The sequence below is a fragment of the Rhizobium sp. UGM030330-04 genome (genome assembly GCF_003208455.1).
GTDB lineage: Bacteria > Pseudomonadota > Alphaproteobacteria > Rhizobiales > Rhizobiaceae > Agrobacterium > Agrobacterium rhizogenes_A.
Genome location: NZ_QKML01000004.1, coordinates 111390 through 166152 on the forward strand (window position 1 = coordinate 111390; position 54763 = coordinate 166152).

Sequence of the window (54763 nt, forward strand, 5' to 3'; positions counted from 1 at the left end):
CCGTTCAGGCGGCGGTCGAGATAGTCCTCGCATTCGCCCATCAGCTCATCCACCTTGCCGTTGAAGAAGTGGTTGGCGCCGGGAACGGTGCGGTGGGTGATGAGGATGCCCTTCTGGGTCTTCAGCTTTTCAACGAGGCCGTTGACGTCCTTCTCGGGCGCGACCTTGTCGCTGTCACCATTGATGATGAGGCCCGACGACGGGCAGGGGGCGAGGAAGGAGAAGTCGTAGGTGTTGGGCTGCGGCGCAATCGACATGAAACCTTCGATTTCCGGACGGCGCATCAGAAGCTGCATGCCGATCCAGGCACCGAAGGAATAACCCGCGACCCAGCAGCTTTTCGAATCGGGATGCAGGCTCTGCACCCAGTCGAGCGCGGAGGCGGCATCGGAAAGTTCGCCGGCGCCGTGGTCGAATTCACCCTGGCTGCGGCCGATGGAACGGAAGTTGAACCGGAGCGTCGTGAAACCGCGCTTCTGGAAAAGATAAAACAGCTGATAGACGATCTGGTTGTTCATCGTGCCGCCGAATTGCGGATGCGGATGAAGGATGATCGCGATCGGCGCGCTCTTTTCCTTGGAGGGTTGATAACGGCCTTCGAGGCGACCCGCAGGGCCGTTAAAGATGACTTCGGGCATTGGTACTCCGGTCCGTGTTTTTTCGTTCCCGAACCGCATTCTGCCAATGAGAAGACTTGACGAACTGTGTCAGCTTTTCTAGAACGCAGTTTAGAACAATTCGAAACTTTGCGTGTGCTTAAGCACTCGGGTGGTGTCATAAGGCAAGCGCAACTGTAATTTCAAGAAAAATGCGTTTTTGCGCATTGAAGATTGGATAAAGCCTCACCGCCATGACGGGTTTGACGCGCACATATATGGACTGGAACGCCACGGCGCCGCTTTTGCCCGCCGTGCGTGATGTTCTTGTCTCCGCGCTCGATCTTGCCGGCAACCCGTCTTCGGTTCACCGGGAAGGGCGCGCGGCCCGTGCGGCCGTCGAGGCCGCCCGGCGCGAGGTTGCGGCACTTGCCGGCGCGCAGGCTGCCCATGTCACCTTTGCCAGCGGAGCGACGGAAGCCGCCAATCTGGTGCTGACACCCGAATTCAAAATGGGGCGCAGCCCGGTGCGGGTCAGTCGCCTTTACGTTTCGGCCATCGAACATCCGGCTTTCCGCGAAGGCGGGCGGTTCGGCAAGGATGACGTAACGGAAATTCCTGTTACGTCAGCGGGCGTTCTCGACCTTGCGGCGCTCGAGGCGCTGCTGGCATCACACGATGCCGCTGCGGGTCTGCCGATGGTTGCCTGCATGCTGGTGAACAATGAAACCGGCATAGTTCAGCCGGTGGCGGAAGCGGCGCGGCTGGTACATGCGGCGGGCGGATTGACGGTTGTCGACGCCGTGCAGGCGGCAGGCCGCATTCCACTCGATATCAATACCCTCGACGCCGATTTCCTCGTCGTCTCGTCCCACAAGCTTGGCGGCCCCAAGGGTGCCGGCGCTCTCATTTCGCGCGGCGAGGTGATGATGCCGAAGCCGCTGATCCATGGCGGCGGGCAGGAAAAGGGACATCGCTCGGGTACGGAAAATACCCTGTCTGTCATCGGTTTCGGTGCTGCGGCGGCTGTTGCGACCCTGAATGTGGGCGTTGAAGCGGCGCGTCTTGCCGCTTTGCGGGCGCGACTGGAAGACGGCATGCGGGTGAGTGCGCCCGACGTGATCATTCACGGCGAGGATATCGCCCGTGTCGGCAATACCACGTTTTTCACCCTGCCGGGCCTGAAGGCGGAAACGGGGCAGATCGCCTTCGATATAGAAGGTATCGCGCTGTCTGCCGGTTCGGCCTGCTCGTCCGGCAAGGTGGGGGAAAGCCATGTGCTGAGCGCGATGGGGCGTGATCCGAAGCTCGGCGCGCTCAGGATTTCGCTTGGCCATGCGACGGACGAGGCGGACATAGACAGGACGCTTGCGGCGTTCACGAAAATTGCCGGGCGGCGCAAGCTTTCCGGTCAGGCCGCTTGAAAAAGCGGCAAAGAATTGCGGAATCGCAAATTTCCGCTTGCCGGGATGTGTGAAAAGCGCCATCCCGCACCTACATGGGTATAAGCTCCGCCCCGGCTGACGGCTCGGAACGATTTGCCCGAAGATGAATAAGGCGGCTTTCCGCCTTGATACGTTGACAAGCCACCGGACCTTGGCTCCGGCGAGATTGGAGAACGACATGGCAGCGGTTCAGGAAACGATCGATCAGGTCCGCCAGATCGATGTGGACCAGTATAAATACGGCTTCGAAACCAATATCGAAGTCGACAAGGCCCCGAAGGGTCTTTCGGAAGAGGTGATCCGTTTCATCTCGGCCAAGAAGCAGGAGCCGGAATGGATGCTGGAATGGCGTCTTGAGGCTTACAAGCGCTGGCTGACGATGGAAGAGCCGACCTGGGCACGCGTCAGCTACCCCAAGATCGATTTCAACGACCTCTATTATTACGCCGCGCCGAAGACCGCGCCCGGCCCGAAGTCGCTCGATGAAGTCGACCCGGAGCTTTTGAAGGTCTATGAGAAGCTCGGCATTCCGCTGAAGGAACAGGAAATCCTCGCCGGCGTCGAAAAGCGCCCGGTGGCCGTGGATGCCGTGTTCGACAGCGTCTCGGTCGTCACCACCTTCAAGGCGGAACTGGCCAAAGCCGGCGTCATCTTCATGTCGATTTCGGAAGCCGTGCGCGAGCATCCGGAACTGGTGAAGAAATATCTCGGTTCTGTCGTTCCGACGACGGACAATTTCTACGCGACGCTGAACTCCGCTGTCTTTACCGACGGCTCCTTCGTGTTCGTGCCGAAGGGTGTTCGCTGCCCGATGGAGCTTTCCACCTATTTCCGCATCAACGAGAAGAACACCGGCCAGTTCGAGCGTACGCTGATCATCGCTGAAGAGGGTGCTTACGTCTCCTATCTGGAAGGCTGCACGGCGCCTCAGCGCGACGAGAACCAGCTTCACGCCGCCGTTGTCGAACTGGTGGCGCTTGATGACGCCGAAATCAAATATTCCACCGTCCAGAACTGGTATCCGGGCGACAAGGAAGGCAAGGGCGGCATCTACAACTTCGTGACCAAGCGTGGCGATTGCCGCGGCGACCGTTCGAAGATTTCGTGGACGCAGGTGGAAACCGGCTCGGCCATTACCTGGAAATACCCGTCCTGCATCCTGCGCGGCGATGACAGCCGTGGCGAGTTCTATTCGATCGCGGTCTCCAATGGCCATCAGCAGATCGATAGCGGCACCAAGATGATCCATCTCGGCAAGAACACGTCGAGCCGCATCATCGCCAAGGGCATTGCCGCCGGCTTTTCGGAAAACGTCTATCGCGGTCAGGTTTCGGCCCACCGCAAGGCGACCAACACCCGCAACTTTACGCAGTGCGACAGTCTGCTGATCGGCGACAAGTGCGGCGCGCATACCGTGCCCTATATCGAGGCGAAGAATTCCTCTGCGCATTTCGAGCATGAGGCGACGACGTCGAAGATTTCCGAAGACCAGCTGTTCTATTGCCTGCAGCGCGGCATTCCCGAGGAAGCGGCGATCGCACTGATCGTCAACGGCTTCGTCAAGGAAGTCATTCAGGAGTTGCCGATGGAATTTGCCGTGGAAGCGCAGAAGCTGATCGGCATTTCGCTGGAAGGTTCGGTCGGTTAACTCTTGCTCGACGTCATCCTCGGGCTTGACCCGAGGATCTACGGCCCTTGGCCTGAGCAGAGACAACCCACTTCCTGGATCCTCGGGTCAAGCCCGAGGATGACGGATGAGAGATTTGAGACAAGCCCTGACGGGGCGCACGAGGCGGTCCTTGAAACCGCACCATGAACAGGAACAAAACCATGCTTGAAATCATCGACCTGCACGCAAAGATCGCCGATACCGAAACCGAGATCATCAAGGGTCTCAACCTGAAGGTTGCTGCCGGTGAGGTTGCTGCCATCATGGGGCCGAACGGTTCCGGCAAGTCGACGCTGTCCTACATCCTGTCGGGCCGCGAGGACTATGAAGTCACCTCCGGTGACATTCTCTATAACGGCGAAAGCATTCTGGAACTGGATGCCGCCGAGCGTGCGGCCAAGGGCATCTTCCTTGCCTTCCAGTACCCGGTCGAAATTCCCGGTGTCGCCACCATGCAGTTCCTGAAGGTTGCGATGAACGAGCAGCGCAAGGCGCGCGGCGAGTCTGAGTTGACGACGCCGGACTTCATCCGCCGCGTCAAGGAAGCCGCTGGCGATCTGAAGATCGACATGGAGATGCTGAAGCGTCCGCTCAATGTCGGCTTCTCCGGTGGTGAGAAGAAGCGCGCTGAAATCCTGCAGATGGCGCTGTTGGAGCCGAAGCTCTGCGTTCTCGATGAAACCGATAGCGGTCTCGACATCGACGCCCTGAAGATCGTGGCTGACGGCGTCAACGCGCTGAAGTCGCCGGATCGCGCCACCGTTGTCATCACCCACTATCAGCGCCTGCTCGATTACATCGTGCCTGATAGCGTTCACGTTCTCTACAAGGGCAAGATCATCCGCTCGGGTGACAAGGCTCTGGCGCTGGAGCTGGAAAACAACGGTTACGCCGACATCATCGGTGAAGCGGCCTAAGCCAGAGGCCAGGAGGTGATGTCCATGAACATTCAAGCTACCAACCGGCTGACGCCAGCGGAAACCGCGCTGGTCGACGCCTACACCGCCAAGTTCAGCGAACTGCCGGGCGATGGCGCTGTTGTTGCCGCCCGTGACGTGCTGTTTGATGATCTGAAGACCGGCGGTCTTCCGACCCGCCGCATCGAAGCATGGCACTATACCGATCTGAAAAGCCTGCTGCGTGCCGTTCCGGAAGACCGGCCCGCGCCGGTTATCGAGAAGCAGGCGCCGACGATTGCCGGTTCGCTGGTTGCCTATATGCAGCACGGCACGGCCGATATCGGCAAGATTGAAGACATCCGCGTGTCGCGCTTTGCCGAGAGCCTGGCTGACGGTTCCGCTGCCGCCGGCCTTGCGGAAGCCAGCAAGGATGACGCGATCGGCCGTATCAATGGCAGCTTCGTGCGCGATGGTCTGGTGCTCGAGATTCCGGCCGATGCTGAGATCGAAAAGCCGATCGAATTGCAGGCGGTCCATGGGGCAGGCCAGGTTCACAGCCGCTTCCCGGTCCGTTTCGGCAAGGGTTCCAAGGCAACCGTCATCGAGCGTCACCTTTCGGTGACGCCCGATGCAGCCTTTGTTTCGTCCGTTACCGACATCGTCGTTGAAGATGGCGCGGAAATGACCTGGATCATCCTGCAGCAACAGGGTGCGGCCGATATCCATCTTGGCCAGCTGCGCATGAAAATCGGTGCGGACGCCAAGATTCGCCTGTTCATTGTCAATGCCGGCGGCAAGCTGGTGCGACAGGAACTGCGCATCGACGTGGAAGGCGAGGGCACGGACCTCATCGTTCGCGGCGTCAACCTTCTGGGCGGCGAAACCCATACCGATGTGACGATGGTTCTTGGCCACAACGTGCCGAACACGACCTCGACGGAAGTGTTCCGCAACGTGGTGTTCGACCGTGCCAAGGGCATTTTCCAGGGCATGATCCGGGTGGCGCCCGATGCCCAGAAGACCGACGCGAAAATGGCCTGCAATACGTTGCTGATGTCTGACGATGGCGAGTTCTCGGCAAAGCCGGAACTGGAAATCTTCGCTGACGACGTTCAGTGCGGCCATGGTGCGACGGTTGCCGATATCAGCGACAACCATCTCTATTACCTGATGGCGCGCGGTGTGCCGCGGGCAAAGGCGCGGGCGATGCTCGTCAACGCCTTCGTCGCCGAGATCGTCGAGGAACTGGAAGAAGAAAATCTGGTAGAGGCGCTGGAGACGATCATCTCCGGCTGGCTGGAACATCATGCCTGAGAGCGAACGCGCCGCAGTGGCGGCCCCTTATGACATCGAAGCCGTGCGCCGGGATTTCCCGATCCTGTCGCGCGAAGTCTATGGCAAGCCGCTGGTCTATCTCGACAACGGCGCGTCCGCTCAAAAACCGCAGGTGGTGATCGACGCCGTTTCGCATGCTTATGCGAACGAATATGCCAATGTGCATCGCGGCCTGCATTTCCTCTCCAATGCCGCAACCGACGCCTATGAGGCGGCGCGCGAAAAGGTGCGCCGGTTCCTGAACGCCGGTTCGGTGGACGAGATCGTCTTCACCAAATCCTCCACCGAGGCGATCAATACGGTTGCCTATGGTTACGGCATGCCCAAGATCGGTGAGGGCGACGAGATCGTCATCTCGATCATGGAGCATCACTCCAACATCGTGCCGTGGCATTTCATCCGCGAGCGGCAGGGCGCCAAGCTCGTCTGGGTGCCTGTGGATGATGACGGCGCGTTTCATATCGAGGCTTTCGAAAAAAGCCTGACGGAGCGCACCAAGCTCGTCGCCATCACCCATATGTCGAATGCGCTCGGTACCATCGTGCCGGTCAAGGAGATCTGCCGCATCGCCCATGAGCGCGGCATCCCGGTGTTGATCGATGGCAGCCAGGGCGCTGTTCACATGCCGGTCGATGTGCGCGATATCGATTGCGACTGGTATGTGATGACCGGCCACAAGCTTTACGGACCCTCCGGCATCGGCGTGCTCTATGGCAAGGCGGATCGCCTGCGCGAGATGCGGCCGTTCCAGGGCGGTGGGGAGATGATCCTCGACGTTTCCGAAGACAATGTGACCTACAACGAGCCGCCGCACCGTTTCGAAGCGGGCACGCCGCCCATCGTGCAGGCCATCGGCCTCGGTTACGCGCTCGACTACATGGACAATCTCGGCCGTGCCGCAATTGCTGCTCACGAGGCCGATCTTGCCGCTTACGCCGCGGAGCGGTTGCGCGAGATCAATTCGCTGCGCATCATCGGCAATGCGCCTGACAAGGGCGGTATCTTCTCCTTCGAACTTGAGGGCATTCACGCCCATGATGTTTCGATGGTGATCGACCGGCGCGGCGTTGCGGTCCGTGCGGGCACCCATTGCGCCATGCCACTCTTGAAACGCTTTGGCGTCACCTCCACATGCCGGGCATCGTTCGGCCTTTACAATACCCGCGCCGAAGTAGACTCTCTTGTTGAGGCGCTGGAATATGCGCGCAAATTTTTCGCCTGATATCGGGATTTGAGAGATCAGGATTGAGGTTTAAGACCATGACTGCCGAAGCCACTGCAAAGACCCAGGATGCGACCGAAGCTCAGGAAAAGGTTTCGACCATTCCGCCGGATGAGTTGGCACGCCTCAGCGACGATGTGATCGCGGCGCTGAAGACCGTCTACGACCCGGAAATTCCGGCCGATATCTTCGAACTCGGTCTCGTCTACAAGATCGACATCGAGGATGACCGGATGGTGAAGATCGTCATGACGCTGACGGCGCCCGGCTGCCCGGTGGCCGGTGAAATGCCGGGCTGGGTGGAAAACGCGGTTGGTGCTGTCGAGGGTGTTTCCGGCGTCGAGGTATCGATGACCTTCGATCCGCCGTGGACACCGGACCGTATGTCGGAAGAAGCACAGGTCGCCGTCGGCTGGTACTGACGTGATTTTGACGGATGTCATCCCTTGATGACATCGTCCGGCGCACTTAAATTGAATTCCATAAGCATCGAGCCTTGAACTCGATTGTCGAAGGAGAATGGGCCCATGGGCTTTGCGATCATGACCATGACCGGGGCTGCCGCCTCGCGTGTTAAAGCAATCGTCGAAAATTCCGGACCGGATGCCAGGGGCGTGCGCGTCGGCATCAAGAAGGGTGGCTGCGCGGGCATGGAATATACCATCGATCTCGTGACCGAGCCGGATGCGAAGGACGATCTGGTCGAATTCGAAGGGGCGAAGGTCTGGGTTCAGCCTTCCGCCGTGCTTTATCTGCTCGGCACCCAGATGGATTTCGAAGTGACCAAGATGCGCTCCGGTTTCACCTTCAACAATCCGAACCAGACATCCGCCTGCGGCTGCGGTGAATCGGTTGAGCTGAAACCTGCCGATCTGGCGGCGCTGGCGAAGCAGCGTGAGGCTGAAGCGAGCGTTTGATCGCTTGCGTGGGCTCTTCGATGGCGCGGGGGGCCTTTCATTGTGCACGCAGCATTCCTGCAAACGCGACGTCATCCTCGGGCTTGACCCGAGGATCCATTCCCCTCACATCGCATGAAATGTGCGTAGATCCTCGGGTCAAGCCCGGGGATGACGGAGGACAGGTCTGAGCTTCCGTTTCCCGGAACTGATTGTCACCGGAAATCAGTTCTCGGAGGACGATGACTGCTGTTTCAGCGTATCGATAAAATCCGCCAGCGGATGAATCGATGGCGTCGTCATCAACAGCGACTCGAGAGCCGCAGCGATCTTCCCGCAATCCTCCCCGGCAAGTGACCGAAGGCTTGAGCTGACTTTGTTGTAGTCGGGCGTCCCGCGTGACGCGAGGGAGCGATTGATCACAAACAGCTCCGTCTGTCCGTCAATCCGTTCGACGAAGAGGGCGAGCGAACCGCCGTCTGCGGCAGCGGCGCTGTCCGATACCGATTTGAACATCCATACTCCATCCGGTAAACTTGAGGGCGAGCCTATCCGATTGACGCCCTGACGCAAGATCAGCAAGGTTGTCGGATATTCTGCGAGGTTTGGCGGAGGGGCGGAACCGCCTGCCACCCATGCTGGAAGGCGTTTCGGACCGCCGGCAGGATTGGATCGTGGAGAGTGAACGGGATGGATATCAGCGGCGCCTCGATTGATATTTGGACGATAGGGCTGATCGTCGCCAGCGTCGTGGCCGGCCTGACGCTGATTGCCGGTATTGTTTGCCTTGCGTTCTACTGGGAGGAGATAAAGGGATCTGCGGCGTCCAAGGGTGACGCGTTGAACAGTCCCCCGCTCGAGCGGACCGAGGGTGGAGACTGGCCGACAGTGCATGGCGACGGGAGTGGGGGAGCCCATCATTGAACAGTCAGACGATTTGATGAGGCCGCAACCCGATAATATCGCGAATGCGAAAGCCGCGGTGCGAGAGGCATTCGCGGATGTTACCCTGGGCGGCGGCGTCGGCCTGTCCGAGGCGCAGGCGCTTGATGATTATGCGAGCAATGAGGTTCGCGCCGCATGTCGTGCTGGCGATGAGAAGACTGATTGGGCCGCGATCCCGCTGAAGGACCTCAACAGACATTCCGGCAGCCCAGCCTTCCTTGATGCTGAAGGAATGCGATTTCATTTGCCCGCCTATATGATCGCCGATCTCGATGGCGACTACAGGCACGAATTCACACCCTATTTGTGCGGATGCCAGGAGACGTTTTCCTTATTGACCCCTTTGCAGCGGGATGCCGTGGAAATGTATCTCCGTGCCATCAGTGAAAAGGAAAACCTGCCGTCCTATCAGGACGATGTGGAGCGCGCGCTCGAAGAATGGGCGGCCAGTGCACATTCCCCGGCGAGCGATTAGAGCGGATCGGGTCAATCCACCAGGAAGACGTGGAGGTTGCGATTTCTTCTCACATAAGGCCGGTTGCGGTTTGAACGCCGGCTTTCATTCATGCCGCAACGCTTCTATCGGGCTTAAACTCGCCGCCCGCCGTGCCGGGAAATAGCCGAAAATCACGCCGATGGCCGCCGAAAATGCAAAGGCAAGGAAGATGATCGACGGGCTGGTGACGAAGGGCACGTTGAGATAACCGACGACGGCATAAGCGAGGCCGAGGCCGGTGAGGATGCCGACGAGGCCACCGAAGGCCGACAGCATGACGGCTTCCACCAGAAACTGCGTCAGCACCTGTTTTTCCAGCGCGCCGATGGCGAGACGAATGCCGATCTCGCGGGTGCGTTCAGTCACCGAAACCAGCATGATGTTCATGATACCGATGCCGCCGACCAGCAGGCTGACGGCGGCGACCGCGCCTAAAAGCCCCGTCAGCAGCGTCGTCGTGCCGGTCATGGCCGAGGCGATCTGCGTCATATCGTTGACGGTAAAATCATCCTCGCGGCCGATGTTGATGCGGCGGCGCTCGCGCAGCAGGTTCTGCAGGTCGCTCTGCACCTTGGCGGTGGAAACGCCATCCTGTGCCGAGACCATGATCGAGGAAATGGTGGTGGTGCCGCCGATGCGCCGCTGGTGGATTTTCAGCGGCATGATGATCGTGTCGTCCTGATCGTCACCGAGGCCGGACTGGCCTTTTCTGGCCAGCACACCGATGACGGGGCAGGAGATATTGCTGACACGCACCGTCTGTCCCACCGGGTTTTCCGCGCCGAAGAGTTCCTGGCGCACCGTTTCGCCGATGATGCAGCCGATCTGGCCACCGCGATCTTCGGCGGGCTGGAATTCGCGGCCGAGCGCAATGGTCCAGTCCTGCGCGATCAGATAGTCGTTGGTGGTGCCGATGACGCTTGTCTGGTGGTTCTTGCCGCCGAAAATGACTGTAGCGGCGGAACTGCGGTTCTGTGGCGCGACGGCGCGGATGCCCGATATCTGGTTACGGATCGCCTCGACATCGCGGTCATCGAAACGCTTGGCTTCGGTGCTCGCTCTTCCGGGGCCGAACTGGCCGGGGCGAACGAACAGCATGTTGGTGCCGAGCCGCGACAGTTCCGATTTCACCTGTTCGGTCGTGCCGTTGCCGATGGTGACCATGGCGATGACGGCGGCCACACCGATGACGACGCCGAGCACGGTGAGGAAGGAGCGCAGGAGGTTGCGGCTGATGGCGCGCAGCGCAAGACGCGACGTTTCAAAGAACATCCGATGTCTCCTTTTCGTCCGCGGCGCTGTCGGAGGCGAGATGGCCGTCGACAAAGCGCAGCAGGCGTCCCGCATGGGCGGCGATATCCTCTTCATGGGTGACCATGACCACCGTGATGCCCCTGTCGCGGTTCAGTGCGGTGATCAGTTCCATGATCTCGATGCTGGTCTTGGTATCGAGATTGCCGGTCGGCTCGTCGGCCAGAAGCAAAGCGGGGCGGGTGACGATGGCGCGGGCAATGGCCACACGCTGTTGCTGGCCGCCGGAAAGCTCCTGCGTGGTGTGGTCCTCGCGACCTTTCAGGCCTACCTGCGCCAGCGCCTCCATGGCGCGCTCGCGCCGCTCCGAGGCCTTCATGCCGCGATAGATCAGCGGTAGCTCGACATTTTCCACCGCCGAGGTGCGTGACAGAAGGTTGAAGCCCTGAAACACGAAACCCAGCATATGCCGGCGCAGCAGCGTCAGATGCTCATTGTCGAAGCCGCTGGTCGGCACGCCCTGAAACAGATATTCGCCAGCTGTGGGTACATCCAGACAGCCGATGATGTTCATCGAGGTGGATTTGCCGGAGCCGGACGGTCCCATGATGGCGACGAATTCCTTCTCATGAATGGAGAGGCTGACGCCATCGAGCGCGCGGATCGTCGCTTCGCCGCGGCCATATTGCTTGACGACATCGCGGAATTCGATGAGCGGCGGCTGTTGCATGGGTTTTCCTCCGTCAGCCGGCGTTGCGGGCCGTTGCGTCGGTAATCACCTGGTCATCGGCTTTCAACTCGCCCGATTTTACCACGGTATGCTGGCCGTCGGTGGAACCGGTTTCGATGGCGATGGAGACTGGCGTGTTGTTGCGCAGCACCCAGACCGTCCTTTTGCCCGCGGCCGCCTGACCGGCATCGCGGTTCTGCGAGCGGCCCATCCGCGGCGGGCGGAACAGGCTCATCAACCCGCCGCCACGGGAGGCGGATTCGCGCGGCGGCGTATAACGAAGCGCGGAATTCGGCACCAGCAGCGTATCCTTGATTTCCTCGACGATGATATTGGCGGTGGCCGTCATGCCGGGGCGCAGCAGCAGTTCTTCATTATCCACCGTCAATATGCCCTTGTAGGTCACCACGTTGGATACGGTTTCGGAGGCGAAACGCACGGTTTCGATCTCGGCCGGGAAACTGCGGTCGGGATAGGCATCGACGTTAAAATTGGCCTTCTGGCCGGTTTCGACCTTGCCGACATCGGCCTCATCCACCGAGACCTGCAATTCCATGTGGCGCAGATCGCCGGCGATGGTGAAGAGGACAGGGGCATTGAGCGAGGAGGCGACGGTGGCGCCGGGATCGACGCTGCGGGTGAGGATGACGCCATCGATGGGCGAGACGATCTTGGCCTTGCCGAGATTGACCTCGGCGAGCCTCAGATCCGCTTCCGCCGAAAGCACGGTCGCCTCGTTGACGTCAAGCGTGGCGGCGGCGGCATCGTGGCTGAACTGTGCCGCATCCAGATCCTGCTGGCTGGAGACCCGGTTCTGCACCAGCGATCTCAGGCGCTCCATGGAGGTTTTCGCCGAACCGAGATCGGCGCGCGCCTTCAGCACGCTGGCCTTGGCGGAGGCGAGCTTGGCACGGGCGCTCTGCACGTCGGCTTCGAGCTTGTTTGTATCCAGCTCCGCCAATACGTCCCCGGCCTTGACCGGGCTATTATAGGTGACGTTGACCTTGCGCACGGTGCCCGACAGTTCGCTCGATATATCGACCTGATCCGTTGGCTGAACCGAGCCGGTGGAGGTGACGATGACCGAGAGATCACCCTGACGCGCGGCTTCGGTCGTGTAGCTGTAGGCGACACCTGCCGCGCGCGACTGGTAATAATAGCCAAGGCCGCCGCCAATCAGCACGATGGCTGCTGCGGCATAGAGATACCGACGCGACTTTTTCTTGCGGCCGTTTCTGTTCGTTCCCAGAATCTCGCGCAGATCGGGCTGGCTGTTTTTTGAGTCGCTGCCACTGGTATTGGCGTCATTCATTCTCGTCACCCGCAAAATTCAAAATACCACAGAGGGTTGTCACCGCTCTCGGATTTGTCCATCCATCTGTCGTTCTGTATTCCTCTGATTGTGGGAAGTGACATAGCTTGCCTCAAGGGTGAAGTGAAAACTTGGTAATATTTATGATAGTTCTGGTCTGTTAGAGATAAACACCGGAAAGGCCGATGCCACCTTTAGGGCAGAGGTTTCAGCAGCGACATTCAGGACGATGATGAAATGAACGACAACGTGGTGAAGTTCCGCAAACCGGTGCCACCGAAAAAGCCGCGCGAACCGCTGGGGCCGAAAGCGAAGAAGGCGCTGGCGATTGCGGCTGTCATCGTGTTTTTCGTGGCAGTGTGGGGCTACTTCACGCTGATGGGGCAGGGGTAGGCGAGACGGCCGGCGTTGGCGCTCCTGCTTGGGGCGGAATGGACGGCGTAAGTATTCAAGACGGCCAAGACGGGTGTCTCTGGAGACGATTTGGACCTAGGGGTGGCGTCGCTGATTTTGATGACGGCTATTGGCCCATAGCGGTCATGACCTTCATACACGAAGCGGCCATTGCAGGAGGGGTTAGCTCATCTCAGGAGGGGTAGCCGGCTTCCTTTTGCATAACGATTAAGGCAGGCATCGATTACGCAGTACGGCGGTGTCCATACCAAAGCCTCCGCCACTCCTCCCGTCGCCTCCGTCAGGCAGTCGGACTATAGCACGCTAGTCGCTGTGTGGCCCTGAACGGATATCATTTGCAAGAAATTATGTTCGCTCATGCGTAGGCTACCCAGCCGCGGAAACTGATTGCTTGATAAAATTGTGTGATGCTCGTGAAACCTGCTTCCTGCAGATATTCTCGTTCTTCTTCCGGTGACCTTATGAAGGCTTTTCTCATCCCTATCTTCGCTGCGTTACGTCTATCGGCGTCCATCTGTGAAGAAGCGCCAAATTTGACATGCCGTTCGATCCAGGTTGAGTAAGCTGGTTCGCTCAATGGGAAACTGACGTGAGCTAGAACGAACGGCGAGCCCGGTCGTAGACGCTGGCGAATGCCATCAAGCGTGACCTTCCTATCCTCGGGCGAGATATGGTGGAAAACGAGCAGACATACTGCACCATCGAAAGGCCCAGCGGGTGCAACAGAGATGTTGCCATTGTGAAGAGCTGTGCGCTCACTAAGGTTTCCAATCGTTTTTTGTGCCAATGCAAGCATGTCCGATGACGGATCGACACCATCAAATTTCCAACCTGACTGCTGTTCAGACAGTGCTTTTAGCTCAAGGCCACCACCCGCACCGACCACGAGCACTCGCCCGTCCTGGGGCACCCGTTCGGCCAAAAGCAGTCCTGCCATGCGATGAAGTCCATCGAGCCCTGGAACGTTGCGTCTAGCTCCTTCGATATAATCAGCCTGCCTTCCATCAAATGTACCCACAGCGACAACTCCTTTTTTGCGTCTATCGTAACAACATAAGTTACGTAAGACGCTGGTGCAATACTTCATATCAGGACAGCGAGCACCGCGGCGACAGCTAATGGCGCAATACCGCCCAATCAACACGGCCAAGGGAGATGGAATGTATGAGAGGTTTTCGCGACAGTGTGCTTTTTCCGATCACCCTCCTGATCAGCGGCGTGGTCGTGTTTTTTCTCTTCCTCTACGTGACAGGCCACGACCCGGATGAGCGACCCCTGACGCTCGCCGAGTGGGTTATCGGCGACATGCTGATCGGACCGGGTTTCGGCTATCTCGTGAAATGGAGAAACATGAAGAATAACCGCGATACTAACGCAGACTGATCGCGCGCTGCGATCGGACCCAAACCAGTCATTCATGGATAATGTGAGAAGCGGTGGCGACCCCTGCAGGACTCGAACCTGCGACCTACTGCTTAGAAGGCAGTTGCTCTATCCAGTTGAGCTAAGGGGCCGTCATGCCGGGCAATCGATACTCCGGCAAAAACTTTGATCGTCGTGTTTCAGTGCGTCCAGGGCTGGGTGCGGTTGAAACGGAAATTATCCGTGTAGGAAACCACCTTGCGGGTCGTTTCTTTCGGCTGGATGACGCGGTATTCGATGCCCTTGCGCTGAGCATAGGCTTCGGCCTGTTCCTGCGTCTCGAATGTCAGCTTGACCTGCTGCTTCATGTCGGAGCTGGAGGTGTAGCCCATGATCGGATCGATCTTGCGCGGAACCTCGGCGTCGAATTCCAGAACCCAGACATTGGTCTTCGCCTTGCCGGATTGCATGGCGGTTTTTGCAGGGCGGTAAATCTTCGCAGACATGTTGAAACTGCTCCGGTTGGGCGGCGGGGCATGACACCCCGGATTATTCTTCACGTACCTGAATAGAATAACCAAATCGTGTCAGGAACGCTGAATTTGAAATGGACCGACTTCATGTGAGAGTCAAGACGATTATCCCGCGCTGTCCTTTGCAGCCGCCGCCGCGCCGGCGGCAGATTTCGTCGATGAGGGCCGAGGCTGAACAAAGATGAATTTCCCTGTTGCGGACTTCAGGTGAACCGTGTATTCCCCAGCCATCGCCTCGGCGGAGTGTAGCGCAGTCTGGTAGCGCATCTGGTTTGGGACCAGAGGGTCGGGAGTTCGAATCTCTCCACTCCGACCATTTTAAAGCAAAGAATCAGCTTTCCGGCGTAACCCCTTCAAAGAATTTTCCGTTCAGTCTGCAGAAGGTCCAGCCAATGTGCTCTCTGCCGTGCCGATCGTCATGACATTGCCACGCCAGGCCACCGCGCTGCCGATCCAGCTGCGGGCCCAGACGACCGGCATGATCATATCCCGGGCGATCATGGCGGGCAGCGTATAAAGGGACAGCGGCCAGCGGTTGAGGGCGACGAGCGCCAGCTCCGGGACATACATGATGGCGAGGACGGCAAAGGCGGTTGGGGCAAGGTCCAAGTCCATCATGGCAGCGGCGGCGAGTGCGAAGAGAAGCGGGGGAAGCGCGCCGGTGAGGATTTCCGGTGCGAAATATTGCGGGAAGGTCACGCGTCTCAGCCGTGCCCAGCGGGTCTGGCGCGACCAGATTTCGCCGGCGTGGCGATGGCCGAGGGGCTGTTCAAAGGGGGCGGAAACCAGATGCACCTTGCGGCCGGCATTTCTGATCAGTTTCGTCGAGGCGGCGTCCTCGGCAATTTCAGCGGCGAGTGCGCGGATGCCGCCGTGATCTTCCAGAAACGGCTTGTTCCACAACATCGACTTGCCCTGCGCGAAACCCATGCCGATCGCTTCCGCCGCATATTGCCAGCGGCCCTGCGAGCCGTTGAGGAAGGCGCATTCCACATGCGCCCAGAAGCCTGCCGGCCGCGAACCGAGCGGCGGTGAGCAGACCAGCCCGCTATCTGGCCGCCAGGCCGACATCATGGTCGCTATATAGGATTTCGGCATCAGCACGTTCGAATCGGCGAGGATGACCCATTCGTGCCGGGCCGCGCGCCAGCCCTTGACGCAATTGTTCAGCTTGGGATTGGCGCTGATGCGGTCGTCGCCGATAAGAATCTGCGCCGCGATTGCCGGGAAGGCGGCGCTCGCCCGGCGCACCTCGTCAATCACCGGATCGAATTCATCGGCGACGCAGAACAGCAATTCGTAATCCGGCCAGTCGAGCTCAAAGGCGCGCGACAGCGTCAGCGGGGTAAAGCTTTCCACCCCACGCAGGGGCACGACGATGGAGACCGGCGGTTTTTGCCGCGCAAGCATGTTGTCCGCGTCGCGACGTGTCAGCCGCCATGCGGCCAGCAGGACGCCGAGAAGATTGAAGGCAAGGAGCAGGATCGCGCAAAGGGCAAAGACAGTTTCCATGCTGGCCAGTTCCACTCCCTAGCTTCCGGCGGTCTGTCCGCCTACCGATTCCATGGAATTCGTTCCTGCCGATTATAACGTTTAGGTGACAGTTACATGTCATCATCCACGGATGGGCGGCGAGCGTGCTGTGGCAAATGGCGCTTCGGCATCTGGCCGCCGGCAAAAGAAAAGCCCTTCTCAGGGAAGGGCCCAATCCGTCACCACGGGCAATGAACTTTAGTGGATGTTCAGAATATGCGCGTGACTGCTTGCGACGAGAAACGATTCCCGGGCTTTTTCGATATCGCATTTGCCGGCGATGGCATCGAGGCAGTTTCTGCGCGCTTCTTCATATTCCGGCCCGTGTTCTTCCGGCCAGCGGTACATCAGCATGTCGAGTGCGACCAGCGGGCTGTAGATCTCCACGGCCACGCACAGCGGCAGGTGGATCGCCACCGGCTTCATCCACGAGGCGTGGTGACACGGCTCCGTTCTGTTGATCAGCATGTCATTCTCCTCCCTGTTTCACGCGCCTTCATGGCGGTTTTTACTCTCATGCGCGAAATGCCCGCCTCACGAAATGGTTCCCGATCACCTAAAATGTGATCGATCGGGGGGTTCCAATTTTGCAAGATGAATGGAAGATGAACAAACAGATGAACCGGAGATGAACAAAACCGCCTGTCAGGCGTTGTTGTGTCCATAAGAAGGAGAACGCATATGTTCAATTTGTCAGGCATTCAGGAAAGCTTCTTCGGAGACCGCATGGCCGGCGTTTGCCAGGCGATCACCTCGGCCCTGGCCTTTGAATCGGGTCTCGAAAAGTCGCGTATTTCCGCAACCGTTGAAAATGATGTGATCTATCTGGAAGGTACGGCCGATTCGGTCGAGGCGATCGACATTGCCATCAATCTTGCCGCTTCCATTTCCAACTGCCGGATTTTGAGCCATATCGAGCCGGTCTACTGAACATTGCGACAGCCGGACGGGCTTCGTCCGGCTCGTTCAGATACAACAACGCGGCAATGTCACTTCCGGTTGCCGATCTGCGCACTGCGGACCATATCGCCCGGCTTGATGCCATAACGTTTTGCAGCGCCGCCATTCAGTTCAAGCACGAATTTTACCGGACCGCGGGAGCTGATGATCGCTTCCGAATGCGGAACCGCATTTTCATGGATATGGGTGATGCGTCCGTCGCGTGCGATGAACAGCATGTCGAGCGGGATGAGGGTGTTGCGCATCCACATGGCCACATCCCGTGCCTCACCGAAATCGAACAGCATCCCATTTTCCGGCGGCATGGACTTGCGGAACATCAGGCCCTGCTCGCGCTGGGCATTGTCGAGCGCCAGTTCGGCAACGAAGTCGTGGGTTTTACCGGAAGCGGTTTCGACCGTCAGCGGTTCGGACGAGAATGTCTGCCGTTCCTGGGACTGGGCGGTGCCGGCGAGGGTGAAAAAAAGAAGCGCCATGACGGCGCTTTTCACCATGGCACGCAGGGCGGCCATCAATGCGACATCCCGATGGAAGCGGGGTTGTCGGGATGGATTTCCGCGGCCATCAGGCCCTTGTCGCCATCACCATAACGCACCAGCACCACCTGGCCGGGACGAAGCTCCGTCAGGCCGAAACGGCGCAGCGTTTCCATATGCACGAAAATATCTTCCGTTCCTTCGCCGCGCGTCAGGAAGCCGAAACCCTTGGTACGGTTGAACCACTTGACGATGGCGCGCTCCAGCCCGCTGGACGGCGTCACCTGCACATGGGTGCGCACCGGCGGCAGCTGCGAAGGGTGAACGGCGGTCGACTGGTCCATGGACAGGATGCGGAAAGCCTGGAAGCCGCGGTCGCGCCGCTGGATGAGGGCGACGATGCGCGTACCTTCGAGGATAGTCTGGTATCCGTCACGGCGCAGGCAGGAGACGTGCAGCAGCACATCCTGCGTGCCGTTGTCAGGCACGATGAAGCCGAAACCCTTGGCGACGTCGAACCACTTCACGACGCCGGTGATTTCGGTCAGGTCCACGGCATCGCCCGAAAGGTCCTCGAGATCGACTATCGTCTTCGATGACATCCTATCAGCCATATCCTGCCAACCCCTCGATTACGCGCCATACATCGGTCAACTGATTCCTGTGCGCCAGATTAACATCTTGGTAACGGTTCGACGCAAGCCCTAGTTTTTGATTTGCGCAGCTGCTTTTATGTCGCGGTCCTTGTCCGGGGCTTGCCATCTGGCGTTTAGTGCCCCCGGACCCGTGTATTGGAGAGGAAGAAAATGCGGTATCTGCACACGATGGTTCGCGTCAAAGACCTTGGCGAATCACTGAAATTCTATTGCGACCTGCTGGGTCTTACGGAAATACGCCGAATCGAAAACGAAAAAGGCCGATTCACTCTGGTTTTTCTTGCCGCGCGCGACGACATTGCTGCGGCGAAGGAAAAAAAGGCGCCGAGCCTCGAACTCACCTATAACTGGGATACCGAGGATTACACCGGCGGCCGCAATTTCGGCCATCTGGCTTACGAAGTCGACAATATCTACGACTTCTGCGCCAGGCTTCAGCAGAATGGCATCGTGATCAACCGGCCGCCGCGCGACGGGCACATGGCCTTCGTCCGTTCGCCTGACGGTATTTCCTTCGAGATTCTGCAGAAGGGCGAAAGCCTCGCACCAGCCGAACCGTGGATATCTATGCAGAATAGCGGTTCCTGGTAAGGGATTTTCCCGGCCAGCAGCGGCGTTTTCGGGCGCTCTTGCCTTGTCCCAACGGGATGAGGCATAGTCCGCGAATCGAAACGGCCCGTCCCGTTTGGGGAAAGCACACGATTCCGTTCCCGTGCTGCTGTTGGAAATGCAAGATACGGAGGCCATCCATGAAAACTGTCGAGGGCGCGAAAGGACGCGTTTCCTGTCAGCGTCTTGTCGTTGCGGTTTCGCTGCTCGGACTTGCCGGCTGCGTTTCGGCGGTGACGGATGACGAGATGGCCGCCAATGCCAGGAAGCCGGAAATTACGGCACAGCAGAAGCCGCAGACGGCCGCGGCGGCCGTCGCCGCACCTGCGGCCGGCGCTCAGCCGGGGCATTATGTCGACCCCGCCGTGGCGTCCGCCTCCGGTGGAGCCATGCCGGCCCAGCAGCAGACACCGGGCGGCCCGGCGCAGGTATATGGCGCTGCGGCCGATATTGGCGGCCTGACGACGCAACCGACGGCAATTTCCGCCGGTACGTCCAGCATCTATTCCACCGCCCGTGCGGCAGTGCCTTCCGCCGCAGCGGCCGATGCTGCCGGCGCCACGCCGTCGCAGAAAATCGTTCCCGCCGTCAGCAGCGTTTATTCGGCGCCGGCGCAGCTCCAGCCCGCATCCGCACCGGTTGCGGCGGCGGCGGAACAGCACAGTGAGAACCGCGAGCCCGTTCCGGTCCCCGCGCCGCAGCAGCTTGCGGCCGCTGCTGCTCAACCCGCCGCAAACGCGGCGTCCGGGGGCGAAAAACAGGAAGGCGAGGGTACTGGCGTAACGCTTGCGGCATTTTTCGCCGGAGCCGCCAAGAAGCGGCTTCCGAAAATGATCGAAAACGGTGCTGCCGTGAATACCGAGGTGGCGGCGCTGCCCGGCGCGGCGGACAGGACGATGGGCATTGCGCTTTCCGGCCGCTCGATGATGTCGGACGAATTTGATGACGCCCATCTCGATGACGAGGATAACGAGCCGACCGGCCTTATGAAGCTGGCCTCGCTTTCCGGTCTGACCCGCGTTGCCCCGAACGGGCTTCTCCTGCAGACGGACCGTGTCGAAGTGGGTTGTTTCAAGCCCGACCTGATCCGGATGATCAAGGATGTCGAGCGTCACTATAACAGCCCAGCGATCGTCACCTCGGGCTATCGCCCGCCCAAGCGCGTAAGGCAGGGTTCCAAGCACTATACCTGCGATGCCGCCGACATCCAGATCAAGGGTGTCTCCAAATGGGAGCTTGCCACCTATCTGCGCTCCCTGCCTGACCGTGGTGGCGTCGGCACCTATTGCCATACCGAATCTGTCCACATGGACACGGGCGAACCGAGAGACTGGAACTGGCGCTGCCGCCGCACCGCAGCCCGCAAATAATCTCCTGCCGTGTGCTGTGAGCGGTCAAACCGGAGCGCTCCAAAGCCTGGGCCGCCCGCCCGGAAATCCATTCACGCAGAGCTGATGGAGCCGCGTCTTTCGGGTGTCCGAATGGACGACGCTTGCACCTTGCTGTAGGAGACGGTTTCCCGTCTTCACGTGCATGGTGTTTTCCGAATGCTGCCGATCCCGACTTTCCCCATCTACATCATTTCCATTGCCCGGGCGCGGGCAAGGCTTGAAAAGATGCTGGAGGGCGCCGCCGGTCTCGGGCTGGATCTGCGCCCGGTGGAGGGCGTCGACGGCAAGGCTGTCGCGCCCGCCGACTGGACGGATTTCGACCGGCGCGGTTTCGAGTTGCGCAATGGCCGCCATGCGCTTGCCGGTGAATATGGCTGCTACGCCAGCCATATAAAGGCGCTGGAGATATTCCTTGCCACCGATGCGCCGGTGGCGGTGATCGTTGAAGACGACGTTGCCTTCACGCCGGAATTTTCCGAACGGGTCAGGGCCATGGTTGCGGTGATGCCGGAAAATGCGATCGTGAAACTGACCAACCACCGCCGCAGCGGTTTCAAGGGCCGGAAAACCAGCGCGCTTGGCGACACGTTCGGCCGCTGCATCTACGGTCCGCAGGGATCATCGGCCTGCTACATCATTTCGCGTGGCGGAGCGGGGCAGTTTCTCAAAGCGGCAAGGGTGATGACGCTGCCTTTCGACCGCGCTCTGGACTGCGGCTGGGGTTACGGCACGGAAGTCTATGTCACCGACAGGGATTTCCTGCCGTTCGGCGACCCGGACACGCTGATCGGCACGCGGGCCGAATATCGCGGCAGCAAGTTCGCCCGTTTCAAACGGATTCCGGCCTATCTTTCGAGCTTTTACGACAATATCGCGCGGTATGTTTATGCCTATCGCTAGGGGCGGGTTGTTCCTGCGCCTTCCCCGGTTTTGTTGTGGTTCCTGATCGCAGTATTGCCCGACCAGCATGATGGCGAATGCCTGCCTGGTGACAACGGGATGGGCTGGGTCCGCAGAGTCAAATGGAAGCCCGGATCGTAACAATCGACCTTCCAGAATGCCCTGTGGCCTTCGACAGCCGGGCATCGCGGCCCTGACCTGGGTTGGAGAATACGGGTTATCTTGTCGAACGCTTCTATACGGGAGCATGGTGGTGTCACGCTTGCAAAGGAAATGCGTGACACCTTGCGCCGCTGTGGATTATTGCGGTCTGGTCTCAAGCGCCTTCACGATGGCCTCGGCGAAAGCCTTGGCGGACGCCGGGTTCTGACCTGTAATCAGGCGGCCGTCGACGACGACCTTGTTCTCGAAAATCGGCGCCTCCTCGAAAGTTGCGCCCGCGTTCTTCAGCGCGGCTTCAAGCTCGAAAGGGACAATCTTGTCGTATTGGCGGAAAGCTTCCTCTTCCGCTGTAAAGCCCGTCAGCTGACGCCCCTTGATCAGGCTTTCACCGTTGCTCAGCCTGACATTGAGAAGGCCCGCCGGGCCATGGCAGACGGCGCTGACGATGCCGTTGCTCTCGTAAATCTTCCGGACAATATCCTGAAGGTCCGCATCGTCGACAAAATCCCACATCGGGCCATGACCACCGACGAGCTGGACGGCGGCATATTGTGAGGTGTCGACGTCGGACAGCTTGATCGAGTTGGCGATTTTGTTGCGGTGATCCGGGTTTGTCCAGAATGCAAGTGTTGCCGGATCCTTCAGATCGAACCCATCGAAGGGAGACAGCCCGCCTTTGGGGCTTGCAATGTCGAAATCGATCCCGGCTTCATCAAACACTTCTACGGGATGAGTGAGTTCAGGGAACCAGTATCCGCCGACGAGTTCGGGCGTTTTTTTGTCTAGGCTCGACACGACGATTAGAATTTTCTTCGCTGCCGCCTCGGCCTGCTGGGCGAATGAGTGAGCAGGTAGCGCCACAAAAGTAACGATGGCGGCGCAGACACCGGCGACTTTGTTGAAAAGAGACATATCCATTCCTCGGTTTGTTGATACGCCCCTGATATGTCTGGCCTCGATTAGAAAAATAAGTGCCATGTTTCTATATGGATTGTTTAGAAAAGCTTCATTATCCTGCTTCTAGCGCAATGTGCCACGTTTCGAACGGGAAAGCTGGATCACGAGATGACTCGTCATGATGCCTTCGATGGATTGTCTGAATTCCTGGCAATCGCGAAGCATAAAAGCATCCGAAAAGCTGCGCTGGAGCTGGGGGTAACACCGGGCGCGATCAGTCAGGCTTTGCAGAAGCTGGAGCGCAGGCTTGCCACCCCTCTCTTTCATCGCACGACGAGGAAGATGTCGATGACCGAGGCAGGCGAGCGGCTTCTTTCAAAGGTCGGTCCGGCGGCTCATTTGATCGAATCGAGTTTCGAGGAGACGTTGCAGTCAGCGCTCGAGCCCTCCGGGACGCTACGGCTCATCATGGAACGACTTGCCATTCCGCATGTCCTTGAGCCTGTGATGCCCCTGTTCCGTAGAACCTGGCCTCTCGTGAACGTGGATGTCACCGTCAGCAATCAGCACCATGACTTCGTTGCTCAGGGATATGACGCGGGAATATTGCTCGGATCTTATGTGCCGCAGGACATGATAGCGATCAGATTGTCGCCGCCTTTCAACTGGGCCGTCTTCGGATCTCCGGAATATTTCGAAAAGTACGGCAAACCCGATACTCCCGGCGAACTCACCCGGCACAAATGCATCCGCTTCCGGCGTCCTGAAAAAGGCGACATCTACAGGTGGGAGTTTCTGGATGACGGCCAGACATTGCGTATCGAGCCCGATGGACCACTCACAGTCAACGACGGTGAGCTCATGCGGCAATTTGCAACCCAGGGCCTCGGATTGATCTATTCCTCGACCTTCCATACGTCCGGAGAACTTGCGCAGGGACTGCTCGAACCCGCGCTACTCGACTACTCTCCCGGGGGAGACGGTCTGTTCCTCTATTTCACCAGGGCGGCTCAAAGCCAACCGAAGCTGCGCGCCTTCATCGATGCGTGCTCCATGCTTCGTAAACAGACGAAGCCAATCGTCTGACGAACTCCTGCGTTCTTCCACAGGCGTTGCGCCTTCAGCCTCGGACAGCAAGCCGAGGACGCAGCACCCATTATTCGTCGAAGGTAGCAGAGCCCTTTTGAAAAAGGGGTAGCGGTGATACCGCTGCCCCTTTCAATGATGATATTGCTCAATGCGCGGCATGTTCGGCAGGCAGGATCGACTCGGCACGGGAGCGCCCGGTTGCGAGCGACCAGATTTCCTCGGCAAGCACGTCAGGATTGATGGTAGCGAAGCGCGGGTCATCGACTGGCAGGCCATTGGCCGCTGCTACACGAAGGCCCGTGGAGTTGTCGATCATCGCACCAATGTGGAGCATTCCGGCGAATATGCCGTGCCCCTTGATCTCCTCGTGAAGACCCAGAATGTAGTTGCGCGTGGCGGCAAATGCGGGACCTGGGCCGCTCATCCCCGGCATTGGCGTCACGGCCGAAAGACCATCCGCGACGATGATCGCTCCGTCGCCTTGAGCGAGCATCCCCGGCAGCACGGCCCGAACAACCTCAACCGGAGCCAGGGTCAGAATGTTGACGAGTTCCTTGAGTGAAGCTGCTGTCAGGTCGACTGCTGGAAGCATGCGGAAGTTGCCGAGAGGCGCAAAGATTGCGGTGTGGATAGGACCGGACTTCTGTTCAATCTCGCGGGTCAGGGCCGGGATTGCATCAATCTCATTGAGGTCGGCGGGGAAGGCCGTGGCATCCACATCCTGCGCCGATAGCTCGGCTATCCTTTGGCCGAGTGATTGGGCATTGCGGGCGACAAGGGCGACGCGGAATCCAGCCTTGCCGTAACGTCTTGCGACGGACGCGCCAAGCCCGGTCCCGGCTCCGAAGATTGCAATTGTTTTCCTGTCAGTCATGACATCTCCTATGATGGTATGTTTTCGTGACTAGATATGTCTGTTAGACTGGCAAAAGCACAAGAACGCATAATTTTAGGGCCTGGTCACATGGATTTACCCACCCCACCGCAACAACCGGGAACGAGCGCGGATTGCCGCCCCATCAGCCAGATGCTTAGCCGCATCGGTGACAAGTGGACCATCATGACGATTACGATGCTGCTCGACGGCCCAAAACGGTTCAATGAGCTGCGCAGGGCTATCGGGGGCATCAGCCAGCAAATGCTGACGAGAACGCTCCGCGCCCTGGAGAATGACGGCCTCGTTTCGAGAAGGGTCTACCCCACGATCCCCCCGCAGGTGGAATACAGCTTGACCACCCTTGGTAAGTCTCTCGCCGAACCTCTCACGCAGCTTACCGCGTGGGTTCTGCAGAATATCGCCGAGGTTGAGCGCAACCGTTCGAAGGCGGCCGACAGCTCGGTGGATTAGCGCGCTTTGGGCGGTTGCGCACAGGAATGCCGCGCGCAGGCTGCTTTGGGCTGAATACGATTGCTGGGCAGGCGCTACGCGACGGGACAATTCCACGACAAGAGCTTGCCGATCTGCCTCTGCTTATGGCCGTTGACAATTGCGCTGAGCGTGGCGGTCAGATAACCGCCGGAATTTGCCGCCCCGGTTATCGCTATGCGAAATCATTTCATCTCTCAGGCTGCGGAGGATGATTCCTGCTTGCTTCAGCAGGCAACGGTAAGTGCTTGATTTTGTTGGTGAGAGCGCAGGGATTCGAACCCTGGACCTACTGATTAAAAGTCAGTTGCTCTACCGGCTGAGCTACGCTCTCCCGTGTCGGGGCTGATTTGCCCTTCGGAAGTGCGCGGAACATATGTAGAGCGATCCGTTCGGTCAACCCAAAAAAAGCGCTTTCTACAATCAATCCGGTTTTTTTTGTCGCACCCCCGAAAAGGTGATTGGAGAGAGGGGGCAGCTGGGGATAAAACCGGCTTCAGACATGTCGGCCAGACGGGTGAAATCCTTTTGCAGCAATGACATGCATGAAAATGAAGCGTGAAGTGCCGGCGAATCTTCAAAATCGTGGTCGCTTTGCGGGATGCGGAGTTCCTCTTGTCGATTGCCGATATTTCCCTGTTCAGCGCGCTTCTGGCCGGCGCTCTTTCGTTTCTGTCGCCCTGTGTGCTGCCGCTGGTGCCGCCTTATCTCTGTTATATGGCGGGTGTCTCGGTCGAGCAGTTCAAGACGGAGGAGACCGCGCCGCGGCCGGAGATCCGCAGGGCCGTGCTGTTTTCGGCTTTCTTCTTCACGCTCGGTTTCGCCACCGTTTTCGTGGCGCTTGGGGCCGGGGCCTCGACGATCGGCACGCTTTTGCGCCAGAATCTCGATATTCTCGCCAAGATCGGCGGTTTCATCATTATCCTCATGGGTCTGAATTTCCTCGGCGTGTTCCGCATCGGCCTGTTTTCGCGCGAGGCGCGGTTTCAGGGGGCGGGCAAGCCGGCCACGCTTTCCGGGGCCTATGTCATGGGTCTCGCCTTCGCTTTCGGCTGGACGCCCTGCATCGGCCCGGTTCTGGGGGCGATCCTCGGCGTTGCCGCTTCGCGGGATACGGTTGGTGACGGTGCGGCGCTGCTTGCGGTCTATTCGCTGGGCCTTGCCGTGCCGTTCTGGATCGCGGCGGCGTTTTCCGGTTCCTTCATGCGTTTCCTCGTCCGTTTCCGCCGCCATCTCGGTCTCGTGGAGAAGCTGCTTGGCGTATTGCTGGTGCTCACCGGTCTCGCTTTCATGTCCGGTTTTATCACCAATGTGGCGATCTGGTTCCAGGAGACCTTTCCGATCCTGATGAAAATCGGCTAAGCCTCCCGCTGGAGTTGCTTGCGGGGGAAACATAGTGACGGGTATCGTCGGACTGCTGTTGCCGTTTTTCGGCCTGATCTTCATTGGCTACGGTGCGGCGCGCATAACGAAGCAGCCGGTCGAGGCGATGGGCTGGCTGAATACCTTCATCATCTATGCCGCGCTGCCGGCCCTGTTTTTCAAGCTTGTCTCAAAGACGCCGGTGGAAGAGTTGGCGCGCATGGATTTCGTCGCCGCCAGCCTTGCCTGCACCTATGGCATTTTTCTGCTGGTGTTCCTGATCGGCCGGTTTATCCGCAAGAACAGCCTCGCCGAAACCACGATCCAGAGTTTCGCGGCAAGTTACGGCAATATCGGTTACATGGGGCCAGGGCTTGCGCTTCTGGCGCTTGGCGAAAAGGCGGCGGTGCCGGTGGCGCTGATCGTCTGCCTTGAAAACGCTGCGCACTTCATCGTCGCACCGGCGATGATGGCGGTTGCGGGCGGCGACAAGCGCTCGGCTGGAAGGCTTGCGCTGGATGTGGCGCGCAAGGTCATCACCCATCCCTTCATCGTGTCCGTCATCGCCGGATTTCTGGCCGCCTCATTATCCTGGCAACCGCCGGAGGCGGTGCAGCGGCTGGTGGATTATCTGGCGCAATCGGCGGCACCCTGCGCGCTGTTTGCCATGGGCGTGACGCTGGCGCTCAGGCCCATGAAACGGGTGCCGGTGGAAATCAGCTATATCGTGCCGGCGAAGCTTATCCTGCATCCGCTCGCCGCTTATCTCGTCCTGTCATCGCTCGGGCGGTTCGAGCCGGTGTGGATCTATTCCGCCGTTCTGCTCGCCGCGCTGCCGACCGCGACGAATGTCTTCGTCATCGGCCAGCAATATCATGTCTGGCAGGAGCGGGCTTCGGCGACGATCCTGATTTCGACGGTACTGTCGGTCTTCACGCTGACCGGCGTGGTTTATTTCATCCAGCCTTTTTGAAGCTGCCGAACAGCAGCGAGGGCAGGGCCTTCAGCCCGCGGCCCGGCTCGATGCCTTCGCGCATGACCATGCTTCTGAGCGTACCGATGCCGGAGAGCACATGCAGGCCGGCGGCACGCGCCATCTGCACCGGTAAAAAATCGGAAAGCAGCGAGCGGTTCAGGAGATCGACGCTGAGTGTGCGGCTATAGACATCCGCCCGCCGCCTGCGGTCGAAGCTGCTGCCGGCGTCCGCCGCGATCGGCCGGTCGGAGACGGCGCCCAGCAGTTCGGTGAGCGCAATGATGTCGCGCAGGCTGAGGTTCAGCCCCTGCGCGCCGATGGGCGGAAAACCATGCGCGGCTTCGCCGATCAGGGCCACGCGGCCCTTGCCGAAGCGGTGCGCCGTCATGGAAGACAGCGGCCATGCCTGCACGCTGTCTTCGACGGTAACCGCGCCGAGCATGGATTGCATGCGTTCCTCGACCTTCAGGCTCAGCGCTTCCAGCGGCAAGGCCGTCAGCTCCCTGGCCTGCTCCGGCGTGACGACCCAGACGAGGCTGGAACGGTTGCCGGGCAGGGGAACCTGGGTGAAGGGCCCGGTGGGGGTGTGGAATTCCGTCGAGACATTGCCGTGCGGCCGGCTATGGCCAAAGTTCAGGACAACGGCGGTCTGCGGGTATGACCAGGATTTGACGCCGATACCGGCCGTGTCCCGCACCATCGATTTCCTGCCATCCGCGCCGATCAGAAAATCGGCGGAGAGCGTTTCACCGTCCGCCAGCGTTACGGAGATACGGTCGTTGCCGATGTCGATCGTTTCAGCGGAGGCGGTAAGACGGGTAATATTGTGTTCCTGCTCCACCGCCTCGCCGAGAACGCCGAGCAGCGCCTCATTGGGAATATTCCAGCCGAAAGCATCAAGCCCGATTTCGGAAGAGCGGAACTGCACGGTCGGCGCGCGCAGCAGCCGGTCGGTGCCGTCGATGATCTGCATGGTGGAAAGACGGGCGGCCGACGGTGCTATGCGTGACCACAGGCCGAGACGGTCCATGAAGCGGATCGACTGGTCCATGAGTGCGGTGGTGCGCTGGTCCTTCCTTTCGCTGGACGGTGCGACGAGCGCCACATGGCGGCCGGCCCGCGCCAGCGCGATGGCGGCAATCTGGCCCGCAAGTCCCGCACCGGTGATGGCGATATCGAAGTGTCTCATGGTCCTGATCCGTTGTTATTTCCAGAGCATCATAAAGGCTTTGCGCAGGTAAATCCACTTGGACGCCGGAACATCCGGCCACATACATTCGTTGGTTGCGCCACTATATTAGTCTTAGGATAAGCGGATTGAGCCGGTTGCAAAGCGTGGTGAATGGCCGCATACCGGAATGAACAGGGCGGATGAAAAGCGGGGCGCAGACGCTGACCATGAAAATCTTCAACTACAAGCGTGTTCCCTACGCGGAAATTCGCGCCTTTTCCGTTCATATTTTGACTGCGTCGGGATCGTTCCTGGCTTTTCTCGGCGTCGTTGCCGCTTCCGAACACCGCTTCGTCGACATGTTCTGGTGGCTCGGGCTTGCGCTTCTGGTGGATGGTATCGATGGACCCATCGCCCGCAAGGTGCGGGTGAAGGAAGTGCTGCCCAACTGGTCCGGCGATACGCTCGACAATATCATCGACTATGTCACCTATGTGCTGCTGCCCGCCTTTGCGCTTTATCAGAAGGGCATGATCGGCGAGCCGTTATCCTTCGTGGCTGCCGGCATGATCGTGGTGTCGAGCGCCATCTATTATGCCGACATGGGGATGAAGACGGATGAATATTTCTTCTCCGGCTTTCCGGTGGTGTGGAACATGGTGGTGTTTACCCTGTTCGTCATGGATGCGAGCGCGACCACGGCCATGACCGTCGTCACCATCTCGGTGTTCCTGACATTCCTGCCGATCAACTTCCTGCATCCGGTGCGGGTGAAGCGATTGCGGCCGCTCAATCTTGCTGTCGTGTTCATCTGGTGCGCGCTTGGCGGTTATTCGCTGCTGATGCATTTCGAAACGCCGACATGGGCGGTGGTCGCATTCGTGGCGAGCGGCATCTATCTTTATTGCATCGGTGGAATATTGCAGTTTTTCCCCTCGCTCGGTGCGAAATAGGAAAAAGGTAAAGCCGTTTATTGCTTGTGCAAATTGCATTTAAGCAGCTTCTTTTTCAGTTGTGCGCAGCAGCAAAACCGTTATCAATAAGTTCTGATCGCGTGTCATTGCATACTTTTTGATGCGGGATTGGGAACAATGACCGCGACCGTTTGAAACGCCTCGAAGAAGGCATGGGCGGTTGGTGAGAGAGGGAACTCGTGACTGGAACTTTGGCGCCGGAGGCCGTGCCTCTCCTGTCCGTTCGCAAGCTGACCAAGCTGTTCGGTAATTTCGCCGCCTGCAAAGGCATCGATCTCGATATTGCCCCTGGCGAAATCCATGCGCTTCTGGGGGAAAACGGCGCTGGCAAATCCACGCTCGTCAAGATGCTGTTCGGCGTTCTCGCACCGACCGAGGGCGATATTGTCTGGCAGGGCCAGCCGGTTTCGGTGGGCTCGCCAAGCGAGGCCCGCAGGCTCGGTATCGGCATGGTCTTCCAGCATTTTTCCCTGTTCGAGGCGCTGACGGTTGCTGAAAACATTGCGCTGTCGCTCGATCCGAAAATTTCATTGAAGGAAATCGCCAGGGAAGCGGAAACGCTGTCGCGTGCCTACGGCCTGCCGCTCGACCCCAATGCGCATGTGGCCGATCTTTCGGTCGGCGAGCGCCAGCGTATCGAAATCGTCCGCGCTTTGTTGCAGAACCCGCGCCTCATCATTCTCGACGAGCCGACCTCGGTGCTGACACCGCAGGAGGCCGACAAGCTGTTCGAGACGCTGGAGAAGCTGAAGGCCGAAGGGCGTTCGGTGCTTTATATCAGCCATCGTCTGGAAGAGGTGCAGCGCATCTGTGATCGCGCCACCGTCCTGCGTCACGGCAAGGTGACGGGCGCCTGCGATCCGCGCAAGGAAACGCCGGCGTCGCTTGCGCGCATGATGGTTGGCAGCGATGTCGCAAGCGTTTCGCGGGCGACGGGCGAAGCGCTCGGCGCGCCGCAGATCGAGGTCATGGCGCTTTCGGTTGCGCCGCGCACGCCTTTTGCCGTGGCCTTGAAATCGATTTCAATGAATGTGCGTGCCGGTGAAGTGCTGGCGATTGCCGGTGTGGCCGGCAACGGGCAGGGCGAACTGTTCGATGCACTTTCGGGCGAATATCCCGTCTATAATAATGACGCCATCCATCTGCGCGGCAAGCCGGTTGGTCGCATCGGCATCAATGGCCGGCGGCTGATGGGTGCCGGTTTCGTGCCGGAGGAGCGCCACGGTCACGCTGCGGTTCCCGGCATGAGCCTTTCCGACAATCTGCTACTGGCGCGGGCGCGTTCCGACCGGAAGGCGTTTCTGACCGGCGGTTTCCTGCGTATCATCCGCGGCTCGGCCATCAGGGCGGCGGCGCGGCGCATTTCGGAAACCATGGATGTGCGCAAAAGCGGTGCCGATCCGCTGGCGGGGTCGCTTTCCGGCGGCAATCTCCAGAAGTTCATCGTCGGGCGCGAGCTTGACCGTCAGCCGGCGGTGCTTGTTGTCAATCAGCCGACCTGGGGTGTGGATGCAGGGGCGGCAAGCCGCATCCGTCAGGCGCTGGTCGATCTTGCCAAGGCCGGCTCGGCCGTCATCGTCATCAGCCAGGATCTCGATGAAATCTTCGAGGTTGCCACCAATATCGCGGTCATTTCCGACGGCAAGCTCTCCGATGCCCATCCGGTGGAGGAGATGACGCTTGAAAAGATCGGCCTGTTGATGGGCGGCATCCACACGTCACATTCGGGAGCCGCCCAGCATGCGCATTGAGCTTGAAAAACGCGCAGGGGTCTCGAAGCTTTTCACCCTGCTTTCGCCGCTTCTGGCGCTGGTGCTGACGCTGCTTGTCGGCGCTGTCATGTTCGCCATGCTCGGCAAAAATCCGGCCCATGCGCTTTACGCGTTTTTCGTCGAGCCGCTGCTCGAGGTCTGGTCGCTGCATGAGCTGGCGATCAAGGCTGCGCCGCTGATCCTGATCGGCGTCGGCCTGTCGATCTGTTATCGCTCCAATAACTGGAATATCGGCGCGGAAGGGCAATTCACCATCGGCGCGATTACCGGTTCCATCCTGCCGGTGCTTTATCCCGACTGGCACTCGCCGCTCATCCTGCCGCTGATGATGGTGATGGGCGCTGTCGGCGGTGCGCTCTATGCCGGTATTCCGGCGCTGTTGAAAACGAAGTTCAACACCAATGAAATCCTCGTCAGCCTGATGCTGGTCTATGTCGCGCAGCTTTTCCTCGACTGGCTGACGCGTGGCATCTGGCGCGATCCCGGCGGTTACAATTTCCCGCAGACCAAGCCCTTCAACGACAGCGCCGTGCTGCCGGAAATGCTGGCCTCGGGCCGGGCGCATTGGGGTTTCGTATTCGCCATCGTCGCGGCCATCGCGCTGTGGTTCATGATGCGCTACATGCTCAAGGGCTTTGAAGTTACCGTACTTGGCCAGTCGGCGCGGGCAGGGCGCTTTGCCGGTTTTTCCTCCAGCCGCATGGTGTGGTTTTCTTTGCTGCTATCGGGCGCGCTGGCCGGGCTTGCGGGCATTTCGGAAGCTTCCGGTTCCATCGGTCATCTGCAGCCCAGCATTTCGCCGGGTTATGGTTTCACCGCCATCATCGTCGCCTTTCTCGGCCGCCTCAATCCGCTTGGCATCATCCTTTCCGGGCTGGTGCTGGCGCTGACTTATCTCGGAGGTGAGGCGGCGCAGCTCTCGATCGGCGTCTCCGACAAGGTGACACGGGTATTTCAGGGGCTGATGCTGTTCTTCGTATTGTCCTGCGATACGCTGATCTTCTATCGCATCCGGGTGGTCTTTGCCGGCAAGACACATCGTAAAGAAGGAGCGGCATGATGGATATGCTTCAGGCCATTCTTCTCACCGTCATCACCGCTGCCACGCCACTTGTCATTGCCGCTTCGGGCGAGCTTGTGGCGGAACGTTCAGGCGTGCTCAATCTCGGCGTTGAGGGCATGATGATCATGGGCGCGGTCTGCGCCTTCGCCGCGACGCATATGACGGGTTCGCCCTATCTCGGCATTCTGGCCGGCATTGCTTCGGGCGCGGTGTTTTCGCTGCTCTTCGGCTTCCTGACGCTGACGCTTGTCACCAACCAGGTGGCGACGGGTCTTGCGCTTACCATTCTCGGGCTTGGCGTCTCGGGTATGCTGGGGGAAAGTTTCGTCGGCCTGCCGGGCATCAAGCTGCAGCCGATCGTCTTCCCCGTGCTGTCGGAAATCCCCTTCATCGGGCCATTGCTGTTCCGGCAGGATCTGATCTTCTATATGTCCATCGCGCTGGTCTTCGGCATCAGCTGGTTCCTGTTCAAAAGCCGCACGGGCCTGAAAATCCGGGCCATCGGCGACAATCATGCTTCGGCCCATGCGCTTGGCATCAATGTCATCCGCACGCGGTATCTGGCGGTCATGTTCGGCGGCGCCTGCGCCGGCCTTGCGGGCGCGCAGCTGTCGCTGGTCTATACGCCGCAATGGGTGGAAAACATGTCGGCCGGGCGCGGCTGGATTGCGCTGGCGCTCGTTGTCTTCGCCTCATGGCGTCCGTGGCGCCTGCTGGCGGGCGGTTATCTGTTCGGGGCCGTCACCATCGGCCAGTTGCATGCGCAGGCCTTCGGTATCGGCGTGCCGTCGCAGCTGCTTTCGGCGATGCCTTATCTCGCAACTATTGTCGTGCTGGTCATCATCTCGCATAATCGCCGCACGACCTTGATCAACACACCGGCATCTTTGGGCAAATCCTTCGTGCCGGACAGGTGAAGAAGAATCCTCAAGTCTCCAAACCAACAGGGGTAAAAATGAAAAAACTGGTCATCGCACTTGCCGCCTCCGTCGCGGCGCTCGGCGGCGTCGTTTCCTCGGCGGAAGCCGCCGACGCCAAGAAGGTCTGCTTCATCTATGTCGGCAGCCGCACCGATGGCGGCTGGACACAGGCGCATGAAATCGGTCGCGAAGAGCTGCAGAAGCACTTCGGCGACAAGATCGAAACGCCGTTCCTCGAAAGCGTTCCGGAAGGCCCGGATGCCGAACGCGCCATCGAGCGCATGGCCCGCTCGGGCTGTGAGCTGGTGTTCACCACCTCCTTTGGCTTCATGGACGCCACCATCAAGGTTGCCCAGAAGTTCCCCAAGGTGAAGTTCGAGCACGCCACGGGCTTCAAGACCGCCGAAAACGTCGCGACCTACAATTCGCGCTTCTATGAAGGCCGTTACATTCAGGGCCAGATCGCCGCGAAGATGTCCAAGAAGGGTCTCGCCGGTTACATCGCCTCCTTCCCGATCCCTGAAGTGGTGATGGGCATCGACGCCTTCGTGCTCGGCGCACAGTCGGTCAACCCGGACTTCAAGCTCAAGGTCGTCTGGGCCAATACCTGGTTCGACCCCGGCAAGGAGGCCGATGCCGCCAAGGCGCTGATCGACCAGGGCGTCGATATCCTGACGCAGCACACCGACACGACGGCACCGATGCAGGTTGCAGCTGAGCGTGGCATCAAGGCTTTCGGTCAGGCTTCCGACATGATCGCCGCCGGCCCGCAGACGCAGCTCACCGCCATCAAGGACACCTGGGGCGCCTATTACATCAAGCGCACGCAGGCTCTTCTCGATGGCACCTGGAAGTCCGAATCCGTCTGGGACGGCCTCAAGGACGGTATCCTGACCATGGCGCCCTACACCAACATGCCTGACGACGTGAAGAGGATGGCCGAGGACACCGAAGCCAAGATCAAGTCGGGCGAGCTGCATCCCTTCACCGGCCCGGTGAAGAAGCAGGATGGCTCGGAATGGCTGAAGGCTGGCGAAAAGGCTGAGGACAAGGTTCTGCTCGGCCTCAACTTCTACGTTGCCGGCGTGGACGACAAGCTGCCGCAATAATGCGGATTATCCATCGCTACTGAAGCAAGGCCGCACATGTGTCATGTGCGGCCTTGCTTATTTTCATGCGTTTTACCGTGTGGATGCAGTTTGCCTTTGCTTTTCACGCGACTTGATGTTTTTCACTATAATCTGACTTGAGATACACACGTCTGGCGCGATTTTTTTCAAGGTCGCCAACCGAACGGAAGGACATGGCACTTGCAGCGCGGAATGCTCGATGCGGCGATCGGTTTTCGAAAGCTGCGGACAAATCATGCACAGGTCGTTCACAAGCTCGGTCTCGATATCGTCTCCGGCACTTTCAAGACGGGTGAGATATTGCCTGGTGATGCCGAGCTGATGGAGCGGCTGAAAGTATCGCGCACGGTGCTGCGCGAGGCGATGAAGACGCTGACCGCCAAGGGCATGATTTCCCCCAAGGCGCGCATCGGCACAAGGGTGACGGAGCGCGAAAGCTGGAACATGTTCGACAGCGAGGTGCTGCTGTGGCACTTCGAGGCGGGTGTCAGCGACGAATTCCTGCTGCATCTCTATGATATCCGTCAGGCTTTTGAGCCCTATGGCGCGGGGCTTGCCGCCATCAGGGCAAAGGATGCCGATATTGCAAGGCTTGCCGCCTACGCCAACGAGATGGGCAATACGGCCTATTCCAAGGAAAAGCGGGCGCTCGCGGATATGAATTTCCACGTTCTCATCACCGAAATGTCCGGCAATCCGTTCATGCGCACCGTCGGTTCGCTGATCAAGGCGGCGCTGGCGGGCATTTTCCGGATGAGCAATCCGGAAGCCGATCCCGCCGAGATTTCCGATGTTTCCGCCTCCCATCTGAGGCTTGTCGAAGCGTTTCGCCTGCGCGACGAGGCTGCGGCCCGGCGTGAAATGGAGCGGCTGATTGAAAATGGCCGTCAGCAGATATTGCAATTCACCGCCCGCAATCCCCGCGGATAGATCACGCCATCCGGCCGCCGATCACGTTTGATGAAAATCGGTGCGGAAATTTTGGTTCGGATTTGCATGGTTTCTTAAGCGAGCCGCCATTATAGCAATGCCGGAACGCAATTACCGAAGCGCCTGTCTGTTCAACCGGCTGGCGTAAAGTCAAACATATGCCGCTGTCCCGGCTGCCCTGCGGCCGGTAACGGGGTATTGGAGGTCTTATGGAGCGCAGCTCTCTAGCCGTTATTCTCGCTGCGGGCGACAGCACGCGCATGAAGTCATCAAAGTCCAAGGTGCTGCACGCGGTTGCCGGGCGTCCGATGATTGCGCATGTGGTGGAGGCGGTGGCTGGATCGGGAGTCGGCTCGGTTGCACTCGTCGTCGGGCGCGATGCCGACAATGTCGCTGCGGCCGCAAGCCTGCCGGGCCTTCAGGTCGAGGCTTTTCTGCAGAAGGAACGCAAGGGCACCGGCCATGCCGTTCTCGCCGCCCGCGCAGCCATCGAACGCGGCTTTGACGATCTCATCGTCGCTTATGGCGATGTGCCGCTCATCACCTCCGCCACGCTTGACCGGGCGCGGGAAGCCATTGCCGCCGGTGCCGATGTCGCCGTGATCGGTTTCCATACCGAGCGCCCCACCGGTTATGGCCGGTTGCTGGTCGAGAATGGTGAGCTGGTGGCGATCCGCGAGGAAAAGGACGCCACCGACGAAGAGCGCAAGGTGACCTGGTGCAACAGCGGTCTGATGGCGATCAACGGTCGCAGCGCGCTGGACCTGCTCGATCGGATCGGCAATGCCAATGTAAAGGGCGAATATTATCTGACCGACATCGTCGAGATCGCCCGTTCGCTCGGCCGTCGCGCCGTTGCCATCGATGCGCCGGAAACCGAGCTGGTCGGCTGCAACAACCGTGCCGAACTGGCTTTTATCGAGAAGTTGTGGCAGGAGCGCCGCCGTTACGAACTGATGGTCGATGGCGTATCGATGATCGCGCCCGAGACGGTGTTCCTCTCCTACGATACAAAGATCGGGCAGGACGCCCTGATCGAACCCAATGTCGTTTTTGGTCCCGGTGTGACGATCGAGTCCGGCGCCGTCATCCATGCCTTTTCGCATCTGGAAGGGGCGCATGTCGCCGGAGGTGCCACGGTCGGCCCCTATGCGCGGCTGCGCCCGGGCGCGAACCTGCATGCCAATGCCAAGGTCGGCAATTTCTGTGAGGTCAAGAAGGCCGAGATCGGCGAGGGCGCCAAGGTCAACCATCTGACCTATATCGGTGATGCCTTCATCGGTGCCGGCAGCAATATCGGTGCTGGCACCATCACCTGCAATTACGACGGTTACAACAAGGCTGAAACGCGGATTGGTGCGAACAGCTTCATTGGCTCGAATTCGTCGCTGGTTGCGCCCGTGACGATTGGCGAAAGCGCCTATATCGCTTCCGGCAGCGTGATTACCGATGACGTGCCCGATGATGCGCTGGCTTTCGGGCGCGCGCGCCAGGAGGTGAAACCGGGCCGGGCGACCGTGGTGCGTGAGCGGGCGAAGGCGCTGAAGGAAGCCAAGAAAAAATCGTCCTGAGAGACGTTACCAAACGATACTGAAAGTGACCGGCGGCACAATTGCCGATTTCCGGGAAACGGATAAAGCATTTCCGGTAAAGCTGTGCAGCGGTTTTACATCAGGAAGTGCTTGAGAACAAAAAGGTGGAGTATTTTCGCATTTCAGGGAAAGGCGGAAATACTCTGATAGTTTCGGTGAAAAGATCGCCGTCTGGAGAAATATATGTGCGGAATTGTCGGAATTGTCGGAAATCAGCCCGTTGCTGAACGGCTTGTCGATGCGCTGAAGCGTCTCGAATATCGCGGTTACGATTCGGCTGGTGTCGCCACCATCGACAATGGCGCGATGGATCGCCGTCGGGCTGAAGGCAAGCTGTTCAATCTGGAGAAGCTGGTTTCGGAAAAGCCGCTGCCGGGCGTCGTCGGCATTGCGCATACGCGCTGGGCCACACATGGCGTGCCGAACGAGACCAATGCCCACCCGCATTTCGTTGAGGGTGTTGCCGTCGTCCACAACGGCATTATCGAGAACTTTGCCGAACTGCGCGAAGAACTGACCGCCGAGGGTGCGACCTTCACCACCCAGACCGACACCGAAGTGGTGGCGCAGCTTCTGGCGAAATATACCCGCGAGGGCCTTGGCCATCGCGAAGCGATGCTGAAGATGCTGAACCGCGTTACCGGCGCCTATGCGCTGGTCGTCATGTTCCAGGATGATCCCGGCACGCTGCTTTCAGCGCGCTCCGGCCCGCCGCTTGCCGTCGGTTATGGCCGTGGTGAGATGTTCCTCGGTTCGGACGCGATTGCGCTGTCGCCCTTCACCAACGAGATCACCTATCTGGTGGATGGCGACTGCGCCATCGTGACCCGGCAGGGTGCGGAAATCATCGATTTCTCCGGCAAGCCGGTGAAGCGCGAGCGGCAGATTTCGCAGGCGACGGCCTATGTGGTCGACAAGGGCAACCACCGCCACTTCATGGAAAAGGAAATCTACGAGCAGCCGGAAGTCATTTCCCATGCGCTCAGCCACTACGTGGATTTCGCCTCCAGGACAGTGAAGGATGCTGACGGGGCCATCGATTTCTCGAAGCTCTCCGGCCTTGCCATTTCCGCCTGCGGCACGGCCTATCTGTCCGGCCTGATCGGCAAATACTGGTTCGAGCGTTATGCGCGCCTGCCGGTGGAAATCGATGTCGCGTCGGAATTCCGCTACCGCGAAATGCCGCTTCAACCGTCGCAGGCGGCGCTCTTCATTTCACAATCGGGCGAGACTGCCGATACGCTGGCATCGCTGCGTTATTGCAAGGACGAAGGGCTGAAGATCGGCGCCATCGTCAATGTGCGGGAATCGACCATCGCGCGTGAATCGGACGCCATTTTCCCGATCCTCGCCGGCCCGGAAATCGGTGTCGCCTCCACCAAGGCCTTCACCTGCCAGCTGGCGGTGCTCGCTTCGCTCGCCATTGCCGCCGGCAAGGCGCGCGGCACGCTGAAGCCCGGTCAGGAAAAGGAACTCGTGCAGCATCTGATCGAGATGCCGCGTATCATGAGCAAGGTGCTGAACGTCATCCAGCCGCAGATCGAGGCGCTTTCGCGCGATCTGTCGCGCTTCAAGGATGTGCTTTATCTCGGCCGGGGCACCAGCTTCCCGCTGGCGCTGGAAGGTGCTTTGAAGCTCAAGGAAATTTCCTATATCCACGCCGAAGGTTATGCCGCCGGCGAGTTGAAGCATGGCCCGATCGCGCTGATCGACGAGAACATGCCTGTTATCGTCATTGCGCCGCATGACCGCTTCTTCGAAAAGACCGTGTCGAACATGCAGGAAGTCGCCGCGCGTGGCGGCAGGATCATCTTCATCACCGACGAGAAGGGGGCTGCCGCCTCCACGCTCGACACGATGGCGACGATCACGCTGCCCAATGTCGACGAGCTGATCGCGCCCGTCGTCTTCTCGTTGCCGATCCAGCTGCTCGCCTATCACACCGCCGTCTTCATGGGCACGGATGTGGACCAGCCGCGCAATCTGGCGAAATCGGTGACGGTGGAATGATCGTCCGACCGGAGCGGCAGGGCGATGAAGAAGCGATCGGAGCGCTGACGGAAGCGGCGTTCCGGGACATGCCCTTCAGCGACCAGACGGAACATCTGATCGTCGACAGGCTGCGCAAGGCAGGTGCGCTCACCATTTCTCTGGTGGCGGAGGAGGCCGGGGACATCGTTGGCCATGTCGCCTTTTCGCCGGCCACGATTTCCGGCGCGGAAGGCCGCTGGTTCGCGCTCGGGCCGATTTCGGTTTCTCCCGAAAGGCAAAGTCAGGGCATCGGGTCGCAGCTGGTGCATGAGGGACTTGCAATGCTGGAACGGCTCGGGGCTGCCGGCTGCGTTCTGGCCGGCAGTCCTGCCTATTATGGTCGGTTCGGATTCGAGCGTTTCGATGGCCTGCACGGTAAAGGCATTCCTGACAAATATTTGTTGGCCTTGCGCTTGCATGGTGGAACTCCATCCGGCATTGTCGGTTTTCATCCGGGCTTCGATAGCGACAACGCTTAATTCCGAACGGTAAATGACCGATATTCCAGTAAAAATCTCCTTCGCAGCCCGTCTGCGCAACAGCTTCCTCACGGGTGTCCTGATCCTTGCGCCCGTCACCATCACCATGTGGCTGGTGTGGAGTTTCCTGCAATGGGCGGATAGCTGGGTGAAACCCTATATCCCCGCCCGTTACGATCCCGAACAATATTTCGATGTGGCGATCCCCGGTTTCGGCCTGCTGATCGCCGTCATCGGCATCACGCTCATCGGTTTTCTCGGCAACAACCTGATCGGCAAGTGGATCGTCGGTTTCGGTGAATCCATCCTCAACCGCATGCCGCTGGTGCGGCCGATCTACAAGAGTATCAAGCAGCTGTTCGAATCCGTCCTCAAGGAGCATTCGAACTCCTTCAAGAAGGTCGGCCTGATCGAGTTTCCGTCATCTGGTACCTGGGCGATGGTGTTCGTCGCCTCCGACGCCAAGGGCGAGCTTGCCCACCGGTTCAACGAGATGGGCCAGCAGATGGTCGCCGTCTTCCTGCCGCCGACACCGGTGCCGACGGCCGGTTTCCTGCTGTTCGTGCCGAAAGACAAGATCGTGATGCTGGACATGACGCCGGAAGATGCGGCGAAACTGCTGATATCCGGTGGTCTGGTGGCACCGGATTTCACGCCGCCGAAGATGATCGCGCCGGTTTGAGCTAGATAACGCCGAGGATGTCCGTCTGCGAAAAGTCGTTGCCGACATAAAGCAAGGGGCAACCCTCGGTTTTCGCCAGCTCGTAGGCAAAACAGTCGCCGAAATTCAGTCCAGCGGGATGAATGCCCTTGCCCCAGATGCGGTAAGCTTCGGAAACGCCATGCGCCGATTTGGGGGTGACGGGTCTGATTTCGGCGCTCAGACCTTCGATCAGCATCTCTAATTCCCGGCTGCGGTCGCGCCGCTGCGCCACGATCACGGTTTCCGCAAGCGTACCGGCGGAAATGAGCAGAGGCTCATCCGTTTCGAGCGCTGCAGCGCAGGCATCCGCTTTGGGTTCATCAAGCAGGATCGCCATCAGAGCCGACGTATCGATAACGATCATTTCGGAAGGCCGTGCTCGTCATAGAGAAAATCCTGACTATGCGCGGCATCCGGGCCATCATCGGCTTTGTTGGCGACAGTCGCGCGCACTTTTGCAAGCGCGGCCCTGCGGGATGTTTTATCCGCCACGGCGGTGACCGGAACCAGCCGTACGGCTGCGTGGCCATGACGGGTGAGAATGACCTCATCACCGGCTTCGGCGCGGCGCACCAGTTCGGTAAGCTGACTTTTTGCATCCGTCACGGATATCTGCACGGCTAACCTCGGGCGTTAAAGTTAGCATTAGATTAGTCCATTCAATGGACCATATCAATCCTCGTCATCCAGATCATCCACTTCCGTGCCGGTGGTCGTGGCGTGGAATACGGGAACGAAAAGCCGCATATAGACCAGCCGCACGCTCCAGCCTTCTTCCAGCGCTTGGCTCCAGGCCTTCTTGCGGCCGGGCTTCTTGAACGCCTTGCCGATCGCCTTTTTTTCGCTCTTCGCGAACGTCTCCGGTTGCAGGATATTCTGCGGCGAACAGAGCGCGTAGCCCTTGCGGAAGGCGGGTGGTGGGCGGCGCGGGTCGATCATGTTCATGGGCGTTCACTTTCAGCCGGCGTGCAGGAAGCGGATCGCTTCGTCGCGGCGGTGCAGGTAGAGCAGGGTGCGTAGCGCATTGCCGCGTGGGCCTGTCAGTTCGGGGTCGCGCTCGATGACGTAGGCCGCGTCCTTGCGGGCGATTTCCAGAAGGTCGGCATGGGCCTCGAGGCTGGCGATGCGGAAGCCCGGCGTGCCCGATTGCCGGGTGCCGAGCAGCTCGCCTTCGCCGCGCAGCTTCAAGTCCTCCTCGGCGATCAGGAAACCGTCCTCGCTGTCACGCAGGATGGAGAGCCGGGCACGGCCGTTTTCGCTGAGTGGGCCTTTATAGAGCAGGATGCAGGTGGAGGCCTCGTCGCCACGCCCCACACGGCCGCGCAACTGATGAAGCTGGGCGAGGCCGAAACGTTCGGCATGTTCGATGACCATGATCGTCGCATCCGGCACATCGACGCCCACTTCCACCACTGTTGTCGCCACCAGCAGCCGGGTTTCGCCGTTCTTGAAGGCCAGCATGGCGGCGTCCTTCTCCGGGCCGCTCATGCGGCCATGGATGAGGCCGATATTCGCGCCGAGCATCTGGGAGAGAACCGCGTGGCGTTCCTCCGCCGACATCAGGTCGGACTCTTCCGTCTCCTCCACCAGCGGGCAGATCCAGTAGGCCTTCTTGCCATCTTTGAGCGCTGCGCGCAGTCGCTCGACAATGTCGCCGATCCGTTCGGTGGGGATCGTGACTGTCTGGATGGGTTTGCGGCCGGCGGGCTTTTCGGTGAGCTTGGAGACATCCATGTCACCGAAAGCGGCCAGAACCAGCGTGCGCGGAATGGGTGTGGCGGTCATGACCAGCATATGCGGCGTGATGCCCTTGGCGGTGAGGCGCAGGCGCTGGTGCACGCCGAAACGGTGCTGTTCGTCCACCACCGCAAGCACGAGGTTTTTGTAACTCACGCTGTCCTGAAACAGCGCATGGGTGCCGATGACGATCTGCGCTTCGCCTGATGCGACGCGCTCCTCGATCTCGCGGCGCTCCTTGCCCTTGGTTCGGCCGGTCAGGACCTCGACGGTGATGCCCGCTGCCTGAGCGAGTTTGGAGATGGTGGCGTAGTGCTGGCGGGCGAGGATTTCGGTCGGGGCCATCAGCACCGCCTGTCCGCCGGTCTCCACCGCCGTTGCCATGGCCATCAGCGCCACCAACGTCTTGCCCGCGCCGACATCGCCCTGCAGCAGCCGCAACATGCGGTCTTCGCCTGCCATGTCGGTGAGGATATCCTTCACCGCAGCACTCTGGCTTGCCGTCAGCGAGAAGGGCAGCTGCGACAGGATCTTGGCGGCGATATCGCCTTTGGCGCGGATCGGCTGGCCCGCCACCTTGCGCAGCCGCTGGCGCACCAGCGCTAGTGACAGCTGCCCGGCAAGGAATTCGTCATAAGCCAGCCTCCTGCGCGCCGGGGCTTGCGGCTCGATATCGGCGCTGTCGCGCGGGTCGTGCAATTCGCGGAAGCTTGAGGCGACATCGCCGAAGCCCTGCCTCGTCTTCAGTGTCTCGTCGATCCATTCGGGAAAGACCGGCAGCTTTGAAAGCCCGCCTTCGATTGCCTTGCGCAGCACCTTGGCAGACAGCCCGGCGGTCATGGGATAAACGGCTTCCACCAAAGGCAGGTTTTCCGCCTCTGATAACTTCACCATGAAATCCGGATGTACCATGGAGGCGCGGCCGTTGAACCAGTCCACCTTGCCGCTGACGAGAACCTCCTCATCCACAGGCAGGGCCTTGGACAGCCAGTCGCCCTTGGCGCGGAAGAAGGTCAGCGCCAGTTCGCCGGTCTCGTCATGCAGGAAGACGCGATAGGGCGCGTTGCGGTTTCCCGGTGGCGGCGGCTGGTGGCGGTCGACGCGTCCCTGAACGGTGACAATGGCTCCGGGTGCGGCAAGTGCGATGCCGGGGCGGTTGCGGCGGTCGATGACGTTGGATGGCGCGTGGAACAGGAGATCGATGACGCGGGTGTCGTCGGCGCTTTCCCGGCTCAGCAGCTTGGCCAGAAGATCGGCGAGCTTCGGCCCCACACCGGCAAGGGTGGAGACGGAGGCAAACAGCGGATCGAGAATGGCCGGGCGCATGGGTCAGCAAAATCGGGGAAGGGGGCGGCTTATGCAAGACTTCACTGGCCACAAAGGCGGGTTATCACCGGCAGATTTTCACTACTGCGGCATTATTTCGATAAAAACCGGTTCCCAAGCGTTCGCCTCCTGTTCTATAGGAGGTCGCAGTCAACATCCTGTTGAATAGCCAACCGAAAGGTGAATGCGATGACTGGACTGGTGCGCACGAGTGCCGACCTCGATCCGAGACGCCGGCGGATTCTTTACCGCTGCTGGCATCGGGGCATTCGCGAGATGGATCTGGTGCTCGGGCAATTCGCGGAAGACAATATTGCCGGGCTTTCCGACGATCAGCTGGATGAGCTTGAGATCATCATGGCGGAAGAGGATAACGACCTCGTCAAGATGGTGACCGGCGCGCTTGCCATACCGGAAAAATTCCAGACCCCGCTGTTTGAAAAGATCGCCTCCTACCGTCCCGATTTCGATCTCGTCACCACTGACACCCTGAAAGCCTGAGAATATGATAGCCGGATTCGATGCAAAGCTGGTGTCGTCGGCCGATACGCCGCTGACCATCGGAAACGTGCCTTCCGGCATGGAAGCCCTTTTGCTTGCCGATATGGCGCGGGCGGGCACGTCGGTCGCTTACGTGATGTCGGATGGCCAGCGGGTCGCCGATCTCGAACAGATCCTCGGTTTCGTCGCGCCTGACATTCCGGTGATGACGCTGCCCGCCTGGGACTGCCTTCCCTATGACCGCGTGTCACCGAGCGCCGACACTTCGGCGCGCCGGCTGGCGGCGCTCTCCGGTCTCATCGCCCATGCGAAGAAACCGCATCCGGCCATCGTGCTGGTCACCGTCAACGCTATGCTGCAGAAGATGGCGCCGCGCGACATTATCGAGAGCCTCGGCTTTTCTGCCAAACCCGGCAACCAGATCCGCATGGAGGAGATTGCCGCGCGGCTGGAGCGCAACGGTTTCGACCGGGTGGCGACGGTGCGCGAAGTGGGTGAATTCGCCGTGCGCGGCGGTATTCTCGATGTCTTCGTGCCGGGCACGGAAGAGCCGGTGCGGCTCGATTTCTTCGGCGATACGCTGGAAAGCATCCGCACCTTCGATCCGGCCAGCCAGCGCACCATCGGACAGGCGCGCTCGCTCGATTTGAACCCGATGAGCGAAGTGACACTGACGCCGGATACGATCAGCCGTTTCCGCAAGAATTACCTGTCGCTGTTCGGCGCGGCGACCCGCGACGACGCGCTTTATCAGGCCGTCTCCGAAGGCCGCCGTTATGCCGGCATGGAGCACTGGCTGCCGCTGTTTTACGAGCAGCTGGAGACCGCCTTCGATTATCTGAAGGATTTCCGCATCGTCACCGACCATACGGCGCGGGAGGCGGCGAAAGAACGCTCCAAGCTCGTGCTCGATTATTACGATGCGCGCCGCAGTTCCGGCGAAACCAAGGGCTCGACGCAGGGTGCGCCCTACAAGCCGGTTTCGCCCGGCCAGCTCTATCTCGACGGCAAGAGCTTCGATGCTGCGCTCGCTGCCGTCAATGCGGTGCGTCTGACGCCTTTCAACGAGCAGGACAGCGAAGGCCGCCCGGTCGCTACGCTTGACGCCCATGTCGGGCCGCGCTGGGCGCGTCCGCCAACCGAGGGCGAGAGCGAAGAGCGGGTCAATGTTTTCGATCTGGCGGTGAAGCACATTGCCGAACGCCGCGCCAAGGGCTGGAAGGTGCTGATAACAGGCTGGTCGGAAGGTTCGCTCGACCGGCTGTTGCAGGTGCTCAACGAGCACGGGCTTGAGAAGATCAAGCCGGTTACTTCGCTGAAAGAGGTGGAGAAGCTCGGCAAGGGTGAGGCGGCCTCGGCGGTTCTGAGCCTTGAGGCGGGTTTCGAAACCGGGGCGCTGGCCGTTATCGGCGAGCAGGATATTCTCGGCGACCGCATGGTGCGCCGCTCCAAGCGTCGCAAGCGCGGCGCGGATTTCATCTCGGAAGTGGCGGGGCTGGATGAGGGCTCGCTGGTCGTCCATGCCGAACATGGCATCGGCCGCTTCGTCGGCCTGCGGACAATCGAGGCGGCGGGTGCGCCGCGTGCGTGTCTGGAACTGCATTATGCCGACGATGCCAAGCTGTTCCTGCCGGTTGAAAACATCGATCTTCTGTCCCGTTACGGTTCGGATGCGGCGGAAGCGCAGCTGGACAAGCTGGGCGGCGGCGCATGGCAGATGCGCAAGGCCAAGCTCAAGAAACGCCTGCTGGACATGGCCGACGAGCTTATCCGCATCGCGGCCGCGCGCCTGGTGCGCCATGCGCCGGTGCTGACGGCCCCCGACGGGCTTTACGACGAATTCGCCGCCCGTTTCCCCTATGATGAGACGGAAGACCAGCTGAACGCGATTGAGTCCATCCGCGAAGATCTCGGTGCCGGCCGGCCGATGGATCGCCTGATCTGCGGCGATGTCGGTTTCGGCAAGACGGAAGTGGCGCTTCGCGCCGCGTTCCTCGCTGCCATGAATGGCGTGCAGGTGGCGGTGGTGGTGCCAACCACGCTGCTTTCCCGCCAGCATTTCCGCACCTTCTCGGAACGTTTCCGTGGGTTGCCGATCCGGGTGCAGCAGGCTTCGCGCCTTGTCGGCTCCAAGGAACTGGCGCTGACGAAAAAGGAAGTGGCTGACGGCAAGACGGATATCGTCGTCGGCACCCATGCGCTGCTCGGCGCGGGCATCAGCTTCGCCAATCTCGGCCTGCTGATCATCGATGAAGAGCAGCATTTCGGCGTGAAGCACAAGGAGCGGCTGAAGGAGCTGAAGAGCGACGTGCATGTGCTGACGCTTTCTGCGACGCCCATTCCGCGTACCTTGCAGCTGGCCATGACCGGTGTTCGCGAACTGTCGCTCATCACCACGCCGCCGGTGGACCGCATGGCGGTTCGCACCTTCATTTCGCCGTTTGATCCGCTGGTGATCCGCGAAACGCTGATGCGCGAACATTATCGCGGTGGCCAGAGCTTCTATGTCTGCCCGCGTCTTGCCGATCTCGCCGATATCCACGCTTTCCTGCAATCGGACGTGCCGGAACTGAAGGTGGCGGTGGCGCATGGCCAGATGCCGGCGGGCGAACTCGAAGACATCATGAATGCCTTCTACGACGGCAAATATGACGTGCTGCTGTCGACCACCATCGTCGAATCCGGCCTCGACGTTCCGACCGCCAATACGCTGATCGTGCACCGCGCCGATATGTTCGGCCTGGCCCAGCTTTATCAGCTGCGCGGTCGTGTCGGCCGTTCCAAGGTGCGCGCCTTCGCGCTCTTCACCCTGCCGGTCAACAAGGTGCTGACGACAATGGCGGAGCGGCGGCTGAAGGTGCTGCAATCGCTCGACACACTCGGCGCCGGTTTCCAGCTTGCAAGCCACGATCTTGATATTCGCGGTGCGGGTAATCTGCTTGGTGAGGAGCAGTCCGGCCATATCAAGGAAGTCGGTTTCGAGCTTTACCAGCAGATGCTCGAAGAGGCGGTTGCCGAAGTGAAGGGCGACGAGCAGGTGCAGGACAGCGGCTGGTCGCCGCAAATCTCTGTCGGCACGTCTGTTATGATCCCGGAAGATTACGTTCCCGATCTGCATCTGCGCATGGGTCTCTACCGCCGCCTCGGCGAGCTTGCCGATATCAGCGAGATCGACGGTTTCGGCGCGGAAATGATCGACCGTTTCGGCCCGCTGCCGAAAGAGGTGCAGCATCTCCTCAAGATCGTCTACATCAAGTCGCTCTGCCGCATCGCCAATGCCGAGAAGGTGGATGCCGGGCCGAAAGGCGTGGTCGTGCAGTTCCGCAACAAGGAATTCCCCAATCCGGCAGCGCTTGTCGCCTATATCGGCAAGCAGGGCACGATGGCGAAGATCCGGCCCGACCACAGCCTGTTTTTGACCCGCGATCTGCCGACGCCGGAAAAACGGCTGACGGGTGCGGCGATGATCATGACGCAGCTGGCGGAACTGGCGCGTTCCTAGATGTGAACTTTTGGGGAGCATTTACGGCAGGCCGGGGCGCGTGGGGCTTACCCCCCTCTGCCCTGCCGGGCATCTCCCCCTCAAGGGGGGAGATCGGCAAGACGCTCTACCGTTACTCCACTCTCAAGCTTCGAGATGGGCGAGGCCTAACCACAGATCGATCTCCCCCCTTGAGGGGGAGATGCCCGGCAGGGCAGAGGGGGGTAAGCCCCACACGCCTTCGGCCCGCTGCCAACAAACAACCTCCCGAAAGCCAAAACCTAAAGCACTCCCGGACAAACGAAAATGGAAGGGTCCGACAATCCATCTGCTTTACCGGACCTTCCGGCCCCGAGGCTCTGCAAATATTACCGGGATGTAATGAAACGGACATGCGCCGGTAGCTTCGGCGGGCGTAGTCTTGTTTTCATCTCCTGCACTGCGCCCAATATGACGCGCGAGCGGGAAGACGAAGGAGCAAGACGATGTGGACCAACATGAACAGGTTCGTCTCCGCAGGTCTGGTTGCTTTGACAATTGCGGGCACCACAATTGCCACCACCAACCAGGCGGAAGCACGCAACCACTTCGGACACGGGCATGGTGGCGGCGGCATTGCCGCGGGTATCGCCGGCGCAATTATCGGTGGCGCTATCGTCGCCGGGGCGCGGCATTCCTATGGCGGCCCTTATTATGGCGAACCCTTTTACGGTTCGCCGGTTTACGGCCCTCCGGTAATCTATCAGCCGGTATATCCGCGCTGCCACGTCGTCTGGCGGCAGAATGCCTGGGGCGACATGTATCGCGCACGGGTCTGCGACTGAGCCCTTCGCTGCCAGCAGCGAAAATAGCTATGGAGGAACGCGCCGGGACTAAATGGGTCGCGGTGCGTCTTCCGGCGTGATGCCGACAGCGACGTTCTGGTCGGTCGCGGCAATTGACGCCGGCATCGGCACTTTTCGCTGCTTTTCACGAATGAGCGTCAAAAGGCCGGAGCCGACGATGAGGGCGATGCCGACCAGCATCCAGCTATCGATATGGTCGCCGAAGATCAGGTAACCGAAGAAGATGGCCCAGAGCATCTGGCTATATTGCGTCGGTCCGATCATCGCTGCCGGGGCATAACGGGCGGCATACATGACGAGCACATTGCCGACCGCGGCGAACAGGCCGTAACCGGCCAGAAGCAGCCATTGCCCGCCGTTTGGCGGAACGAAGGTGGGGATCATGGCCAGGCCGCTGATCGCCAGACAGCCCAGCACGCCGGCGCCATAAAGCGACACATTCTTTTCGGACGGCCCCATGGCGCGGAAGATGACGATGGATAGCGCGCCGCTCAAGCCACCGAGGATCGCGCCGAGATGGCCAATGCCCAGCTCGCGGAAACCCGGTCTGAGAATGATCAGCACACCGACGAAGCCGATGATGACCGCAGACCAGCGCTTGATGCCGACCTGTTCCTTCAGGAAGACAACCGACATGATGGTGACGAAGGAGGGAAGCAGGAAGATCAGCGCGAAGGCTTCGGCCATGGAGAGATGCGTGAAGGCCGTGACGCTGCCGACCGCGCCGATGCCGGAGGCGAAGAAGCGGATGAGCCAGAGAGGGCGGTTCGTCGTCTTGACGACATCCGCCCAGCGGTCGTTGCGCTTGCGGATGAAGGGCAGGGCGATGAGGCCGAACAGGGCGCCGAAGAAGGCCGATTCGATCGGTGAAATCTGGCCTTCTATGAGTTTAACGCTCGCGTCGCTCCATGCGTAGGCAGCGAAGGCGGCAAAGGCAAGCAGAATGCCTTTCAGGGTCTGGTCCGACACGGGAAAACACCAACAGTTTATCGGTTAGGGTAAGCTGCCGGTGGTTCGACCGTCAGTTCATCGACTTATGCTCGTCCGCATTGATTTTTGCAATATCCCGCAGTGCAGCAATCAATACATCGGGTGTTTGTGCGCCGCTGATGGCGTATTTCTGGTCGATGATGAAAAATGGCACGCCGGCGACGCCCATTTGCTGCGCCGCATCAATTTCGGCGACAACCGTATCCTTGTCCGCGTCTGATGCCAGAAGCCGCGCCACCACCTTGGCGTCCATGCCGGCCTTTTCGGCTATATCGATCAGCACGGTGTGATCGCCGATGTTGCGGCCTTCCTCGAAATTGGCCTTGAACAGGGCGGTGACGACCTTTTCCTGGATGTCGCGGCCTTCGGAATGGGCCCAGAGCGAAAGGCGGTGTGCGTCGAGTGTGTTCGGACCGATCTTGATGGCATCGAAATCATAGTGAATGCCGACTTCCCGTCCGAGCTGCACCAGCGTGACATGCGCCTGTTCCAGCCGCTCCTTGCCGAGTTTTTCCTCAAGGGCGGCCTTCTGGTCGACGCCCTCGGGCGGATAATCCGGGTTGAGGCGGTAGGGACGCCAGTTCACGTCGACGCTGATTTCGTCCTGCACCTCGGCAATGGCGAGATCGAGCCTTGCCTTGCCGAGATAACACCATGGGCAGACCATATCCGATACGACGTCGATAACGATGCGTTCCATGGTTTTATCTTCCCTTGTCTGGACCGGGCAGTGGCGGTCATTGCGCCCGCGCATCCCACCAGGTCTGTTTCTGATTGCCTGATATCGGGGTGATATCCGGGCGGTCGATATATTTCCAGCGCGCGATCCATTGCGCGCCGATGTAATAGAGCGGAATGACATAATGCCCGGCCACCAGCAGGCGATCATAGCCGCGCACAGCCGCCTGAAAATCCTCCGTCGAACGGGCCTGCAGCAGGGCCTCGATCATGCGGTCTATATCGGGATTGGCGGCGCCCGCATAGTTGAAGCTGCCCTGCGCATCGCGTGAGAGCGAACTCCAGCGGTTGAGCTGCTCCATTCCCGGCGAAAGCGAGGAGGGCAGGGAGCGGATAATCATGTCGTAATCGAAGCTGTTCGAGCGGGCCTGATATTGCCCGTCATCGACAGAGCGGATGCCCATGGCGACGCCGATGAGGTTGAGGGAGCGCTGATAGGCAAGCGCGATGCGCTCCTGCGCCGGGTTCTGCGTCATGATTTCGAAGGCAAGCTGACGGCCGTTGGCGTCGGACATCCTGCCGTTCTTGATGCTGTAGCCAGCTTCTTTCAGCTTGTCGACGGCCATTTTCAGAACCTTGCGGTCCGCGCCGCTGCCGTCGGTGGTCGGCATGGCATAGGTTCCTGCCAGAAGTTCCGGCGGCATGGTTTTTGCCGCATCGCCGAGCAGCGCAAGCTCGCGGGAATCGGCCGCATTGCCGAAGGCGCCAAGCGGCGAATTCTGCCAGTAGCTCTGCGTGCGCTTGAAGGCGCCACCGAGGATATTGCGGTTCATCCACTCGAAATCGAGCGCATAGGACAGGCCCTCGCGCACCTTTTCATCGGCGAAGACGGCGCGGCGGGTGTTGAACACCAGGCCGAACATGCCGGACGGCAGGCGTGGCTGGAAGACGTCCTTGACGATATCGCCGCGATGGACGGCCGGGAAATTATAGGCCTGTCCCCAATGGGAAGTGTCTGAGGTGCCGTTGATGGCGTCGCCTTCGGGGTAAATGTCGATATCGCCCTTCTTGAAGGCCTCGAACATGGTGGTGACCTGAAGGAAATAGGTGACGCTGATCTCGTCGTAATTGTCGAAACCGACCTTGCCGGGAATGTCCTTGCCCCAATAGTCCGGGTTCCGCTCCCAGATGATTCGCTCGCCCGGCCGCAGGGTCTTGATTCGGTATGGACCCGATCCGACAACCGCGCCGAGGCCCGCCTGCTCGAATTTTTCCGGATCGATCGCATGTTTCGGCAAAATCGGCGTGGCGGAGGCAAGAATAAGCGGCGTTTCGCGGTTTGCCTTGTCATTGAAGGTGAAGCGGACGCCGTGATCGCCGATTTTTTCCAGCTTCGCCACGCCGTCCAGACGGCTGTTGAAAGGCGGGCGGCCTTTCTCCTTCAGGAGGTTGAAAGTGAAGATCACGTCGTCGGGCGTCACCGGCTGGCCGTCCGACCATTTCGCCTTTGGATTGATGTTGAACTGGATGAAGCTGCGTTCCTCGTCCCACTCGGCGGTTTCGGCGAGCAGACCGTAGAGACTGAAGGGTTCGTCGGTGGAGCGCTGCATCAGCGGTTCGTAGAGCAGGTTGCCGAATTCCGGGTCCCAGACGCCGCGCGCGGTGGTGCGCATTCCCTTGAGAACGAAGGGATTGAGGCTGTCGAAGGTGCCGACGACGCCATAGGAGATGCGGCCGCCTTTTTTCACGTCCGGATTGACATAGGGGAAATGCCGGAAGTCTGCCGGCAGCGCCGGCGTGCCGTGCATGGAAATGCCGTGAAGCGGCTGCGCCATGGCGGTCCCGGCGGGAAGCAGGGATGATCCCAGAAGGAACAATGCGGGGATGAGGGCCGCAAGGTTGCGCATGTCACTATCCTGTCTCAACGGTTCGTCCGATATGTGGACCTGACCGGTTTATCGTCATGATTCTGGCAGATATGTAGCACACGGACATTGCATGACCCATGCGAGGGCGGGAAATCTTGGGTCAGCTCAAGAAAAAGTTAAAGAAGTGCTGGATATCGCCGCGATCGGCATGTAACAGGGGGACCGGAAGAGACGGGTCACGCATTTGCCTCATTTAAACGACAGTTGAACGGGCAGAAGGATACCGCCATCGGCGAACGGGACCTTGCGGTCCGGTTCTGGCAGACATTCAGGAGACGGAACTCTTATGATGCAAAAGGCAAACACATTCACCCGGACGGCTCTGTCCGCTCTGGTCCTCTCTCTGGGCGCGGTTTCCGCTCCGGCCATCTCGCAGGCGCAGGATGCTGCTCCCGCCGCTCAGGGCGCCGGCGCGCCGCCGCTCGGCTGGTTCAAGACCTGCTCCAAGCAGGAAGACAACGATGTCTGCGTCGTGCAGAACGTGGTTCTTGCGCAGAACGGCCAGATGATCACCGCTGTCGGCCTCATCACCGTTGAAGGCAAGGTCAACCGCAAGCTGCTGCAGGTCTCCGTCCCGACCGCGCGTCTCATCCCTCCGGGCGTTGTGATGCAGATCGACGGCGGCAAGGGCCAGAAGCTCGACTACGCCGTTTGCCTTCCCGACAAGTGCACGGCCGAAGTTCCGCTGACGGACGCCATGATCGCTTCGCTGAAGAAGGGCAATGAGGTGGTCTTCACCTCCATCAACTTCCGCCGCGCGCCGAACCCCATCAAGATCGCGCTCACCGGCTTCACCGGCGCTTTTGACGGCCCGGCCATCTCGCAGTCGCAGCTTGCCGAAAGCCAGCGCAGCCTGCAGGAAGGCATGCAGAAGAAGGCCGAAGAGGCTCGTAAGAAGCTCGAAGCCGCACAGGACGCCGCCAAGGGCGCGCCGAAGCCCTGATCGCTTCGGGAACATCAAGAATGACAAAACCGGTCTGGCGACAGACCGGTTTTTTTATGCCCTGGGAGGGGTGGGTATTTCGGAGAGGCGTTAATGCGCCGTCGACATTTTCGGACGCCATTCGCCGTTCGGCGCCTTGTCGAAGATACGGCCGATATTGGGGTTTCTCAGCGGCGTCTCGTTTTCGTCGTGAACCAGGTTCTGTTCCGAAACATAGGCGACATATTCCGTCTCCTCGTTTTCGGCCAGAAGATGGTAGAAGGGCTGGTCGCGATCCGGCCTGATTTCCGCAGGGATGGCGTTCCACCACTCCTCGGTATTGGCATATTCCGGATCCACGTCGATCACCACACCGCGGAACGGAAACACCTTGTGGCGGACGATCTCGCCAAGCGTGAATTTTGCGTTTCTTTGTTTCATGGCATGAACTTCCTTTCCCACTAATAGTTGGGGGCGGAATGCGAAATATCAAGGGCTAGGGGTATCCGGCCAGTTTTGCACGTTCCGTGCGCGCGTCCGAATTCAGGCCTTGCGGCCGATCGGTGCTGTTGCAATGACCACACCGCCGGTTACGAGGACGATGCCGATGGCATGGTAGGTCTCGAAGGTTTCACCGAGGAACAGCGTGGCCATGAGGATAGAGACCGGCGGCATCATGTAAAGCGTGATACCGGCCGTGGCGGGGCCGAAGGCGCGCACCGTGTGGGTGAAGCAATAAAAGGCCAGAAGTGAGGCGAAGAGGATGATGCCGCCGATCTTTGCCCATGCCATCGGCGTGGCGGGCAGCATACCGCCCTGCGCCAGTTCGAGAGCCGCCGGTGGCAGAAGCACCAGCGCGCCCGAGAGTGCGATCAGGCCGAAAAGGCTGAAGGATGCCATCTGCCGCGCCGCCGGATCGCGCAGCAGCAGCGAATAGACGGCAAAGGCGATGGCCGCCGTCAGTATGGCGAAATCGCCGATGTTGAAATTCATGTGCCACAGAGCGGACAAATCGCCCTTGAGCACGATGGCCGCCACACCCGCAAAGGCGATGACCATGCCAACCACTTCGAGCTTTCTGATGCGACGGCCCTGAAAGATGCGCTGGAACAGGATGATGAACAGTGACGAGGTGGTGTAGATCAGCGTGCCGTTGGCGGCGGTCGTCATGGTGAGACCCCAATAGACCACACCGCCGCAGATGCCCATGCCGAGAATGCCGAGAACGAGCCAGAGCAGCGTTTTGTCGCGCAGGAAGGCAAGGCAGTTTCGCCAGTCGGCGATCATGAAGGGGGCGATGATGAGGGTCGATCCGGTCCAGCGGATGAAGGCGGCGATGAAAGGCGAGACTTCGCCGACGACGCCACGGCCGAAAATGACGTTGCTGGAGAAAAAGAACGGCACCGCCAGAAAGATGAGCCAGTCCGTGAGGCGCGTTTGCTGAGAGGCTGGCTTGTTCGACATTCTTCGCATTTAAGGCTTGGCTTCAAAAGAAAACGGCGGCTTTCCATGGAAAACCGCCGGAATGGATGGAGCGCCCCGAGGGGAGCGCTCCGAAGGCCGATCAGGCCGAGTAGTACATGTCGAATTCGACCGGATGCGGGGTCATTTCGAAACGCATGACTTCCTGCATCTTCAGCTCGATGAACGAGTCGATCTGGTCGTCGTCGAATACGCCGCCGGCGGTCAGGAACTTGCGATCCTTGTCGAGGCTTTCGAGCGCTTCGCGCAGCGAACCGCAGACGGTCGGGATCTTTTTCAGTTCCTTGGCGGGAAGGTCGTAAAGGTCCTTGTCCATCGGCTTGCCGGGGTGGATCTTGTTCTTGATGCCGTCAAGGCCGGCCATCAGCATGGCCGCAAAACCGAGATAGGGGTTCTGGGTCGGATCCGGGAAGCGGACTTCGACGCGCTTTGCCTTCGGGTTGGAGCCGAAGGGGATACGGCAGGAGGCCGAACGGTTGCGGGCGGAATAGGCCAGCAGAACCGGCGCTTCATAACCCGGCACCAGACGCTTGTAGGAGTTGGTGGTGGGGTTGGTGAAGGCGTTGATGGCCTTGGCGTGCTTGATGATGCCGCCGATGTAATACAGGCAGTTTTCCGAAAGGCCG

At 59.9% G+C, this 54763-nt stretch carries 57 protein-coding genes and 3 tRNA genes (2 of these 60 only partly in view); 34 read left to right on the forward strand and 26 right to left on the reverse strand.

Annotated features, from left to right (window positions below; translation table 11 throughout):
• A protein-coding gene (locus N434_RS07535; protein WP_003522662.1) for an alpha/beta hydrolase crosses the window boundary here: on the reverse strand, positions 1-638 show its 5' portion. The gene continues 40 nt to the left of window position 1, outside the view; only the first 638 of its 678 coding nucleotides appear in the window; the start codon lies at positions 636-638; its stop codon lies off the left edge, out of view.
• A gap of 212 nt (positions 639-850) precedes the next feature.
• On the opposite strand from N434_RS07535, the gene N434_RS07540 reads away from it, so the two are divergent.
• From N434_RS07540 to sufA, 7 genes are all read left to right on the forward strand, one after another.
• Entirely contained in the window at positions 851-2020 is a 1170-nt protein-coding gene (locus tag N434_RS07540; protein ID WP_110756965.1) for a cysteine desulfurase family protein, read from the forward strand.
• Between the two features lie 199 nt (positions 2021-2219).
• The gene (gene sufB, locus N434_RS07545; RefSeq protein ID WP_020809911.1) at positions 2220-3689 is read left to right on the forward strand and encodes a Fe-S cluster assembly protein SufB; all 1470 of its coding nucleotides are present in this window, start codon (positions 2220-2222) and stop codon (positions 3687-3689) included.
• Between the two features lie 182 nt (positions 3690-3871).
• Positions 3872-4627 (forward strand): Fe-S cluster assembly ATPase SufC, encoded by a 756-nt coding sequence (gene sufC / locus N434_RS07550; protein WP_003522658.1) that lies wholly within the window; start codon positions 3872-3874, stop codon positions 4625-4627.
• Between the two features lie 24 nt (positions 4628-4651).
• Positions 4652-5923, forward strand: a complete 1272-nt coding sequence (gene sufD / locus N434_RS07555; protein WP_110757202.1) for a Fe-S cluster assembly protein SufD — start codon at positions 4652-4654, stop codon at positions 5921-5923.
• Positions 5916-7166: a cysteine desulfurase gene (locus tag N434_RS07560; protein ID WP_110756966.1), complete on the forward strand. Its 1251-nt coding sequence runs from the start codon at positions 5916-5918 to the stop codon at positions 7164-7166. Before sufD ends, N434_RS07560 begins: the two co-directional genes overlap by 8 nt.
• Positions 7167-7204: 38 nt before the next feature.
• Positions 7205-7588 carry an SUF system Fe-S cluster assembly protein gene (locus N434_RS07565; protein WP_110756968.1) on the forward strand — a complete coding sequence of 128 codons (384 nt, stop codon included), beginning with the start codon at positions 7205-7207 and terminating at the stop codon, positions 7586-7588.
• A gap of 105 nt (positions 7589-7693) precedes the next feature.
• The gene (gene sufA, locus N434_RS07570) at positions 7694-8083 is read left to right on the forward strand and encodes a Fe-S cluster assembly scaffold SufA (protein WP_059760334.1); all 390 of its coding nucleotides are present in this window, start codon (positions 7694-7696) and stop codon (positions 8081-8083) included.
• Between the two features lie 204 nt (positions 8084-8287).
• On the opposite strand, the gene N434_RS07575 is transcribed toward sufA, so the two are convergent.
• On the reverse strand, positions 8288-8578 hold the full coding sequence (locus tag N434_RS07575; RefSeq protein WP_110756970.1) for a hypothetical protein: 291 nt from the start codon (positions 8576-8578) through the stop codon (positions 8288-8290).
• Positions 8579-8752: 174 nt separating this feature from the next.
• Here N434_RS07575 and N434_RS07580 point away from each other — a divergent pair, with 174 nt between their 5' ends.
• Positions 8753-8986: a hypothetical protein gene (locus N434_RS07580; protein WP_065115926.1), complete on the forward strand. Its 234-nt coding sequence runs from the start codon at positions 8753-8755 to the stop codon at positions 8984-8986.
• The gene (locus N434_RS07585) at positions 8955-9482 is read left to right on the forward strand and encodes a DUF6714 family protein (RefSeq protein ID WP_110756971.1); all 528 of its coding nucleotides are present in this window, start codon (positions 8955-8957) and stop codon (positions 9480-9482) included. Before N434_RS07580 ends, N434_RS07585 begins: the two co-directional genes overlap by 32 nt.
• Positions 9483-9566: 84 nt before the next feature.
• Here N434_RS07585 and N434_RS07590 read toward each other — a convergent pair whose 3' ends face one another.
• Genes N434_RS07590 through N434_RS07600 form a run of 3 tightly spaced genes read right to left on the reverse strand, consistent with a single transcriptional unit; the run spans position 9567 to position 12796 of the window.
• Positions 9567-10775, reverse strand: coding sequence for an ABC transporter permease (locus tag N434_RS07590; protein ID WP_065115924.1), 1209 nt, complete (start codon positions 10773-10775; stop codon positions 9567-9569).
• On the reverse strand, positions 10765-11484 hold the full coding sequence (locus N434_RS07595) for an ABC transporter ATP-binding protein (protein WP_065115923.1): 720 nt from the start codon (positions 11482-11484) through the stop codon (positions 10765-10767). Before N434_RS07595 ends, N434_RS07590 begins: the two co-directional genes overlap by 11 nt.
• 13 nt (positions 11485-11497) lie before the next feature.
• Positions 11498-12796, reverse strand: a complete 1299-nt coding sequence (locus N434_RS07600) for an efflux RND transporter periplasmic adaptor subunit (RefSeq protein ID WP_110756973.1) — start codon at positions 12794-12796, stop codon at positions 11498-11500.
• Between the two features lie 237 nt (positions 12797-13033).
• Here N434_RS07600 and N434_RS07605 point away from each other — a divergent pair, with 237 nt between their 5' ends.
• Complete coding sequence (locus N434_RS07605) at positions 13034-13189, forward strand: hypothetical protein (RefSeq protein WP_077767584.1); 156 nt, start codon at positions 13034-13036, stop codon at positions 13187-13189.
• A gap of 376 nt (positions 13190-13565) precedes the next feature.
• On the opposite strand, the gene N434_RS07610 is transcribed toward N434_RS07605, so the two are convergent.
• Complete coding sequence (locus N434_RS07610) at positions 13566-14147, reverse strand: class I SAM-dependent methyltransferase (RefSeq protein WP_110756975.1); 582 nt, start codon at positions 14145-14147, stop codon at positions 13566-13568.
• A 227-nt stretch (positions 14148-14374) separates the two neighbouring features.
• On the opposite strand from N434_RS07610, the gene N434_RS07615 reads away from it, so the two are divergent.
• Positions 14375-14593: a hypothetical protein gene (locus N434_RS07615; protein ID WP_110757204.1), complete on the forward strand. Its 219-nt coding sequence runs from the start codon at positions 14375-14377 to the stop codon at positions 14591-14593.
• Between the two features lie 54 nt (positions 14594-14647).
• Here the strand turns inward: N434_RS07615 and N434_RS07620 are convergent.
• Both N434_RS07620 and N434_RS07625 read right to left on the reverse strand, forming a co-directional pair.
• A tRNA-Arg gene (locus tag N434_RS07620) sits at positions 14648-14724 on the reverse strand.
• A gap of 48 nt (positions 14725-14772) precedes the next feature.
• Complete coding sequence (locus N434_RS07625; RefSeq protein WP_110756977.1) at positions 14773-15078, reverse strand: ETC complex I subunit; 306 nt, start codon at positions 15076-15078, stop codon at positions 14773-14775.
• Positions 15079-15344: 266 nt separating this feature from the next.
• On the opposite strand from N434_RS07625, the gene N434_RS07630 reads away from it, so the two are divergent.
• Positions 15345-15421: transfer RNA gene (locus N434_RS07630), tRNA-Pro, on the forward strand.
• Positions 15422-15474: 53 nt separating this feature from the next.
• On the opposite strand, the gene N434_RS07635 is transcribed toward N434_RS07630, so the two are convergent.
• Together N434_RS07635 and N434_RS07640 are read right to left on the reverse strand one after the other, a co-directional pair.
• Positions 15475-16617: a ceramide glucosyltransferase gene (locus N434_RS07635; protein ID WP_110757206.1), complete on the reverse strand. Its 1143-nt coding sequence runs from the start codon at positions 16615-16617 to the stop codon at positions 15475-15477.
• Between the two features lie 219 nt (positions 16618-16836).
• Entirely contained in the window at positions 16837-17106 is a 270-nt protein-coding gene (locus N434_RS07640; RefSeq protein ID WP_035242407.1) for a DUF982 domain-containing protein, read from the reverse strand.
• A gap of 213 nt (positions 17107-17319) precedes the next feature.
• On the opposite strand from N434_RS07640, the gene N434_RS07645 reads away from it, so the two are divergent.
• A complete protein-coding gene (locus N434_RS07645; protein ID WP_003522642.1) occupies positions 17320-17568 on the forward strand; it encodes a BON domain-containing protein in 249 nt (82 codons plus the stop codon).
• A 59-nt stretch (positions 17569-17627) separates the two neighbouring features.
• On the opposite strand, the gene N434_RS07650 is transcribed toward N434_RS07645, so the two are convergent.
• Together N434_RS07650 and N434_RS07655 are read right to left on the reverse strand one after the other, a co-directional pair.
• A complete protein-coding gene (locus N434_RS07650) occupies positions 17628-18110 on the reverse strand; it encodes a DUF192 domain-containing protein (RefSeq protein ID WP_181423909.1) in 483 nt (160 codons plus the stop codon).
• Positions 18110-18688 carry a cold-shock protein gene (locus tag N434_RS07655; RefSeq protein ID WP_065115918.1) on the reverse strand — a complete coding sequence of 193 codons (579 nt, stop codon included), beginning with the start codon at positions 18686-18688 and terminating at the stop codon, positions 18110-18112. Before N434_RS07655 ends, N434_RS07650 begins: the two co-directional genes overlap by 1 nt.
• 192 nt (positions 18689-18880) lie before the next feature.
• Between N434_RS07655 and N434_RS07660 the strand changes: the two genes are divergently transcribed.
• From N434_RS07660 to N434_RS07675, 3 genes are all read left to right on the forward strand, one after another.
• Positions 18881-19321 carry a VOC family protein gene (locus tag N434_RS07660; protein WP_110756978.1) on the forward strand — a complete coding sequence of 147 codons (441 nt, stop codon included), beginning with the start codon at positions 18881-18883 and terminating at the stop codon, positions 19319-19321.
• Positions 19322-19479: 158 nt separating this feature from the next.
• Positions 19480-20709, forward strand: coding sequence for a YcbK family protein (locus tag N434_RS07670; protein ID WP_181423910.1), 1230 nt, complete (start codon positions 19480-19482; stop codon positions 20707-20709).
• Between the two features lie 177 nt (positions 20710-20886).
• A complete protein-coding gene (locus N434_RS07675) occupies positions 20887-21630 on the forward strand; it encodes a glycosyltransferase family 25 protein (RefSeq protein WP_110756981.1) in 744 nt (247 codons plus the stop codon).
• 300 nt (positions 21631-21930) lie between these two features.
• Here N434_RS07675 and N434_RS07680 read toward each other — a convergent pair whose 3' ends face one another.
• Positions 21931-22704 carry a type 1 glutamine amidotransferase domain-containing protein gene (locus N434_RS07680; RefSeq protein ID WP_110757211.1) on the reverse strand — a complete coding sequence of 258 codons (774 nt, stop codon included), beginning with the start codon at positions 22702-22704 and terminating at the stop codon, positions 21931-21933.
• Positions 22705-22857: 153 nt separating this feature from the next.
• On the opposite strand from N434_RS07680, the gene N434_RS07685 reads away from it, so the two are divergent.
• Positions 22858-23775, forward strand: a complete 918-nt coding sequence (locus tag N434_RS07685; RefSeq protein ID WP_065115914.1) for a LysR family transcriptional regulator — start codon at positions 22858-22860, stop codon at positions 23773-23775.
• Between the two features lie 148 nt (positions 23776-23923).
• On the opposite strand, the gene N434_RS07690 is transcribed toward N434_RS07685, so the two are convergent.
• Positions 23924-24652: an SDR family NAD(P)-dependent oxidoreductase gene (locus N434_RS07690; protein ID WP_110756983.1), complete on the reverse strand. Its 729-nt coding sequence runs from the start codon at positions 24650-24652 to the stop codon at positions 23924-23926.
• A gap of 90 nt (positions 24653-24742) precedes the next feature.
• Here N434_RS07690 and N434_RS07695 point away from each other — a divergent pair, with 90 nt between their 5' ends.
• On the forward strand, positions 24743-25126 hold the full coding sequence (locus N434_RS07695) for a winged helix-turn-helix transcriptional regulator (protein ID WP_110756985.1): 384 nt from the start codon (positions 24743-24745) through the stop codon (positions 25124-25126).
• Between the two features lie 276 nt (positions 25127-25402).
• Here the strand turns inward: N434_RS07695 and N434_RS07700 are convergent.
• A tRNA-Lys gene (locus N434_RS07700) sits at positions 25403-25478 on the reverse strand.
• A 281-nt stretch (positions 25479-25759) separates the two neighbouring features.
• Between N434_RS07700 and N434_RS07705 the strand changes: the two genes are divergently transcribed.
• Positions 25760-26506: a cytochrome c biogenesis CcdA family protein gene (locus tag N434_RS07705; RefSeq protein WP_110757212.1), complete on the forward strand. Its 747-nt coding sequence runs from the start codon at positions 25760-25762 to the stop codon at positions 26504-26506.
• 34 nt (positions 26507-26540) lie between these two features.
• Entirely contained in the window at positions 26541-27479 is a 939-nt protein-coding gene (locus N434_RS07710; protein ID WP_110756987.1) for an AEC family transporter, read from the forward strand.
• Here the strand turns inward: N434_RS07710 and N434_RS07715 are convergent.
• Positions 27463-28671 carry a UbiH/UbiF family hydroxylase gene (locus tag N434_RS07715; RefSeq protein WP_110756989.1) on the reverse strand — a complete coding sequence of 403 codons (1209 nt, stop codon included), beginning with the start codon at positions 28669-28671 and terminating at the stop codon, positions 27463-27465. The genes N434_RS07710 and N434_RS07715 overlap by 17 nt on opposite strands.
• A 209-nt stretch (positions 28672-28880) precedes the next feature.
• Here N434_RS07715 and pcsA point away from each other — a divergent pair, with 209 nt between their 5' ends.
• From pcsA to N434_RS07765, 10 genes are all read left to right on the forward strand, one after another.
• Positions 28881-29606, forward strand: coding sequence for a phosphatidylcholine synthase (gene pcsA / locus N434_RS07720; protein ID WP_065116232.1), 726 nt, complete (start codon positions 28881-28883; stop codon positions 29604-29606).
• Between the two features lie 212 nt (positions 29607-29818).
• Complete coding sequence (locus N434_RS07725) at positions 29819-31378, forward strand: ABC transporter ATP-binding protein (protein WP_181423921.1); 1560 nt, start codon at positions 29819-29821, stop codon at positions 31376-31378.
• Positions 31368-32459 carry an ABC transporter permease gene (locus N434_RS07730; RefSeq protein WP_110756991.1) on the forward strand — a complete coding sequence of 364 codons (1092 nt, stop codon included), beginning with the start codon at positions 31368-31370 and terminating at the stop codon, positions 32457-32459. Before N434_RS07725 ends, N434_RS07730 begins: the two co-directional genes overlap by 11 nt.
• On the forward strand, positions 32459-33379 hold the full coding sequence (locus N434_RS07735; RefSeq protein ID WP_065115907.1) for an ABC transporter permease: 921 nt from the start codon (positions 32459-32461) through the stop codon (positions 33377-33379). Before N434_RS07730 ends, N434_RS07735 begins: the two co-directional genes overlap by 1 nt.
• A 38-nt stretch (positions 33380-33417) precedes the next feature.
• Entirely contained in the window at positions 33418-34491 is a 1074-nt protein-coding gene (locus N434_RS07740) for a BMP family ABC transporter substrate-binding protein (protein ID WP_110756993.1), read from the forward strand.
• 213 nt (positions 34492-34704) lie between these two features.
• On the forward strand, positions 34705-35442 hold the full coding sequence (locus N434_RS07745; protein WP_110756995.1) for a FadR/GntR family transcriptional regulator: 738 nt from the start codon (positions 34705-34707) through the stop codon (positions 35440-35442).
• Positions 35443-35651: 209 nt separating this feature from the next.
• On the forward strand, positions 35652-37013 hold the full coding sequence (gene glmU, locus N434_RS07750; protein WP_110756997.1) for a bifunctional UDP-N-acetylglucosamine diphosphorylase/glucosamine-1-phosphate N-acetyltransferase GlmU: 1362 nt from the start codon (positions 35652-35654) through the stop codon (positions 37011-37013).
• A 204-nt stretch (positions 37014-37217) separates the two neighbouring features.
• Positions 37218-39044: a glutamine--fructose-6-phosphate transaminase (isomerizing) gene (gene glmS, locus N434_RS07755; protein ID WP_065115903.1), complete on the forward strand. Its 1827-nt coding sequence runs from the start codon at positions 37218-37220 to the stop codon at positions 39042-39044.
• Positions 39041-39544: a GNAT family N-acetyltransferase gene (locus N434_RS07760; protein WP_110756999.1), complete on the forward strand. Its 504-nt coding sequence runs from the start codon at positions 39041-39043 to the stop codon at positions 39542-39544. Before glmS ends, N434_RS07760 begins: the two co-directional genes overlap by 4 nt.
• A 13-nt stretch (positions 39545-39557) precedes the next feature.
• The gene (locus N434_RS07765; protein ID WP_065115901.1) at positions 39558-40226 is read left to right on the forward strand and encodes a DUF502 domain-containing protein; all 669 of its coding nucleotides are present in this window, start codon (positions 39558-39560) and stop codon (positions 40224-40226) included.
• A gap of 1 nt (position 40227) precedes the next feature.
• Here N434_RS07765 and N434_RS07770 read toward each other — a convergent pair whose 3' ends face one another.
• The 4 genes from N434_RS07770 to recG are packed head-to-tail and all read right to left on the reverse strand — an operon-like array spanning position 40228 to position 43310.
• Positions 40228-40611 (reverse strand): type II toxin-antitoxin system VapC family toxin, encoded by a 384-nt coding sequence (locus N434_RS07770; protein WP_110757001.1) that lies wholly within the window; start codon positions 40609-40611, stop codon positions 40228-40230.
• Positions 40608-40865, reverse strand: coding sequence for a type II toxin-antitoxin system Phd/YefM family antitoxin (locus N434_RS07775; protein WP_020809194.1), 258 nt, complete (start codon positions 40863-40865; stop codon positions 40608-40610). Before N434_RS07775 ends, N434_RS07770 begins: the two co-directional genes overlap by 4 nt.
• Before the next feature lie 54 nt (positions 40866-40919).
• Positions 40920-41192 carry a hypothetical protein gene (locus N434_RS07780; RefSeq protein ID WP_046798274.1) on the reverse strand — a complete coding sequence of 91 codons (273 nt, stop codon included), beginning with the start codon at positions 41190-41192 and terminating at the stop codon, positions 40920-40922.
• A gap of 12 nt (positions 41193-41204) precedes the next feature.
• Complete coding sequence (recG, locus tag N434_RS07785; RefSeq protein WP_110757003.1) at positions 41205-43310, reverse strand: ATP-dependent DNA helicase RecG; 2106 nt, start codon at positions 43308-43310, stop codon at positions 41205-41207.
• Positions 43311-43499: 189 nt separating this feature from the next.
• Here recG and N434_RS07790 point away from each other — a divergent pair, with 189 nt between their 5' ends.
• The 3 genes from N434_RS07790 (at position 43500) to N434_RS07800 (ending at position 48116) form a co-directional block, all read left to right on the forward strand.
• Positions 43500-43811 carry an FAD assembly factor SdhE gene (locus tag N434_RS07790; protein ID WP_065115898.1) on the forward strand — a complete coding sequence of 104 codons (312 nt, stop codon included), beginning with the start codon at positions 43500-43502 and terminating at the stop codon, positions 43809-43811.
• Between the two features lie 4 nt (positions 43812-43815).
• Positions 43816-47313: a transcription-repair coupling factor gene (gene mfd, locus N434_RS07795; protein WP_110757005.1), complete on the forward strand. Its 3498-nt coding sequence runs from the start codon at positions 43816-43818 to the stop codon at positions 47311-47313.
• A 464-nt stretch (positions 47314-47777) separates the two neighbouring features.
• A complete protein-coding gene (locus N434_RS07800; RefSeq protein WP_110757007.1) occupies positions 47778-48116 on the forward strand; it encodes a hypothetical protein in 339 nt (112 codons plus the stop codon).
• A gap of 48 nt (positions 48117-48164) precedes the next feature.
• Here N434_RS07800 and N434_RS07805 read toward each other — a convergent pair whose 3' ends face one another.
• The 3 genes from N434_RS07805 to N434_RS07815 are packed head-to-tail and all read right to left on the reverse strand — an operon-like array spanning position 48165 to position 51712.
• Positions 48165-49106, reverse strand: coding sequence for a DMT family transporter (locus N434_RS07805; RefSeq protein WP_065115895.1), 942 nt, complete (start codon positions 49104-49106; stop codon positions 48165-48167).
• A 52-nt stretch (positions 49107-49158) separates the two neighbouring features.
• The gene (locus N434_RS07810) at positions 49159-49827 is read right to left on the reverse strand and encodes a DsbA family oxidoreductase (protein ID WP_110757216.1); all 669 of its coding nucleotides are present in this window, start codon (positions 49825-49827) and stop codon (positions 49159-49161) included.
• Positions 49828-49864: 37 nt separating this feature from the next.
• Positions 49865-51712, reverse strand: a complete 1848-nt coding sequence (locus tag N434_RS07815) for an extracellular solute-binding protein (protein ID WP_110757009.1) — start codon at positions 51710-51712, stop codon at positions 49865-49867.
• A gap of 307 nt (positions 51713-52019) precedes the next feature.
• Between N434_RS07815 and N434_RS07820 the strand changes: the two genes are divergently transcribed.
• Positions 52020-52676, forward strand: coding sequence for an invasion associated locus B family protein (locus N434_RS07820; RefSeq protein WP_065115892.1), 657 nt, complete (start codon positions 52020-52022; stop codon positions 52674-52676).
• 90 nt (positions 52677-52766) lie between these two features.
• Here N434_RS07820 and hspQ read toward each other — a convergent pair whose 3' ends face one another.
• The 3 genes from hspQ to glnA all read right to left on the reverse strand — a co-directional run.
• Positions 52767-53096 (reverse strand): heat shock protein HspQ, encoded by a 330-nt coding sequence (hspQ, locus tag N434_RS07825; RefSeq protein WP_003523419.1) that lies wholly within the window; start codon positions 53094-53096, stop codon positions 52767-52769.
• Positions 53097-53198: 102 nt separating this feature from the next.
• Positions 53199-54119 (reverse strand): DMT family transporter, encoded by a 921-nt coding sequence (locus N434_RS07830; protein ID WP_110757011.1) that lies wholly within the window; start codon positions 54117-54119, stop codon positions 53199-53201.
• Positions 54120-54219: 100 nt separating this feature from the next.
• Positions 54220-54763 carry the final stretch of a type I glutamate--ammonia ligase gene (gene glnA / locus N434_RS07835; protein ID WP_065115890.1) on the reverse strand. It continues 866 nt past the right edge of the window, so only the last 544 of its 1410 coding nucleotides appear in the window; the start codon falls outside the window, past its right edge; the stop codon is at positions 54220-54222.

Excerpts from the sequence above, each read along its gene's own strand:
- N434_RS07670 (WP_181423910.1), top strand. The coding sequence starts at position 19,480 with ATGAAAACTGTCGAGGGCGCGAAAGGACGCGTTTCCTGTCAGCGTCTT.
- N434_RS07575 (WP_110756970.1), bottom strand. The coding sequence starts at position 8,578 with ATGTTCAAATCGGTATCGGACAGCGCCGCTGCCGCAGACGGCGGTTCG.
- N434_RS07640 (WP_035242407.1), bottom strand. The coding sequence starts at position 17,106 with ATGCTGATCAACAGAACGGAGCCGTGTCACCACGCCTCGTGGATGAAG.
- N434_RS07745 (WP_110756995.1), top strand. The coding sequence starts at position 34,705 with ATGCTCGATGCGGCGATCGGTTTTCGAAAGCTGCGGACAAATCATGCA.
- sufA (WP_059760334.1), top strand. The coding sequence starts at position 7,694 with ATGGGCTTTGCGATCATGACCATGACCGGGGCTGCCGCCTCGCGTGTT.
- N434_RS07590 (WP_065115924.1), bottom strand. The coding sequence starts at position 10,775 with ATGTTCTTTGAAACGTCGCGTCTTGCGCTGCGCGCCATCAGCCGCAAC.
- N434_RS07675 (WP_110756981.1), top strand. The coding sequence starts at position 20,887 with ATGCTGCCGATCCCGACTTTCCCCATCTACATCATTTCCATTGCCCGG.
- N434_RS07680 (WP_110757211.1), bottom strand. The coding sequence starts at position 22,704 with ATGTCTCTTTTCAACAAAGTCGCCGGTGTCTGCGCCGCCATCGTTACT.
- N434_RS07655 (WP_065115918.1), bottom strand. The coding sequence starts at position 18,688 with ATGGCTGATAGGATGTCATCGAAGACGATAGTCGATCTCGAGGACCTT.
- N434_RS07780 (WP_046798274.1), bottom strand. The coding sequence starts at position 41,192 with ATGAACATGATCGACCCGCGCCGCCCACCACCCGCCTTCCGCAAGGGC.
- N434_RS07625 (WP_110756977.1), bottom strand. The coding sequence starts at position 15,078 with ATGTCTGCGAAGATTTACCGCCCTGCAAAAACCGCCATGCAATCCGGC.
- N434_RS07595 (WP_065115923.1), bottom strand. The coding sequence starts at position 11,484 with ATGCAACAGCCGCCGCTCATCGAATTCCGCGATGTCGTCAAGCAATAT.
- sufC (WP_003522658.1), top strand. The coding sequence starts at position 3,872 with ATGCTTGAAATCATCGACCTGCACGCAAAGATCGCCGATACCGAAACC.
- glmS (WP_065115903.1), top strand. The coding sequence starts at position 37,218 with ATGTGCGGAATTGTCGGAATTGTCGGAAATCAGCCCGTTGCTGAACGG.
- N434_RS07735 (WP_065115907.1), top strand. The coding sequence starts at position 32,459 with ATGGATATGCTTCAGGCCATTCTTCTCACCGTCATCACCGCTGCCACG.
- N434_RS07635 (WP_110757206.1), bottom strand. The coding sequence starts at position 16,617 with ATGGAAACTGTCTTTGCCCTTTGCGCGATCCTGCTCCTTGCCTTCAAT.
- N434_RS07740 (WP_110756993.1), top strand. The coding sequence starts at position 33,418 with ATGAAAAAACTGGTCATCGCACTTGCCGCCTCCGTCGCGGCGCTCGGC.
- N434_RS07585 (WP_110756971.1), top strand. The coding sequence starts at position 8,955 with ATGGCGACGGGAGTGGGGGAGCCCATCATTGAACAGTCAGACGATTTG.
- N434_RS07685 (WP_065115914.1), top strand. The coding sequence starts at position 22,858 with ATGACTCGTCATGATGCCTTCGATGGATTGTCTGAATTCCTGGCAATC.
- sufB (WP_020809911.1), top strand. The coding sequence starts at position 2,220 with ATGGCAGCGGTTCAGGAAACGATCGATCAGGTCCGCCAGATCGATGTG.
- N434_RS07690 (WP_110756983.1), bottom strand. The coding sequence starts at position 24,652 with ATGACTGACAGGAAAACAATTGCAATCTTCGGAGCCGGGACCGGGCTT.
- N434_RS07770 (WP_110757001.1), bottom strand. The coding sequence starts at position 40,611 with ATGATCGTTATCGATACGTCGGCTCTGATGGCGATCCTGCTTGATGAA.
- N434_RS07695 (WP_110756985.1), top strand. The coding sequence starts at position 24,743 with ATGGATTTACCCACCCCACCGCAACAACCGGGAACGAGCGCGGATTGC.
- N434_RS07715 (WP_110756989.1), bottom strand. The coding sequence starts at position 28,671 with ATGAGACACTTCGATATCGCCATCACCGGTGCGGGACTTGCGGGCCAG.
- hspQ (WP_003523419.1), bottom strand. The coding sequence starts at position 53,096 with ATGAAACAAAGAAACGCAAAATTCACGCTTGGCGAGATCGTCCGCCAC.
- N434_RS07540 (WP_110756965.1), top strand. The coding sequence starts at position 851 with ATGACGGGTTTGACGCGCACATATATGGACTGGAACGCCACGGCGCCG.
- glmU (WP_110756997.1), top strand. The coding sequence starts at position 35,652 with ATGGAGCGCAGCTCTCTAGCCGTTATTCTCGCTGCGGGCGACAGCACG.
- recG (WP_110757003.1), bottom strand. The coding sequence starts at position 43,310 with ATGCGCCCGGCCATTCTCGATCCGCTGTTTGCCTCCGTCTCCACCCTT.
- N434_RS07615 (WP_110757204.1), top strand. The coding sequence starts at position 14,375 with ATGAGAGGTTTTCGCGACAGTGTGCTTTTTCCGATCACCCTCCTGATC.
- N434_RS07830 (WP_110757011.1), bottom strand. The coding sequence starts at position 54,119 with ATGTCGAACAAGCCAGCCTCTCAGCAAACGCGCCTCACGGACTGGCTC.
- pcsA (WP_065116232.1), top strand. The coding sequence starts at position 28,881 with ATGAAAATCTTCAACTACAAGCGTGTTCCCTACGCGGAAATTCGCGCC.
- N434_RS07600 (WP_110756973.1), bottom strand. The coding sequence starts at position 12,796 with ATGAATGACGCCAATACCAGTGGCAGCGACTCAAAAAACAGCCAGCCC.
- mfd (WP_110757005.1), top strand. The coding sequence starts at position 43,816 with ATGATAGCCGGATTCGATGCAAAGCTGGTGTCGTCGGCCGATACGCCG.
- N434_RS07660 (WP_110756978.1), top strand. The coding sequence starts at position 18,881 with ATGCGGTATCTGCACACGATGGTTCGCGTCAAAGACCTTGGCGAATCA.
- N434_RS07650 (WP_181423909.1), bottom strand. The coding sequence starts at position 18,110 with ATGGCCGCCCTGCGTGCCATGGTGAAAAGCGCCGTCATGGCGCTTCTT.
- N434_RS07580 (WP_065115926.1), top strand. The coding sequence starts at position 8,753 with ATGGATATCAGCGGCGCCTCGATTGATATTTGGACGATAGGGCTGATC.
- N434_RS07815 (WP_110757009.1), bottom strand. The coding sequence starts at position 51,712 with ATGCGCAACCTTGCGGCCCTCATCCCCGCATTGTTCCTTCTGGGATCA.
- N434_RS07645 (WP_003522642.1), top strand. The coding sequence starts at position 17,320 with ATGTTCAATTTGTCAGGCATTCAGGAAAGCTTCTTCGGAGACCGCATG.
- N434_RS07730 (WP_110756991.1), top strand. The coding sequence starts at position 31,368 with ATGCGCATTGAGCTTGAAAAACGCGCAGGGGTCTCGAAGCTTTTCACC.
- N434_RS07820 (WP_065115892.1), top strand. The coding sequence starts at position 52,020 with ATGATGCAAAAGGCAAACACATTCACCCGGACGGCTCTGTCCGCTCTG.
- N434_RS07565 (WP_110756968.1), top strand. The coding sequence starts at position 7,205 with ATGACTGCCGAAGCCACTGCAAAGACCCAGGATGCGACCGAAGCTCAG.
- N434_RS07605 (WP_077767584.1), top strand. The coding sequence starts at position 13,034 with ATGAACGACAACGTGGTGAAGTTCCGCAAACCGGTGCCACCGAAAAAG.
- N434_RS07760 (WP_110756999.1), top strand. The coding sequence starts at position 39,041 with ATGATCGTCCGACCGGAGCGGCAGGGCGATGAAGAAGCGATCGGAGCG.
- N434_RS07790 (WP_065115898.1), top strand. The coding sequence starts at position 43,500 with ATGACTGGACTGGTGCGCACGAGTGCCGACCTCGATCCGAGACGCCGG.
- sufD (WP_110757202.1), top strand. The coding sequence starts at position 4,652 with ATGAACATTCAAGCTACCAACCGGCTGACGCCAGCGGAAACCGCGCTG.
- N434_RS07810 (WP_110757216.1), bottom strand. The coding sequence starts at position 49,827 with ATGGAACGCATCGTTATCGACGTCGTATCGGATATGGTCTGCCCATGG.
- N434_RS07560 (WP_110756966.1), top strand. The coding sequence starts at position 5,916 with ATGCCTGAGAGCGAACGCGCCGCAGTGGCGGCCCCTTATGACATCGAA.
- N434_RS07765 (WP_065115901.1), top strand. The coding sequence starts at position 39,558 with ATGACCGATATTCCAGTAAAAATCTCCTTCGCAGCCCGTCTGCGCAAC.
- N434_RS07800 (WP_110757007.1), top strand. The coding sequence starts at position 47,778 with ATGTGGACCAACATGAACAGGTTCGTCTCCGCAGGTCTGGTTGCTTTG.
- N434_RS07610 (WP_110756975.1), bottom strand. The coding sequence starts at position 14,147 with ATGGCAGGACTGCTTTTGGCCGAACGGGTGCCCCAGGACGGGCGAGTG.